The 57,671-nt window shown below is 47.7% G+C and carries 46 protein-coding genes (2 of these 46 cut by a window edge); 33 read left to right on the top strand and 13 right to left on the bottom strand.

What is annotated here, in order from left to right; translation table 11 throughout:
- From moaE to udp, 3 genes are all read left to right on the top strand, one after another.
- A protein-coding gene (gene moaE, locus AC55NX_RS02640) for a molybdopterin synthase catalytic subunit MoaE (protein ID WP_496994336.1) crosses the window boundary here: on the top strand, nt 1–122 show its final stretch. The gene continues 331 nt to the left of window position 1, outside the view; 122 of the gene's 453 nt are visible here — the last part of the coding sequence; its start codon lies beyond the left edge, outside the window; it ends in the stop codon at nt 120–122.
- A gap of 176 nt (nt 123–298) precedes the next feature.
- Nucleotides 299–715 (top strand): CBS domain-containing protein, encoded by a 417-nt coding sequence (locus AC55NX_RS02635; RefSeq protein WP_496994335.1) that lies wholly within the window; start codon nt 299–301, stop codon nt 713–715.
- Between the two features lie 228 nt (nt 716–943).
- Nucleotides 944–1,705, top strand: coding sequence for a uridine phosphorylase (udp, locus tag AC55NX_RS02630; RefSeq protein ID WP_496994334.1), 762 nt, complete (start codon nt 944–946; stop codon nt 1,703–1,705).
- Between the two features lie 60 nt (nt 1,706–1,765).
- Here udp and AC55NX_RS02625 read toward each other — a convergent pair whose 3' ends face one another.
- Nucleotides 1,766–2,572 (bottom strand): hypothetical protein, encoded by an 807-nt coding sequence (locus AC55NX_RS02625; protein WP_496994333.1) that lies wholly within the window; start codon nt 2,570–2,572, stop codon nt 1,766–1,768.
- Nucleotides 2,573–2,926: 354 nt separating this feature from the next.
- A complete protein-coding gene (metG, locus tag AC55NX_RS02620; protein WP_496994332.1) occupies nt 2,927–4,972 on the bottom strand; it encodes a methionine--tRNA ligase in 2,046 nt (681 codons plus the stop codon).
- A 281-nt stretch (nt 4,973–5,253) separates the two neighbouring features.
- Here metG and apbC point away from each other — a divergent pair, with 281 nt between their 5' ends.
- The 3 genes from apbC to AC55NX_RS02605 all read left to right on the top strand — a co-directional run bounded on the left by apbC (nt 5,254) and on the right by AC55NX_RS02605 (nt 9,579).
- Complete coding sequence (gene apbC / locus AC55NX_RS02615; RefSeq protein WP_496994331.1) at nt 5,254–6,324, top strand: iron-sulfur cluster carrier protein ApbC; 1,071 nt, start codon at nt 5,254–5,256, stop codon at nt 6,322–6,324.
- A 166-nt stretch (nt 6,325–6,490) separates the two neighbouring features.
- Nucleotides 6,491–7,132, top strand: a complete 642-nt coding sequence (gene udk, locus AC55NX_RS02610) for a uridine kinase (protein WP_059120332.1) — start codon at nt 6,491–6,493, stop codon at nt 7,130–7,132.
- Nucleotides 7,133–7,440: 308 nt separating this feature from the next.
- A complete protein-coding gene (locus AC55NX_RS02605) occupies nt 7,441–9,579 on the top strand; it encodes an AsmA family protein (protein ID WP_496994330.1) in 2,139 nt (712 codons plus the stop codon).
- A 127-nt stretch (nt 9,580–9,706) separates the two neighbouring features.
- On the opposite strand, the gene cobO is transcribed toward AC55NX_RS02605, so the two are convergent.
- Entirely contained in the window at nt 9,707–10,312 is a 606-nt protein-coding gene (gene cobO / locus AC55NX_RS02600; RefSeq protein WP_496994329.1) for a cob(I)yrinic acid a,c-diamide adenosyltransferase, read from the bottom strand.
- Nucleotides 10,313–10,518: 206 nt separating this feature from the next.
- Between cobO and AC55NX_RS02595 the strand changes: the two genes are divergently transcribed.
- Complete coding sequence (locus AC55NX_RS02595) at nt 10,519–10,980, top strand: low molecular weight protein-tyrosine-phosphatase (protein WP_496994328.1); 462 nt, start codon at nt 10,519–10,521, stop codon at nt 10,978–10,980.
- A 69-nt stretch (nt 10,981–11,049) separates the two neighbouring features.
- Here the strand turns inward: AC55NX_RS02595 and AC55NX_RS02590 are convergent, their stop codons facing one another.
- Entirely contained in the window at nt 11,050–12,309 is a 1,260-nt protein-coding gene (locus AC55NX_RS02590) for an outer membrane protein transport protein (RefSeq protein WP_496994327.1), read from the bottom strand.
- Nucleotides 12,310–13,133: 824 nt separating this feature from the next.
- Between AC55NX_RS02590 and fadI the strand changes: the two genes are divergently transcribed.
- From fadI to AC55NX_RS02575, 3 genes are all read left to right on the top strand, one after another.
- Nucleotides 13,134–14,444: an acetyl-CoA C-acyltransferase FadI gene (gene fadI / locus AC55NX_RS02585; protein ID WP_496994326.1), complete on the top strand. Its 1,311-nt coding sequence runs from the start codon at nt 13,134–13,136 to the stop codon at nt 14,442–14,444.
- On the top strand, nt 14,437–16,611 hold the full coding sequence (gene fadJ / locus AC55NX_RS02580; protein WP_496994325.1) for a fatty acid oxidation complex subunit alpha FadJ: 2,175 nt from the start codon (nt 14,437–14,439) through the stop codon (nt 16,609–16,611). Before fadI ends, fadJ begins: the two co-directional genes overlap by 8 nt.
- Nucleotides 16,612–16,725: 114 nt before the next feature.
- Nucleotides 16,726–17,274, top strand: coding sequence for an NAD(P)H nitroreductase (locus AC55NX_RS02575; RefSeq protein WP_496994324.1), 549 nt, complete (start codon nt 16,726–16,728; stop codon nt 17,272–17,274).
- Between the two features lie 124 nt (nt 17,275–17,398).
- Here AC55NX_RS02575 and AC55NX_RS02570 read toward each other — a convergent pair whose 3' ends face one another.
- On the bottom strand, nt 17,399–18,274 hold the full coding sequence (locus tag AC55NX_RS02570) for a LysR family transcriptional regulator (protein ID WP_496994323.1): 876 nt from the start codon (nt 18,272–18,274) through the stop codon (nt 17,399–17,401).
- Nucleotides 18,275–18,663: 389 nt separating this feature from the next.
- Between AC55NX_RS02570 and AC55NX_RS02565 the strand changes: the two genes are divergently transcribed.
- The 5 genes from AC55NX_RS02565 to recR all read left to right on the top strand — a co-directional run bounded on the left by AC55NX_RS02565 (nt 18,664) and on the right by recR (nt 23,816).
- Entirely contained in the window at nt 18,664–19,770 is a 1,107-nt protein-coding gene (locus tag AC55NX_RS02565; protein WP_496994322.1) for a response regulator, read from the top strand.
- Between the two features lie 247 nt (nt 19,771–20,017).
- Nucleotides 20,018–20,563 (top strand): adenine phosphoribosyltransferase, encoded by a 546-nt coding sequence (gene apt, locus AC55NX_RS02560; RefSeq protein ID WP_496994452.1) that lies wholly within the window; start codon nt 20,018–20,020, stop codon nt 20,561–20,563.
- Nucleotides 20,564–20,629: 66 nt separating this feature from the next.
- On the top strand, nt 20,630–22,729 hold the full coding sequence (gene dnaX / locus AC55NX_RS02555) for a DNA polymerase III subunit gamma/tau (RefSeq protein ID WP_496994321.1): 2,100 nt from the start codon (nt 20,630–20,632) through the stop codon (nt 22,727–22,729).
- Between the two features lie 139 nt (nt 22,730–22,868).
- Nucleotides 22,869–23,198 (top strand): YbaB/EbfC family nucleoid-associated protein, encoded by a 330-nt coding sequence (locus tag AC55NX_RS02550; protein ID WP_059120342.1) that lies wholly within the window; start codon nt 22,869–22,871, stop codon nt 23,196–23,198.
- Nucleotides 23,199–23,213: 15 nt separating this feature from the next.
- Nucleotides 23,214–23,816 carry a recombination mediator RecR gene (recR, locus tag AC55NX_RS02545; RefSeq protein ID WP_496994320.1) on the top strand — a complete coding sequence of 201 codons (603 nt, stop codon included), beginning with the start codon at nt 23,214–23,216 and terminating at the stop codon, nt 23,814–23,816.
- 107 nt (nt 23,817–23,923) lie between these two features.
- Here the strand turns inward: recR and AC55NX_RS02540 are convergent, their stop codons facing one another.
- The gene (locus tag AC55NX_RS02540; protein ID WP_059120344.1) at nt 23,924–24,196 is read right to left on the bottom strand and encodes a YkgJ family cysteine cluster protein; all 273 of its coding nucleotides are present in this window, start codon (nt 24,194–24,196) and stop codon (nt 23,924–23,926) included.
- Nucleotides 24,197–24,333: 137 nt separating this feature from the next.
- Between AC55NX_RS02540 and AC55NX_RS02535 the strand changes: the two genes are divergently transcribed.
- Nucleotides 24,334–24,786, top strand: coding sequence for a YcgN family cysteine cluster protein (locus AC55NX_RS02535; RefSeq protein ID WP_496994319.1), 453 nt, complete (start codon nt 24,334–24,336; stop codon nt 24,784–24,786).
- 611 nt (nt 24,787–25,397) lie between these two features.
- Here the strand turns inward: AC55NX_RS02535 and AC55NX_RS02530 are convergent.
- From AC55NX_RS02530 to AC55NX_RS02520, 3 genes are read right to left on the bottom strand one after another with little or no spacing between them, the layout of a single operon-like run.
- On the bottom strand, nt 25,398–28,529 hold the full coding sequence (locus AC55NX_RS02530) for an efflux RND transporter permease subunit (protein WP_496994318.1): 3,132 nt from the start codon (nt 28,527–28,529) through the stop codon (nt 25,398–25,400).
- Nucleotides 28,529–29,716, bottom strand: coding sequence for an efflux RND transporter periplasmic adaptor subunit (locus AC55NX_RS02525; protein ID WP_496994317.1), 1,188 nt, complete (start codon nt 29,714–29,716; stop codon nt 28,529–28,531). The genes AC55NX_RS02530 and AC55NX_RS02525 overlap by 1 nt, the downstream gene beginning before the upstream one ends.
- Entirely contained in the window at nt 29,703–31,082 is a 1,380-nt protein-coding gene (locus AC55NX_RS02520) for a TolC family protein (protein ID WP_496994316.1), read from the bottom strand. The genes AC55NX_RS02525 and AC55NX_RS02520 overlap by 14 nt, the downstream gene beginning before the upstream one ends.
- A gap of 184 nt (nt 31,083–31,266) precedes the next feature.
- On the opposite strand from AC55NX_RS02520, the gene AC55NX_RS02515 reads away from it, so the two are divergent.
- Nucleotides 31,267–32,220, top strand: coding sequence for a LysR family transcriptional regulator (locus tag AC55NX_RS02515; protein ID WP_496994315.1), 954 nt, complete (start codon nt 31,267–31,269; stop codon nt 32,218–32,220).
- 303 nt (nt 32,221–32,523) lie between these two features.
- On the opposite strand, the gene rrtA is transcribed toward AC55NX_RS02515, so the two are convergent.
- A complete protein-coding gene (rrtA, locus tag AC55NX_RS02510) occupies nt 32,524–33,132 on the bottom strand; it encodes a rhombosortase (RefSeq protein ID WP_496994314.1) in 609 nt (202 codons plus the stop codon).
- On the opposite strand from rrtA, the gene AC55NX_RS02505 reads away from it, so the two are divergent.
- Nucleotides 33,094–33,693 (top strand): tRNA-uridine aminocarboxypropyltransferase, encoded by a 600-nt coding sequence (locus AC55NX_RS02505; RefSeq protein WP_496994313.1) that lies wholly within the window; start codon nt 33,094–33,096, stop codon nt 33,691–33,693. The genes rrtA and AC55NX_RS02505 overlap by 39 nt on opposite strands.
- 239 nt (nt 33,694–33,932) lie before the next feature.
- On the opposite strand, the gene AC55NX_RS02500 is transcribed toward AC55NX_RS02505, so the two are convergent.
- Nucleotides 33,933–34,895, bottom strand: coding sequence for a transposase (locus AC55NX_RS02500; protein ID WP_496994312.1), 963 nt, complete (start codon nt 34,893–34,895; stop codon nt 33,933–33,935).
- Nucleotides 34,896–35,309: 414 nt separating this feature from the next.
- On the opposite strand from AC55NX_RS02500, the gene AC55NX_RS02495 reads away from it, so the two are divergent.
- Genes AC55NX_RS02495 through AC55NX_RS02460 form a run of 8 tightly spaced genes read left to right on the top strand, consistent with a single transcriptional unit; the run spans nt 35,310 to nt 41,358 of the window.
- Nucleotides 35,310–35,729: a nuclear transport factor 2 family protein gene (locus AC55NX_RS02495; protein WP_496994311.1), complete on the top strand. Its 420-nt coding sequence runs from the start codon at nt 35,310–35,312 to the stop codon at nt 35,727–35,729.
- Complete coding sequence (locus tag AC55NX_RS02490; protein WP_496994310.1) at nt 35,726–36,466, top strand: SDR family oxidoreductase; 741 nt, start codon at nt 35,726–35,728, stop codon at nt 36,464–36,466. Before AC55NX_RS02495 ends, AC55NX_RS02490 begins: the two co-directional genes overlap by 4 nt.
- The gene (locus AC55NX_RS02485) at nt 36,463–37,740 is read left to right on the top strand and encodes an NAD(P)/FAD-dependent oxidoreductase (protein ID WP_496994309.1); all 1,278 of its coding nucleotides are present in this window, start codon (nt 36,463–36,465) and stop codon (nt 37,738–37,740) included. The genes AC55NX_RS02490 and AC55NX_RS02485 overlap by 4 nt, the downstream gene beginning before the upstream one ends.
- Nucleotides 37,737–38,492: a DUF1365 domain-containing protein gene (locus tag AC55NX_RS02480; protein WP_496994308.1), complete on the top strand. Its 756-nt coding sequence runs from the start codon at nt 37,737–37,739 to the stop codon at nt 38,490–38,492. Before AC55NX_RS02485 ends, AC55NX_RS02480 begins: the two co-directional genes overlap by 4 nt.
- A 35-nt stretch (nt 38,493–38,527) precedes the next feature.
- A complete protein-coding gene (locus AC55NX_RS02475) occupies nt 38,528–39,799 on the top strand; it encodes a class I SAM-dependent methyltransferase (protein ID WP_496994307.1) in 1,272 nt (423 codons plus the stop codon).
- On the top strand, nt 39,796–40,338 hold the full coding sequence (locus AC55NX_RS02470) for a DUF2878 domain-containing protein (protein ID WP_496994306.1): 543 nt from the start codon (nt 39,796–39,798) through the stop codon (nt 40,336–40,338). Before AC55NX_RS02475 ends, AC55NX_RS02470 begins: the two co-directional genes overlap by 4 nt.
- Nucleotides 40,274–40,837, top strand: coding sequence for a chalcone isomerase family protein (locus tag AC55NX_RS02465; protein WP_496994305.1), 564 nt, complete (start codon nt 40,274–40,276; stop codon nt 40,835–40,837). The genes AC55NX_RS02470 and AC55NX_RS02465 overlap by 65 nt, the downstream gene beginning before the upstream one ends.
- Complete coding sequence (locus tag AC55NX_RS02460) at nt 40,834–41,358, top strand: DUF3833 domain-containing protein (protein ID WP_496994304.1); 525 nt, start codon at nt 40,834–40,836, stop codon at nt 41,356–41,358. Before AC55NX_RS02465 ends, AC55NX_RS02460 begins: the two co-directional genes overlap by 4 nt.
- 261 nt (nt 41,359–41,619) lie before the next feature.
- On the opposite strand, the gene AC55NX_RS02455 is transcribed toward AC55NX_RS02460, so the two are convergent.
- Nucleotides 41,620–43,059: a formimidoylglutamate deiminase gene (locus AC55NX_RS02455; protein ID WP_496994303.1), complete on the bottom strand. Its 1,440-nt coding sequence runs from the start codon at nt 43,057–43,059 to the stop codon at nt 41,620–41,622.
- On the opposite strand from AC55NX_RS02455, the gene hutC reads away from it, so the two are divergent.
- The 5 genes from hutC (at nt 43,023) to hutU (ending at nt 49,868) form a co-directional block, all read left to right on the top strand.
- Complete coding sequence (gene hutC, locus AC55NX_RS02450) at nt 43,023–44,000, top strand: histidine utilization transcriptional repressor HutC (RefSeq protein WP_496994302.1); 978 nt, start codon at nt 43,023–43,025, stop codon at nt 43,998–44,000. The two genes, AC55NX_RS02455 and hutC, sit on opposite strands and share 37 nt — an antisense overlap.
- Nucleotides 44,001–44,243: 243 nt before the next feature.
- Nucleotides 44,244–45,794 (top strand): histidine ammonia-lyase, encoded by a 1,551-nt coding sequence (gene hutH / locus AC55NX_RS02445; protein WP_496994301.1) that lies wholly within the window; start codon nt 44,244–44,246, stop codon nt 45,792–45,794.
- Entirely contained in the window at nt 45,787–47,019 is a 1,233-nt protein-coding gene (gene hutI, locus AC55NX_RS02440; RefSeq protein ID WP_496994300.1) for an imidazolonepropionase, read from the top strand. The genes hutH and hutI overlap by 8 nt, the downstream gene beginning before the upstream one ends.
- Nucleotides 47,003–47,833 carry an N-formylglutamate deformylase gene (hutG, locus tag AC55NX_RS02435; protein ID WP_496994299.1) on the top strand — a complete coding sequence of 277 codons (831 nt, stop codon included), beginning with the start codon at nt 47,003–47,005 and terminating at the stop codon, nt 47,831–47,833. The genes hutI and hutG overlap by 17 nt, the downstream gene beginning before the upstream one ends.
- Before the next feature lie 34 nt (nt 47,834–47,867).
- A complete protein-coding gene (gene hutU / locus AC55NX_RS02430; protein ID WP_496994298.1) occupies nt 47,868–49,868 on the top strand; it encodes a urocanate hydratase in 2,001 nt (666 codons plus the stop codon).
- Between the two features lie 134 nt (nt 49,869–50,002).
- Here hutU and yfbR read toward each other — a convergent pair whose 3' ends face one another.
- Nucleotides 50,003–50,602 carry a 5'-deoxynucleotidase gene (gene yfbR / locus AC55NX_RS02425; protein ID WP_496994297.1) on the bottom strand — a complete coding sequence of 200 codons (600 nt, stop codon included), beginning with the start codon at nt 50,600–50,602 and terminating at the stop codon, nt 50,003–50,005.
- 400 nt (nt 50,603–51,002) lie between these two features.
- On the opposite strand from yfbR, the gene AC55NX_RS02420 reads away from it, so the two are divergent.
- On the top strand, nt 51,003–52,694 hold the full coding sequence (locus AC55NX_RS02420) for a ShlB/FhaC/HecB family hemolysin secretion/activation protein (RefSeq protein WP_496994296.1): 1,692 nt from the start codon (nt 51,003–51,005) through the stop codon (nt 52,692–52,694).
- A 20-nt stretch (nt 52,695–52,714) separates the two neighbouring features.
- Nucleotides 52,715–57,671: the beginning of a two-partner secretion domain-containing protein gene (locus tag AC55NX_RS02415; RefSeq protein ID WP_496994295.1), read on the top strand. 8,585 nt of this gene lie beyond the right edge of the window; the window shows 4,957 of its 13,542 coding nt (coding positions 1–4,957); its start codon is at nt 52,715–52,717; its stop codon lies off the right edge, out of view.

Here is a 57,671-nt window from a genome sequence, read left to right as displayed (position 1 = left end):
CCTTTATTATGGATAAGCTGAAAACTCAGGCACCCTTCTGGAAGAAAGAAACAACTAATAGTGGAGAACGCTGGTTAGACAGCCGAGAGTCAGATCGTGCGGCTGCCGAAAAATGGCAATAATTTCCAATAATTATTGTGATTTAACCCCAAGTTCAATTCATTTTATCTTTTTCTAAATATTTTTTGTTTCTCTGTTAACAATGATGAATGAAATTGAGTGATTCTATTTAGCAATTATCTGAAATTAGTCAACACTTACCTTAAAGGCCCAGATGAAAGGCTTGAAGGAGAGAACGATGGAATCACTCAAAGTTAGACATTATATGACACAGCATTCGATTACCTTTAAAGCTGATATGTCATTATCTGCTGCATTGGAAAGAGTCATTGAGTTTAATGATTTTTTTAGTGGTCCGGTGATCGATGATCATGGCAGAGTGATTGGCTTTTTATCGGAGCAGGATCTACTCGATAAATTGGTGAAGGTCAGTTATTTCTGTCAGGACTCTCATATGGTGGGCGACTGCATGACACAAGTGGTTGATACCATCAGTCCGGATTTACCGATTATTGAATTAGCAGGTTATATGCGTGATGGTCGATCAACTTATCCAGTGGTTGAAGATGGCCGGTTAGTCGGTGTAATTAATCGGCGGGCTGTACTGAAAGCGATTAATAAAAATCTGCACAGTTGCTTTAAACGTCAGGTATAAATTCTGCCTATCGAATGAGTTCAACAAGCCTCGAAATGTTATTTCGCAGGCTTTTTTTGTACCCATTTAGGATTTATGTCACATATTGATGAAATATGATGTTATGTGGATTCATTATGTGTGATCTATATTGGCATTTGTGAGCTAAATCTTGGTTAAAGTGCAGTTAGCATTTCATGATACTGAAGTTTGAGTATTTCAACCAAGATTACAATGAAGGAGACAATAATGTCAGATAAAGTTTTTCATCTCGGAGTCACGCAAGAAGATCTGAATGGTGCGACACTGGCAATATTGCCCGGTGATCCTGAACGAGTTAAGAAAATTGCTGACCAGATGGACTCCCCGGAATTTCTGGCGAGTCATCGTGAATTTACGCTGTATCGGGCAAAAGTTGAGGGTAAACCTGTCATTGTTTGTTCAACGGGCATCGGTGGACCATCCACTTCAATTGCGGTAGAAGAGTTGGCACAGTTAGGGGTTCGCAGTTTCTTACGTGTTGGAACCACCGGGGCAATTCAGCCTAATATTCAGATCGGGGATATCATCGTGACGACTGCGGCTGTCCGGTTAGACGGGGCAAGCTTGCATTTTGCACCGATGGAATTTCCGGCGGTGTCAGATTTTGCCGCGATGACAGCATTAAAACAAGCTGCTGATGACGAAGGTGTTCCGGTTCATACGGGGATTACCGCTTCCAGTGATACGTTCTATCCGGGGCAAGAGCGTTATGATACTTATTCGGGTCGTGTCACACGTCGTTTCCAGGGCTCGGTTGAAGAATGGCAAGGAATGGGGGTTCTGAATTTTGAGATGGAATCTGCGACGTTGTTCACCATGTGTGCCAGTGCTGGCTTGCAAGCTGGCTGTGTGGGTGGTGTGATTATCAACCGGACTCTCAAAGAAATTCCTGATCATGCTGTCGTGAAAGAAGTAGAAGCAAAATCGATACGAGTGGTCGTAAAAGCCGCAGCACTCTTGCTTACTTGAGCCACACACCTAAACTTTTCGGGGCGTCATATGCGATGGCATATGACGCCTTTTATTAGTCTAGGCGGTGAGTAACTTTGGGAGCGGCAGATACAGTGTCTCAATGAGCTCTCCCAACATATGATCATACACATGAGCAATACTCAGCGAAATATCAGCGGTCATCTGATACATGGCTTCGGCACCGATATTGTAGTCAGGATGCTTACTCACATCGGATAAAATCGCCAGAGCTTTGGTACATGTCGGGGATGAGATCGATAAAGGGCTCACCATTGTCAACTGGTTCACTTTTCTCGCCAGTATTTCAGCACAATGTTGTAAACGTGTTTGTCCTTCGGGTGTATTCATCTCTTCAATGCAGATTCGGAATTGTGTCAAAGCGTCCATCGCATCAATGACTTGTTGCCAATTCATATGATATTCATCACTCAAATCTTCCCGATTGACTTCAACTAACCAAGCCAGCATGACTTCATCCATGAGAAACATACAGTGGCGGATTGCTTTGCCGTGAATCATTTGATTGCGAGAAATCGTTCGTTCGGACCAGTCCTGCATCAGTGCTTTCAGTTTGAGCTGAAGCACTCGATACATGGGCTTGTTATCAAAATGAGCAATGGAAATGAGGTGAGTGGTTTTCTCATTCAGCAACTCGGCAAGATGCTCAATTTCAATATCTCTGTGCTCACCAAACATCAGCACATGGTGTGTCGCACTCCGGTGTTGGCGGCACAGATGCAAAACCTGACGTAAATCAACAAGCAGCTCATACTTACGTTGCAAAGTAGACTCACGTTGTTTGGCAAGATAAAACATGAATCCGAGTATGCCGACGGAAACCAGCATCGAAATAATGACGAACATAACCAACTCCTTGTCTGTGTAGAGATACCTTGATTTTTGCAGTTGTTGGTTCTTGTGCAGAATAGCGTTGTATGTACTAGAGACATCAGCCAATACAATCAGAAGTAAACAAGCCCAACCCACAAAGGTCAAGACACCTTTGTATCCTTATGGTCAAAAAGAAGCAGAATTAGTGCCAGATTATTTTATTTTTAAAATCATTATCTTAACCTTTCATTTACAATTGTATCGCACCGTTATTGTGCGCAAATGATGATCTTGGGGCGATACGGCTCAGTGTGTGGATGCGTATCGATAAAAAAGGCCTTAACGGTATCTGGTAAGGCCTCTAATAGATTGATAAATATATCAATTTTACATGACTCGCATACCCGGCCGGGCACCTTCATGCGGTTCGAGGATCCAGAGATCTTTTCCACCCGGTCCTGCAGCGAGAATCATGCCTTCAGACATACCAAACTTCATTTTCCGCGGCTTCAGGTTGGCAACCATGACCGTATATTTACCGACGAGCTCTTCAGGCTGATAAGCGGCTTTGATACCGGAAAAGACCTGACGAACTTCGCCACCGATATCTAACTGGAATTTAAGCAGCTTATCTGCTTTGGGCACCGCTTCACAAGATAAGATCTTGGCAATCCGTAAATCAACTTTGGCAAAATCATCAAATTCGATTTCCGGGGCGATTGGGTCTTTGCTGAGTTCCGTCTCTTCCTGAGCGTCCGCTTGAATAATCGCTCTCTCGGCTGCAACTGCTTCTTTCGAGGCCTCGATCATTGCTTCAACCTGTTTTGGATCGATTCGGCTGAAGAGGGCTTTGAAGGTGGCAATCTCATGATCAACCAAAGGTTGCTGGATGTTATCCCAGCTTAGCTCTTGATTGAGGAACGCTTCACTCCGGGCTGCCAGTGCTGGCATCACCGGTTTGAGGTAAGTCATCAGAACACGGAACAGGTTCAGACCCATAGAACAGATCGCTTGAAGTTCCTGTTCTTTACCTTCCTGCTTGGCAATCACCCACGGTGCTTTTTCATCAACATATTGGTTGGCTTTATCCGCCAGTGCGGTGATCTCCCGGATCGCCCGGCCAAACTCTCGGTTCTCATAAAGTTCACCGATATGTTCAGCCGCAGCTATAAACGTCTGATACAGCTCTGGGTCGACACATGTTGCTGCTAGTTGCCCCGCAAAACGTTTGTTGATAAAACCTGCATTGCGTGACGCAAGATTGACGATCTTATTGACGATATCTGAGTTGACCCGTTGGGTAAAATCTTCCAGATTCAGGTCGAGGTCATCAATCCGGTTATTCAGTTTGGCAGCGTAATAATAACGCAGACATTCCGGGTCCAGATGGTCTAAATACGTACTCGCTTTGATGAATGTTCCTTTGGACTTAGACATCTTCGCGCCATTCACCGTGACATAGCCGTGAACATACACGTTGTCCGGCTTACGGAAACCGGCGCCTTCCAACATGGCTGGCCAGAACAGGCTGTGGAAGTAGACAATATCTTTACCGATGAAATGGTAAAGTTCAGCCTGACTGTTTTTGTGCCAGTATTCGTCGAAATCCAGATCATCGCGGCGGTCACATAGATTCTTAAATGACCCCATGTAGCCGATAGGCGCATCGAGCCAGACGTAAAAATATTTACCGGTTTCGCCCGGAATTTCGAAGCCGAAATAGGGTGCATCGCGTGAGATGTCCCATTGTTGCAGACCGGATTCAAACCATTCCTGCATTTTGTTGGCCATTTCTGTTTGCAAAGAACCAGAACGTGTCCACGCTTTCAGCATCTCTTCAAACTGGGGTAAATCAAAGAAGAAATGCTCGGAATCTTTCATGACTGGTGTTGCACCGGACACGGCAGACTTCGGATTGATCAAATCTGTCGGGCTATAGGTTTCACCACAGGCATCACAGTTGTCGCCGTATTGGTCTTCTGAATGACATTTCGGGCAGGTACCTTTGACGAAACGATCAGGCAGAAACATCTGTTTTTCAGGATCATACAACTGGGAAATTGTCCGACTCGAAATAAATCCGTTGGTTTTGAGTTGTTGATAAATCAGCGATGAGAGTTCACGGTTTTCTTCACTGTGCGTGCTGTGATAGTTATCAAAGCTAATATCAAAACCGGCAAAATCTTTCTGGTGTTCCTGACTGACCGAGGCAATCATTTCTTCTGGCGTGATCCCCATCTGCTGAGCTTTCAGCATAATCGGGGTACCGTGTGCATCATCTGCACAGATAAAGTGAATGACATTGCCGCGCAGGCGTTGGTAGCGTACCCAAATATCCGCTTGAATATGCTCCAGCATATGACCTAAGTGGATAGAACCGTTTGCATACGGCAGGGCACAAGTTACCAGAATTTTTCTTGGTTCAGTTGCCATAACTTATCTTTCGCTCTGTCTGTTATACTCGGATGGCCTCAAAATATAGTTGTATGAAAGCTTGGTATGTGATTCTGAGGTTGCCGGAGTGATGTATCAAAAATTTGTGACTGCTAATACTACCTGATGACAGGAATTACGCCAAGGCGTTATTCCTTTATCTTGCAGGGGTTCTGTCTGGTTTACTGTGGTGTTAGCATAGGCTTTTGGCGCTGCCTGATGAACGTGTCATCACAGGTGAGCGTGTCGATTGAAATTATATCCGGTAAAGAAGGTAATCTATGCGGCAGCTTACACCTCCCCAACAACTCTGTGTTTGGTTGAATCAATTCTCTCACCCTTGTCTGCGTTCTGACTGGGCATCCCAGCCGGGGTTGGTTTATACCCATGAAGATAACCACTATCACATTGAAATTCCTTTTGCTGCCAATACGTTGGCGGACGAGTTACGTCAATGGATTGCCGCCCAAACTGAGCGACCAGTCGCGGGTGACATCGACGTGCGTGTTGTGCCGAAAACCTTACAGACTCAGGTCGCTTCTCCTGTCAAAGGCGTTAAAAATATTATCGCGGTTACTTCCGGAAAAGGCGGTGTCGGCAAATCAACCACGGCGGTGAATCTGGCCTTAGGGCTGGCAGCCTCTCATGCCCGTGTCGGAATTTTGGATGCAGATATCTATGGGCCATCGGTTCCGATGATGTTAGGGACAGTGCATGCTGAACTGGAGGTGCGTGATGAACGTTGGATGCAACCGGTGCAGGCACACGGACTTTATTCGCATTCGATCGGTTATCTGATGAATCAGGACGATGCCGCAGTATGGCGCGGTCCGATGGCTTCCAAAGCGTTCCAGCAGTTGCTCAATGAAACCGAATGGCCGTCGTTGGACTATTTGGTGGTGGATATGCCACCGGGCACCGGAGACATTCAACTTACCTTGTCACAGCAGATGCCGCTGACTGGCGCAGTGGTGGTCACCACGCCTCAGGATTTGGCCCTCGCGGATGCCCGCAAAGGTGTGGCGATGTTTGAAAAGGTTAACGTTCCTGTGGTCGGGTTGGTGGAAAATATGAGTTATCACATCTGTAGTCAGTGTGGTCACCGTGAAGACCTCTTCGGCACCGGTGGGGCAGAGAAAATGGCGCAAGAGTACGGATTGAGTCTGTTGGCGCAAATTCCGTTGCATCGACAAGTTCGGGAAGATATTGATATTGGTTGTCCGACCGTTGTCGCGCGACCTGAAAGCGAACATTCTCGTCTTTATCTGGCGATGGCTGAACGGGTTGCCAGCCATTTATATTGGCATGGTCAGGTGGTTCCGGATGCGATCCCCTTCACTCATCTGAGCTGAGTTTTGTATCGATTGGACAGTGATTGTCTGTGTTGAATGCTACTTTGATGAAAGAAAAGATAAATTATGCTTTTTTGACCCTGTGAATCTGGTATCCGGCAGAGCTTGTCTCTATAATCACGCCGGCTTATCTGGTTTCTTTGTCAAATGTATCGAGTGAACAATCATGTCTGATCACAATCAATGCGTCATTATAGGAATTGCTGGCGCTTCTGCCTCAGGGAAAAGTCTGATCGCGAGTACCATATATCGTGAATTGCGAGCCAAAGTCGGCGATCACCAAATCGGTGTGATTACCGAAGATCGCTACTATAAGGATCAAAGTCATCTGAGTATGGAGCAGCGGGTCAAAACCAATTATGACCATCCGAGTGCGCTGGATCATGATCTGTTATGCGAACACTTACAGCAATTGGTGCGGGGGGAGTCGGTCGATGTTCCCGAATATAGCTACACAGAGCATACCCGGACAGAAAATACCCATCATATGAATCCGAAAAAGGTGATTATTCTGGAAGGTATTTTGTTGTTGACTGAGCCGCGTCTGAGAGAATTGATGCACGCGACTATTTTTATGGACACCCCGTTAGATATTTGCCTGCTGCGTCGTGTGAAACGTGATGTTGAAGAGCGGGGGCGGACACTGGATTCGGTGTTGAAACAGTATCAGGAAACGGTCAGACCGATGTTTTTGCAGTTTATCGAGCCGTCTAAACAGTATGCTGACATCATTGTCCCGCGTGGCGGGAAAAACCGGATTGCCATCGATGTGTTGAAAGCACACATCGCTAAGTTGCTCAAATCCTAAGCTTGCGCATCGTCACTGACTTTTTGTTGATATCGGAAATGGCACCAGACAGCGTGCCATTTTTTATTCCTACCATATGATTCTTCCCGCAATATGATTCCCAGCGGTGTACAACGGTTGACGGGGGAGGCTGCTATTTCCTCATTGTTTGTCATTTCTTGACATGAAGCTGACGTTGTTGAGGAAGAGACGAAGTGCATATGGTTGTCATTTGATTATAAAATACCTATGTTAAGAAACATTCTTATCTGTCAATGGTCTTAGTTTTCTCTAAGTGATTAGAAAAATAAGTGTTCAGGAAAATGCCAATGAAAAAATTGTTCCTTGTGATTGTGATAATTTGTGTTGTGATTGCTGCCGGCATCGTCACATTAGTCACGGTAGTTGACCCGAATCAGTTTAAACCGCTGATTGTCGAACAAACGAAAAAAGCAACGGGGATGGATGTTGTGATTGGCGGTGATATCCGCTGGCAGTTTTTTCCTGCAATTGGTTTTCAGATCGATGATGTATCCCTCAAAAATCCGGCAGGCTTTCAGCGGCAAAACTTACTGCATGTATCTCACCTTTCCATTGATGTGGCGGTGATGCCGCTACTGGATAAAGAGCTGGACATCGGCAGTGTCAATCTGGACGGTGCTGACATTCAGATTGAAACATTACGCGACGGCACCACTAATTTAGATAGCCTGTTGAGTCAACAACAGGCAAACCAGCCATCAGATGCTGCACAACAGTCTGATGCCGCCTCCGATGTACAGGCGCAGACTGATGCTGCTCCGACAACCGCGCAATCATGGAAAGTTCGTGTCGCTGGTGTGGATATTCGTGAGGCTCGCGTCTCTGTGCTCAATGAGGCTCAGCCTGAAAATCAACTGGTGCTGAACGATGTGAATCTGACCATTAGTGCTTTTGCGCCGAACCAGTGGACAACGTTTTCTTGGTCGATTCAGGGGAAACGGGCCGTGCAACAGTTCTCGATTGCAGGAGAGGGAGAATTTCGCTTATCCGATGATTATCGCCACTACGCGCTACGCCAGATAGCTGTGAAGGGCAGTTATCAGGATGAAACGAACGATGTGCGTTCCCTGACGTTGTCTTTACCGATGTTCGAAGTCGGTCAGGATGCACCGTTTGAGGTGGCTGTTGTGGGTAAACTTGCCGCCAATGACGTTGATTTTACCGGTAAAGGCACATTGAATCTGGATCAACGCTATCAGCAAATCCGGGTCAGCGGGTTGGATACTCAGTTGAAGCTGGCCGGGACACAACTACCCGTGAGCCCGCTACCGGTTGTTTTACAGGGGAATCTCCGGATAAATCTACCTGACAACCAGCTGGACATGAGCAATTTAAAACTGCAAGTGGCAGATGTGGCACTGCAAGGTAAGACGTCGCTCCATTTGGGAAGTAAACCAGCTATTCGCTTCCTGCTTCAGGGGGATCAGATTGATCTCAGCCCGTTTTTACCGCCTGCGACAGAAACTGCTTCGTCATCGCAGGATGCGCCATCCGCTCAAGCTTCAGTCGCGGCGAATTCGACTACGCAAGCACCGCAAACAGCGTCGGCTCAAGAGCCGGATCTGACAGTTCTCAAAGCATTTGATCTCGATGGAACGTTAAATATTGCCGGGCTTAAAGCGCAGAAACTGACGTTAAATAACTTGGGGATTAAAGTGAATCTGCGTCATGGTGTGCTGACGCTTTCTGAGTTACAGGCTGATTTATATCAAGGCCATTTGCAAGGTAAAGGGGTGCTCAACGCAAGTGTTGTACCTGCTACTTATCAGATGCAGCAATCACTGCAAGGGATTCAAATTCAACCGGTATTACAAGCGCTGGCAGATAATGATCGTCTCGAAGGGAAAGGGTCAGTTGAACTAGATCTGCGCGGCCAAGGATTAAGTGAAAAACGCCTCAAAGAGAACGTTGAAGGGACAGTGAAAATTCAGTTACAGGATGGTGCTGTCAACGGTATCAATATTGCCCGGATCATCCGCCAGGGCTACGCAAAACTGAAAGGGAAACCATTGGATGACACCGAAGGGGTGCAGAAAACGGACTTTAGTGCAGCCAGCGCGACTCTCCATTTAAATCAAGGTGTGGCGACCATCAAAGAGAGCACGTTGCAGTCCCCGTTATTACGGGTGCATACCAAGGGCGATGTGAATTACGTGGCGCAAACAGTGGATGTGGTCGTCCGTGCATCAATTGTCGGGACGTTGAAAGGTCAGGGTGGAAAAGATATCAATGAGTTAAAAGATGTCACCATTCCGATACAGGTGAAGGGAAGCTGGACCCAGCCTAAATATAAGTTGGTGTTTGATGATGTCGCGAAGCAAAAAGTACAAAAAGAACTCGATAGAGGTTTGGAAAAACTGGACGATAAAATCAAAGATGAGAACACCAAAAAAGCGCTGAATAAGTTGCTGAAAGGGCTTTTTTAGCGCCAGCTCGAACTGGTTATTCCGGTTATTCCGGTTATTCCGGTTATTCCATAACTGCGATGAAAATACAGGGACAGGTGCCAAGCCTGTCCCTGTATTGTTCCTTTATGTCGGGATGTCAGGCGGTTTACCAGTCGATCCCTTGCTGCGCTTTCACACCAGCCTGAAAAGCGTGTTTAACATTTTTAACTTCCGAAACGGTATCTGCCAGATCAAGCAGTTCCCGATGCGCGCCACGACCCGTAATAATGACGGTTTGCATCGGCGGACGTTGCTGTAATGCGGTGAGAACCTCTTCCAACGCCACGTAGCCATAACTGACCATGTACGTGAGTTCATCTAACAATACCACGTTGAGTGTTTCATCTTGCAACATCTGCTGGCATTTTTCCCACACGGCCTGTGCGGCGGCAGTATCTGTGGCTTTATTCTGAGTTTCCCAAGTGAATCCGGTTGCCATGACATGGAATGTGACGCCCAATTTTTCCAGTAGATTGCGTTCTCCGTTATCCCATGTGCCTTTAATAAACTGCGCAACGCCGCAATTCAGCCCATGTCCGACGGCTCGGGCAACTGTTCCGAACCCCGATGTTGATTTGCCTTTGCCATTGCCGGTAATCACGATCACAATACCGCGTTCTTCGGTTGCTGATGCAATTTTAGCATCAACTTTTTCTTTGATTCGTTGCTGGCGAGCCTGATAACGATCAGATGGGTTATCTTCATTTGACATGGTGTCAGATTCCTATTTCATGGGCGCAATAACTGTATCATAGCGTAATGATGCGGTAGCAAAAACCATAGGTTCAGTATGGTCAGTGCGAACAGGCTGAGCAATCGGCAAATTTGGGAATTAGGTTGAAACCTGCTAAGTTGATCGAAGCATGATTGAATGTATAAAAGTTATTTGTCAAAAGTAATTCACACAAAGGACAGTCCATGAGTCAACGTAAACCGTCCATTCTGGTGGTCTGTATGGGCAACATTTGTCGTTCCCCGACCGGAGAAGCGGTGCTCAAAGCAAAAGCAGCGCAAATGGGAATCGCCGTTGATGTCGATTCTGCCGGCACCATTGCCTATCATCAGGGAAATCCACCGGATACCCGGGCCCGAATAGCCGGTGAAAAACGTGGCTATAGTTTTGCCGGGATGACTGCCAGACCCGTGACCAGCGATGATTTTGCGCGTTTTGATATGATTCTCGCCGCAGATCGTGACAACCTCGCTGATTTACAGGCCCGATGCCCCGCTCAGTATCAGCATAAGTTATCGCTGTTTCTGAGTCATGGTCAGTCAACTGAATATGAGATTCCAGACCCTTATTACGGGGGAGATGATGGCTTTGAACGCGTGTTGGATTTGTTGGAAGAGTCGGCAGAAGCGGTGTTGAGAAAATTATAATCCGTCATTGGTAAAAAATCCGCCTCTTGGGCGGATTTTTGCATTTACAACAGCGAACAACTTCTGCGCTTAGAAGCTCCGACTGTATTGAAGTCCCGTGAGGACCGCGTCAGCGTGTGTGGTGCCTGTGATCTTGCCGAAAGTCTTGTCTTCAGTCACGGATACATCTTCACCAATTAGGTAAGTGAAGCCAAAATCGATATTCGATTTTTCATCCAAGTGATAAGTGAAACCGGCAGAAAGCCACTGGCGATCTGAGTCAGGTACAGAGATCGAGCGGACATCATCTTGTGCACTAGTGTCGTACATATAACCTGCGCGTAGCGTCCAAGTTCGATTCAGGAAGTAGGTACCACCCAGCGAATAATGCCAGCCATCTTTCCACTGGTATTGGTTAATGATGCCACTGGTATTGGCTGCGAGGACATCGAATTCAGACCACTTAATCCACTGAATACTATAGTGAACAGCGTAATCGCCATTCAAACGGTGATAACCGGAGAATTCGGCAAAATCAGGCAACGGCATCACTACTGTATCGGAGATACTGCCACTGGCTTTGGTATAACCGACATACTCAACATCGCCATCAGCTTTGAGATCCGGACTGTAGTGATAATCGACACCGAAACGGTTGTTCTCATTATATTCATATACGGCACCCAAGTTATAGCCGACAGCCCAGCCATCCGCATCAAGGTCAGTACCGACACCTGAGCTCAAGTTTCTTGCTTGAGCCACAGCCTGTGCCTGCGGACTGAGTGGGCGTTTAAACTTACCTTGCCCGTAGATCAGATCCAAACCGGCACCAAGACTCCATTGTTCATTAATTCGGTAGGAGCCAACGACACCGAAGTTGAAACTTTTCACGTCGGTTTTACCACCGAATTCATAGCCGGCATAGCCGTTATCAAATTCAGTTTTGGTCCCGAAGTTAGAATAGGCGTTGAGTCCCCAGGCAAATTTTTCATTGACCGGAACGACGAGGTAGATATTCGGAGCAAGCGATGTGTCACCGGCACCTGAGTAGTTGGCGCTCGTTTGCGTTTTGGCGATGTTATTGGTATAGGTCGCATCGTCCACATCAATCATCGTGGTGATGCTTTCAACACCAAGTGAAAGGGAAACATCATCAAACAGAGCCATGGCTGCCGGGTTTTTCGCGATGACAGAGGCATTGTCTGCAATCACGGCATCACCGGCAAAGGCACGACCAAGTCCGGTGGCTGACTGTGCATTAAGTTGGAAACCAGCGGCAAAGGACTGCTGAGCGGTCACTGATATTGCCACTGCGATCAGGGTTTTCTGAAACAGGCGCGTGTTGTTCATAAGATAAATTTCCTTTTTTAACGGTCTCTAAATGGACCTTGTTCAGTAAATATCCCTTTTATTAGAGCATTTACTTAGTTGGCGGCTGATACTAGTGACTAGTGTAGGGCATAGAAATCCGACCAGTTTAAATTCATGATGTAAAATTACTGAACTGGTAGCTATATGGCATGAATTTGGGTAAAAAAGTTGCTTTTTAGAGTGTATGCTCTATCAAATTCAGGTGATTTAATCATCAATTTGTCATATTTCTAGTGTTGAATGATAAGGTTATACTGATGGATATATCACCCAGAGCAAAGACGTTGAGTTATCCGTATATGTGGTAAACTTCCATACATTTTTAGGGGTTTTTGCGTGCTTCGGAAAGAACTTAGGCTATTTTTCTGTAAATCAAAACAAAATTGATCTATTTCAAAAATTATTCACAGAAAGTCATTATAGTAGCTCATGTCATCTGGTTAGCCGTCAGGTTAACATGTTGAGCAAGATGACACTTCCTTTTGAAGGCTGACTTTACTTTCTCCTAATCAGGAAACTGATTTTTCAATTGGCGTAAGTTAATTGCTTTATACATTCCAACCACACAGTTTTGTGTGGTTTTTTTTTGCTGCTATATCTGCTTTGATTCCTTCCGTGATGTGATGTCATGCTGTTACCCAATCATTTTTCATCTGAGCCAACCGTGATCAAAATGTACTTAGTCACTCTTTTTGCAAAAGAAAATGTATTTTTGCAACAGAAAATGAATGGGGCGTTTGGCACCTGTTAACAATTTAGCTACAATCCTAACAGGTCAGACCTCTAATCTATAAGGACATCATATGGCGACAAAACTATGCCGGACACATGCTGGAGAGAGGGTCGCGATTGTGAGTGGTATTCGCACCCCTTTTGCCCGTCAGTGGACAGAACTCCGTCAAGTCACTGCGATTGAGTTAGGCACGATGGTGGTGAATGAATTACTGCAACGCACCGGTATTGATAAGCAATTAATCGACCAAGTGGTTTTTGGTCAGGTGATCCAAATGCCGGAAGCCCCCAATATTGCCCGGGAGATCGTGTTGAATGCCGGACTGGATGTTCATACGGATGCCTACAGCGTAACACGCGCCTGTGCGACGAGCTTACAAGCATTGACCGCAGCATCAGAAAGTATTTTGTGCGGTAACGTTGATATTGCCATTGTCGGTGGTGCGGATTCTTCGTCTGTCCTGCCAATCGGAGTGTCTAAAACATTGGCGTCTGCATTATTAGCCAGCTCGAAAGCGAAAACCCTGACGAAAAAGATTCAGGCCTTTAAATATATGAAATTTCGTGATTTATTACCGGTTCCACCTGCAATTGCCGAGTATTCTACCGGTTTGTCGATGGGCGATACGGCTGAGCAAATGGCAAAAACTTATCAAATCAGCCGGGAAGATCAGGATGAACTGGCCTTTCAGTCTCATCAAAAAGCCGCCGCAGCGTGGGCGTCTGGTCAATTGAGTGCTGAAGTGATGACCGCATATCCAAAACCTTATCGCGAGGTGCTGGCTCAGGATAATAACTTACGGGCGGATACCTCCCGTGACGCATACCGTAAATTACGGCCTGCGTTCGATCGTCGTTTCGGGACGGTCACCGCAGCCAACAGTACCCCCTTAACCGACGGTGCCGCAGCGATGTTGATTATGCGTGAGCAGCGCGCGAAAGAATTAGGAGTGCCAGTCTTAGGTTATTTACGCTCTTATGCTTATCAAGCCATCCCGGTCAAACAGGATATGCTGATGGGGCCGGCATATGCGACACCGCTTGCCTTAGAAAGGGCGGGACTGACATTAGCGGATATATCGCTGATCGAAATGCATGAAGCGTTTGCATCTCAGGTGCTGGCAAATCTGAAAATGTTTGCCAGCCCCGGTTTTGCCAAGCAGATTGGACGCAGTCATCCTATCGGAGAGGTCGATATGACACGATTTAATGTGTCTGGCGGATCGATTGCGTATGGCCATCCATTCGCGGCAACGGGGGCCAGACTGGTCACACAATTACTTCATGAGCTGAAGCGCAGAAATGGCGGTTTCGGTTTGGTGACGGCATGTGCTGCGGGTGGTTTAGGGTCTGCATTGGTACTGGAGGTTGATCATGACTGAATTGCATCATTCTGAGCAGGGAAGTTTTCATCTGACGATTGAAGACGATCTTGCTTGGCTGGCGCTGGATGTGCCAGAGGAAAGCATGAATACGCTGAAAGCATCATTTAGCGATGAGATTGACGCCATTCTTGCTGATTTGTCGCAAGCGGAGCAGCGCGTAAAAGGCTTGGTGATTTATTCCCGCAAACCAGATAATTTTATTGCCGGTGCAGACATCACAATGTTCGAGCAGTGCCAATCGGCCGAAGATGCCGCGAGTCTGGCAAAAATGGGACAGGATATTTTTCACAAAATAGAAGCGTTGCCGTTTCCGGTGGTTGCTGCGATTCATGGCGCATGTCTGGGCGGTGGGCTTGAACTGGCATTAGCGTGTGATTATCGGATATGTAGTGATGACCCGGCCACGGCTTTGGGCTTACCAGAAGTTCAACTGGGCTTGTTACCCGGTTCAGGAGGCACACAACGGCTCCCGCGTTTGATTGGATTACTGCCCGCACTCGATCTGATTCTGACGGGTAAAAAAGTCCGGAGTAAAAAAGCATTGAAACTGGGTCTGGTCAATGCTTGTGTCGCGAAGGATGGGCTATTGAATGCGGCGCGGATGATCATCGAAAAACCGACTGACTTTAAGGTCCGCTCAAGCTGGAAAAAGCGGCTGACAAGAAGTGTGCTGGCGTTGAAAACGGTCCGTCATTGGGTGATCGAACAGGCGCGTAAGAAAGCACAGGCGAAGGCGAAGCATCATTATCCGGCGCTTGATACTATCTTAGACGTGATTCAACAAGGGCTCGATGGCGGCATCAGTGTCGGACTAAGCAAAGAGTCTCAGGCGTTTGGTCGCTTGGCGATGACCAGCGAATCTCAGGCACTACGGTCGATTTTTCTTGCCACAACTGCGCTCAAACGGGAAATGAAAGCGGATGAGCGGGGGAAAGCGGTTCAACATGTCTCGATTTTAGGCGGCGGACTGATGGGCGCCGGTATCGGTTATGTCACGGTTGATAAGGCGAAAAAGAGACTCAGGATCAAGGATGTCAGTCATCAGGGCGTGCTGCATGCATTTCAGTATATTTATCAGCGTTTGAATAAAAAATGTCAGCGGAAGTATCTCTCAGAAGCGGATGTGCGGGCAACCATGGCGATGGTGTCCGGCGGTGTTGATTTTTCCGGTTTTGGTGAAACCGATGTGGTGATTGAAGCTGTATTTGAAGATTTAAAACTGAAACAAGAGATGGTGGCATCGGTCGAATCGCATATCGGCGAGCACACGATCTTTGCGTCAAATACCTCGTCGATTCCGATTCACGACATTGCGGCTAATGCCGCCCGACCAGAAAATATCGTCGGTTTACACTATTTTAGCCCGGTAGAGAAAATGCCGCTGGTTGAAGTGATTCCCCATCAGGGAACGGCCCCTGAAACGGTTGCGACGGTTGTCCGGTTAGCCTATCAACAAGGGAAAACTCCGATCATTGTTCAAGACAGTGCCGGATTTTATGTCAATCGTATTCTCGCCCTCTATATTAATGGCGCCGTACAGTGTTTGCTTGATGGTGAGCCGATCGAGAAAATTGATCAGGCGTTGGTCGATTTCGGCTTTCCGGTTGGTCCGATGACGTTACTGGATGAAGTGGGGTTTGATGTGGCCTTTAAGATCTCGCCAATTCTCGTTCAAGAGTTGGGTGAACGCTTCCTCATCCCGTCAGCATTGGAACCGCTCATCAGTGATGGGAGAAAAGGGCGTAAGTCCGGGTTGGGATTCTATCGCTATAAAGGCAAGAAAAAACAGCCGGACCGTTCGATTTACCGTCAGCTAAAAATTCGAGAACAAGTGTCACTCAGTCATCACGATATTGCATTGCGCTGTGTACTGCCGCTGTTAAATGAAGCGGTCATGTGTCTTGAGCAGTCGGTGATTCGCCATGCCCGTGACGGAGATATCGGTGCTATTTTCGGAATCGGTTTCCCACCGTTTTTAGGCGGGCCTTTCCGGTATATGGATCAGATCGGATTACAGCAGATTGTCGAACAAATGCAGAGGCTGTCCGGTGACCTTTGTCAGCCGTGTCCGGCATTAATGGCACGTCTGGAAAATCAGCAGCCATTTTATTCAGAGGAAAGCTATTCAGAGAAAAATCCCGATGAAACATCACAGATTGGTTGAGCAATGATGCTTGAGTCGGGTGAATATGCTGCTCGGTCGGAGAACCATTGGAGACTCGATAAAGCTAGTGTATGCTAATTCGAACTGTCAAACTGTTGGCCAAAAGGACGAAAAATGGATGCACTAGAGTTACTATTGAATCGCCGCTCCGTTGCGAAATTAGGCGCACCGGCGCCAGAAGGAAAAGTATTGGAAAATATTATCCGGGCGGGGCTTCGGGCACCGGATCATGGCGGGTTAATGCCTTGGCGTTTTGTAATTGCCCAAGAGCACGGATTAAAGAAATTGTCGGATATTTTGGTGCAAGCGGTGATTGCTGACAATGGTGATGAAGCACAGCTTGAAAAAGTTAAAAATGCGCCTTTTCGAGCCCCGATGGTGATTACTGTGATCGCCAAAGTTACACCGCATGAGAAAGTTCCGGCATTGGAGCAGCACTTATCGGCCGGATGTGCCGTTCAGGCGATGCAAATGGCAGCGCAGGCTCAGGGATTTCAGGGGGTGTGGCGTTCCGGCAAATGGATGTTCCATCCATTAGTCCATCAGGCTTTTGGTCTTGAAGGTGATGATGAGATCGTCGGCTTTCTCTACTTAGGTACACCACTGCTTGAACCGATGAAAGTGCCTGAACGAAATTTGTCGCGCTTTGTTGAATACTTATAAGATAAGTGCAGTCGTCAATGTATAGAGTCTTGACAACATGTATTGACGATCGTGAATCTGAATCATCCTGATGATTTTGCGTCGGGGTGATTCATCGGTTTCTTGAACCGACCAGATGACGTTGTTAATCCATATGGTATGACATGATGAAATCAATAAAGAGTCTGACTTTCTCAGGCAGATGATCTTTGTGATTGTAAAGCATGTAGATATCTCGGGAGTTGGCACTCCAGTCTTCCAGAATCTGAACCAATTCACCGATTTCCAGATATTCTTTGATCATGACGTCCGGCATGAGCGTAATGCCTAATCCCTCAGAACAGGCCATGCGGATGACATCCAGCGTATTGGCCTGAAACCGTCCTCGTTCATTGTTGGTAACGTGTTCACCCTTAGTATTCGTAAGTTGCCATTTTAGCAGCGGATTCCCTTTAAGCAGTGAATGATGAGTGAGTTCTTCTGCGTGATGGGGTGCCGGGTGTTTCGCCAGATAGATCGGACTGGCGACAAGAATATCTTTAACTTCATTAATTTTTCGGGCAATAAGCGAAGAATCGCGTTGAGGCCCGACCCGAAAAATCACATCCCACTCAGTGGGATCGAGCTGGTCAGCATGGTTACTGGTTGTGAGCTCAAGATTGATCTCCGGATAGTTTTGCATGAAAGCCGTGAACATCGGCATCATCATTCGTTTCGTCAGGTTTGAGGGGGCCGATATTCTTATCTTGCCTGACGCGCCCCGACACTCGTCACTGATTTCTTCAGCGGCCATCGATAAGCGTTGTAAAAGAGGAGAACACTCTTTGAAGAAACGCTCACCCGCTTCAGTCAGCGATAATTTGCGGGCATGGCGGTTGAGTAATCTTAAATTCAGCGAATCTTCAAGTGCTTGAATACGTCGGGTGATGGTCGCCACCGGTATCAGGGTTCTCCGTGATGTCGCTGTGTAACTGCCATTCTCGACTACCAAGCGGAAGAGATTTAAATCGTCTAATTTCATAGTTTCCTGACATAACGGTTAATTAACGGGTTTCACCTATATACACGGAACTGAATTGTCAAAGTTTGAGGCATATCAACATGTTTATCGAAAACTCATTTTCCAAACATAGTGTATATCCGTAAAAATGGCAGTGGAATATCGAATTTGAAGTTTATTTTTGCGTTTAAAAATAATATTTGTTGTGGAGTAAGACTATTTGAACCGGTGTTTTAATGTATAGTATAGGATGCAAAACGAAAGTGAAACGTTTGTACTAATGGCCCGAAGAGACTACCTTTAGTAAAAGCTATTATAATTCTCAATAATAAATTCGTGACTGAGGTGTTTTACCCAGCGAAGCTTTTGAACTCACTTTCTCCACATTTTGCGTTTGTGAGGCAGTTAGTATGTTTAAACCCGAATTTCCTGACTCAGAGAAATTTTCTGGGCAAGCACCGTTAAGTAATAAAACGATCCTCATTGTTGATGACGATCCGGTTTTTCGGCGGATTACCAGCGGCTATCTCCTGTCTCAGGGATGTACCGTTGATGAAGCTGAAGACGGTTTGGCGGGGTTAAAACAATTGAGGGTGCAACGTCCTGATCTGGTGATCTGTGACATTTCAATGCCAGTTTTGAGTGGCTTAGAATTTGTTGAAGAAGTGAGTCTGGCTTATCCCTGTTTACCGATGATTGTCATCTCAGCGACTGATGAGATGTCAGATGTTGCACGCGCGTTGAAACACGGCATTAAAGATTTCCTTTCTAAACCGATCAGTGATTATTCTCATTTAGGACAAGCGATTGCCAATACCTTGAGTGATACACAGAGTCATGTCTCGGATCAACGTGACTTTTCCAGCCAGTGGTTTCAAGTCGAAGACGGTGGGGATATTCCTGAAGAACAGGAATTATATTGGCATCTGGAATATTTACAGCAGAATTTGAGTGCCGCCCGGGAGCTGCTTAATGCGCTGTTGCCGGAAAATGACACCAGTCAGGGCGTATGGCGATGTAGTTATCGCTTGCTTCAGTCTGCTGAAACCATGCCTCTCGTATTTGATTATGCTTGGCTCATGAACGGTCAATATGCTTTCTATATTGTGGAATCAGGTTCCCAGTCGTGTGATGGCATCGCGACAACCCTATTGATCCGTGCTCTGTTCCATGATTACCTGCGCAGCCTGAAATCAATGGGTGCTGATTTGAAAGATCTGGCCGATATATTAGAGAAAGGTATTAACTGTACTGAATGTGCCTGTTCAATTTCAGCTATGATCGGTATTGCAGATCTCAGCGATGGGACGTTGTCGATTTTGCCTGCGGGCATGGATTGCTTCTGGAGTAACGGTCAAAACAGTCAGCATATCGCTGGTGGTGTTTCTCTGGGCGACAACTGCCGGAAAAATTTCATCACACAAGATTTACCATTGCTGGAAAGTACCGAGATCTCCGTCAGTCGTCTCGGGATTAGTTCATTTTCACTGAATATCAGCCAAAAAACCGAATCATAAAACGACGTTACTTTTGTTGCTCATCATTGCATTATGCACTTTTCGTACGGTTCCGGTTGAAGACCCTGTTGCGAAGTCCGAAGAAAATCACTAGCATGAGCAGGAAGTGTGCCCACCCTTCGAGTGGGCGTTTGTTTTTTAGGCACCACCCATTTTGAGGTGGTATGCTTGTTTTTTTACTGAGACCGCGCGAACTTCAATCAACAAGCCAGTTTGAGGCGGGTATCCAGACAAATAGACATAGATGATGACTACAGACACAATTTCACTGATTAAATCCAGCATTAAGAGTATCCCAGATTATCCGAAACTAGGCATTCTGTTTCGTGATGTCACTAGTCTGATGGAAGATGCGCAAGCATATCGGGCCACAATCCAATTGCTGGTCGAACGATATAAAGATATGGGATTTACCAAAGTCGTCGGAACGGAAGCGCGAGGATTTCTCTTTGGTGCACCGCTCGCGATTGAGCTGGGAATCGGATTTGTGCCCGTTCGTAAACCGGGAAAACTCCCGAGAAAGACACTTGCTGAGTCTTATGAACTGGAATACGGTATCGATACGCTAGAAATTCACGTCGATGCGATTCAAGACAATGATCAGGTTTTGATCATTGATGACTTGCTGGCGACCGGTGGTACGATTGAAGCGACGACCAAGCTGATTCGACAATTAGGCGGAAAAGCCGAACATGCCGGTTTCGTGATTAATTTGCCGGAGTTAGGCGGCGACAAGCGTTTGGAAGCTTTGGGCTTAGAGATTTTCAGTATTTGTGATTTCGAAGGCCACTGAGGTTGACGATCATTCATGATCAGCACAGATTTGAATGATGAACAGAAAGTGTAAACGGAATAATCGATGAGTTATCTAGCATTAGCAAGAAAGTGGCGACCAAGGCAGTTTTCTGAAGTTGTCGGACAGGCACATGTACTGACAGCTTTGGAAAATGCATTGGCACAGAATCGACTGCACCACGCCTACCTTTTCAGTGGTACGAGAGGGGTAGGGAAAACCACAATTGGACGGTTGTTTGCTAAGGGGCTGAACTGTGAAACCGGCATTACTGCCCATCCTTGCGGGCAGTGTGCTGCTTGTCAGGAAATCGAACAGGGCCGGTTTGTCGATTTACTTGAAATTGATGCAGCATCGCGCACGAAAGTCGAAGATACCCGCGAATTGCTGGATAATGTGCAGTATAAGCCTGCCCGGGGGCGGTTTAAGGTCTATCTGATCGATGAAGTCCATATGCTGTCCCGTCACAGTTTCAATGCACTGCTCAAAACGCTGGAAGAACCACCAGAATATGTCAAATTTTTACTGGCAACGACGGATCCTCAGAAATTACCGGTGACCATTCTGTCCCGTTGTTTGCAGTTTCACTTAAAACCGATTGGCATCGATCACATTGAGCAGCAGCTCGCGTTCATTCTCAATGAGGAACAAGTCACTGCTGAGGCTCGCGCTTTGGCCATGATCGCTCATGCAGCCGATGGCAGTATGCGAGATGCGTTGAGTCTGACGGATCAGGCCATTGCACTCGGAGATGGGTCGATTCAGGCCAACCTTGTGTCCCACATGTTAGGAACCATTGATACCGATCAAGCGCTTCATCTCTTGCTGGCATTAAGTCACAAGCAGCCGCAAACCGTGATGGCCTACGTCGAACAGATTGCAGCGAATGGCATCGCGTGGGATGCATTGTTGCAATCACTTGCCACTCAAATCCATCGGATCGCGATGTATCAAATGCTGCCTTCGACGTTGGATAAATTGCAGCCGGATGCAGAAAAAGTGAAGCAACTGGCGCAAGACCTGAGTGCTGAAGATGTCCAACTGTTTTATCAGATTGCGCTGAAAGGGCGGGAAGATTTACCGCTCTCCCCGACACCGCGTATTGGTCTGGAGATGGTATTACTGCGTATGCTGGCTTTTCGTCCGGTTGCCGTGTCACCTGTCCATGGTATCAGTACCGAGGTTAGTTCTGATGTTGCAACGCAAAAATCGGCACCAATGGTGAATGGTCCGACTGCATCAGCGATAGCGCCTGCTACATCAATGCCGTCTCAGATTCAGCCGGAATATCAACGCGAAACGTCTGAGATAGCTCATACAGCGCTACAGCCTACGACCAAAACCAATTATGTTTCTCAGCCTGCCGCTGAAACCGAGTCACCGGCTCCGGCTGATAGTGAAGCGTCAGCCGCACCGACAGTGCATGACAACCCATCCTCACCACGCGTTGGCCTGAGACATCAGCTTCGTTCTCAACGTCAGTCTGTCCAGTCGTCAGGGTCATCGACCAAAGGTACATCGACAAAAAAGTCTGAAACGGCATCAACAAAATCAGATTCGGTTTTTGATCGGCTGATGCAAAAGCGGAATGATGATCTTCTGATGCCGTCGGCCGTTGATTCTCAATTGGATGCAGAGGCCGCAGTGGATGCAGATGAGCCTTATCAATGGCGTCCCACAATAGAAGTTCCGGACACACCCGTCGATAAGTCCATCACACCGACAGCACTGAAACAGGCATTGACGCATGAAAAAACTCCGGAAATGGCGGCCAGACTGACCGATGAAGTCATTCAAGAAGATGAGTGGGCCGCGCTCATACCGCAGTTGAATTTGCCGAAACTTATCGAGCAGTTAGCGCTGAATGCATCCTATCAACTGGAAGGTAATACGGTTCACTTATCGTTACGTGCCCATCAGGCGCATTTGAATACCGATAAAGCGCAAGCTATTTTGAAAGAAGCATTTGAACATGTGCTGGGAATGGCTTGTGCATTAGAGATTCGAGTGGCGGATGACGGAGTGACACCGTTGGAACGTCGGGAGCTGCATTATCAAGCAAAACTGGAACAGGCGTTCGTGAGTTTGAACGATGACCCCAATGTTCAATTTATCCAGCAACGTTTTCAGGCACAGTTAGATCAAGAGAGTGTCCGTCCGGTTTAATTCGCTTAATGTTTATCCGGTGTCGACGTTAAAAATGAGCGTCAGAATCGGGTGTAAAACGTAGGCCTAAGAAGGGGGTTGAATTCCCGGCAGGGAACCCCCACAGTATGTGTAATATATCAATGACAGAGAGATAAACATGTTTGGTAAAGGCGGAATGGGCAACCTGATGAAGCAAGCCCAGCAAATGCAAGAGCGTATGCAGAAGCTTCAAGAAGAAATTGCAAATATGGAAGTCACTGGTGAAGCTGGTGCCGGTCTGGTGAAAGTGACTATGACCGGTAGTCATAGCGTTCGCCGTGTCGAAATCGATGAAAGTCTGATGGAAGACGATAAAGAAATGGTTGAAGATTTGGTTGCTGCTGCCTTTAATGATGCTGCCCGTCGTATTGAAGAAACCCAAAAAGAGAAAATGTCATCTGTGACGGGTGGAATGCAACTTCCTCCCGGTATGAAGATGCCATTTTAATGGTTCAGTAAATTTATGCGTACCAGTCAAATGCTGGAACATCTGATGGAAGCTTTGCGTTGTCTGCCAGGGGTCGGCCCTAAATCAGCACAACGCATGGCTTTTCATTTGTTACAACGTGATCGTCAGGGGGGGCTCCGTCTGGCGGATGCGCTGATTCAGGCAATGACAGAAATTGGTCATTGTCAGACGTGCCGAACTTTTACCGAAGAGGATGTTTGTCATATTTGCAAAAATCCCAAACGGCAGGAAAATGGCCAGCTCTGTGTGGTGGAAAGCCCAGCGGATATTGCCGCTGTTGAAGCGACAGGACAGTTCTCGGGCCGTTACTTTGTTCTGATGGGCCATTTATCACCACTGGATGGCATTGGTCCTGCAGATATCGGTCTGGATCTGCTCGATTTTCGCTTACAACAGGGTGATATTACCGAAGTGATTCTGGCGACCAATCCGACCGTCGAAGGAGAAGCAACGGCACACTATATTGCCGATTTGTGTCAGGCTCATCAGGTTTCAGCGAGTCGTATCGCGCATGGTGTACCGGTCGGTGGTGAGCTGGAACTGGTTGACGGGACGACGCTGTCTCACTCGATCATGGGACGCCAGCGCCTCTCCTGATTTTATCTCATGTTTTAAGTCATGCGAGACATTCGTCATATCGAATCTCTCGCATGTTGTATTCGGATGATGCAGAGATAAATACAATCTTATCCTTATCGCGTGATTCAGCGTGACTGCTGCGATGGCGAAAACGTGGTGTTTTCCAGCTCACTGATAATCGTCAGTGCCTCTTGATTGCTGGTACCACAGATTGCCTCATCGCTTTTGAAATCGCTACACACCTGAGGACGATCATCGGACCCGAACAGTTTACAGAGATTATTTTCATCTAATTGGACACAGCGAACACCGGCTGGTTTGCCGTCCGGCATGCCCGGAATCGGGGAAGAAATACTCGGTGCGATACAGCAGGCGCCACAGCCTAAGCGACATTCCATAAATCCTCTAGAGTCATCATGATTCAAAACAGCGGATCATAGCAGACTGAATCCCAATTGGCATACGTTTATGCTTGAACTCTTTGTTGAGGGCAGGTATAACCCGTATCCGGATCCATAACCACAAAAGTACAAATATGACTATTCCATTCTGGCAAACCAAATCATTAGATGAGATGAGCGAAAGCGAGTGGGAATCGCTGTGTGACGGCTGTGGCAAATGTTGCTTACATAAGCTGATGGATGAAGATACCGAAGAAGTTTACTACACCAATGTGGCCTGTAGTTGGCTGAACAGTAATACGTGTGCCTGCAAAGATTACCCTAACCGTTTTCAGTCCGGTGAGGAATGTCTGAAATTGACCCGGGAAAATATTGACGAGTTTCACTGGTTACCGGAAACCTGCGCTTATCGCTTGTTAGCTCAGCATCAACCGCTGCCCGAATGGCACCCGTTAATTACGGGCTCTAAATCAGCTATGCACGCTGCCGGAGAGAGTGTCCGCAACAAAGTGGTTTATGAGATTGATGTGGTTGACTGGGAAGAGCACATCCAAAACTTACCTGATAGACTAAAATTTCACAAATAACTTTAAAAGATGAGAATTGTGTCTATGATAAACTCAGTGTGAGGTGAGTATGGATAGTATTCATAAGGAAAATAGAACCTGAAGGCTGCCCAATTTTGTGTGAATACGACTATGTGTGGAAGACCATAACCACATGAGGTGCTGTAATTTATTTATACAACCCATCGTACAGTATTATACAACTCAACTTTAAATTTTATTTTTCCTATTTTGATAAGCCATGAATAAATTCAATCACTTGATTTTTTGTTCTTTAGTTAGCGTTGAAATTGCGGTAGTTGATTCATAATCCTCAAACTTTTCTGATTAATGCCAGCATATTTACGAGCCCGTTTAAGCCGTAACAGGTATTGGGTTGCCTTACGCGGATGATTTTTTATGTTAAATTTTTCAAAGGCTTAGATTGTCTAAGTTGTACTTATTTTTGTATGCTTAGCAATCTAAGTCTTTGGTGTTTTAGCGTTATAACAAGTGAAACATTCTCAAAAAAATAAAAGTATATATTTATAGGTTGTTTCTAACTAGCATCGCCATCTCTTATCAGTAATTCTATTTCATGTATATTATCTCAATAATCTATTTGGTCTCATTCTTTACTTAATAACCCGTATTTATGATTTTTTAACGAACGTTATAAACTTCGAAAATAATTGCTGTATTTCATACTGGATATATAGCAATATCGGAATCAAAAATAATGTAATAACGGTCGCGAACATGATGCCGTAACCCAGAGAGGCCGCTGCAGGTTTTAAGAACTGCGCCTGCATCGAAGTTTCACTCAGCAATGGAACCAGCCCAGCGAAGGTTGTAAATGAAGTAAGTAGAATTGCCCGTAAACGACTGTTACATGCTTCAACAATAGAATCCGTCACAGTCTTGCCCTCTTCCCTTAAGCTATTAAAACGGCTGACAAGTAAAAGACTGTCATTCACTACTACACCACTCAGCGCCAAAATACCAAACATCGATAATATACTGAGAGTCAAACCATTCAGCCAATGACCAAGGATTGCACCAACGATACCAAATGGAATCGCCATCATGATGATAATAGGTTGAATATAAGAACTCAAAGGTACCGCCAATAAGGTATAAATCGCAATCAACGCAGCCATAAACATCAGCTCCATAGACTGCATTGTTTCTGCCTGTTGCTCGGCTTCACCTGCGAAATCAGCATGTAAATGAGGGTACTGAGCCTGAAGCGCAGGTAACACCTGTTGCTTCACTTGGGTGACCACCTGATTGGGTGACAACTGTTTTTTGTCCACAACCGCACTGACATACACAGCGCGCAGATTGTTAATACGGGTAATATCCGATGCCTGATACTCTGATTTAACACGAGCAACGGTACTTAGAGGAACCACGGTATTATCGTTGGTACGAATATTAGCGTTAAGAATATCCGAAAGAGTTTGGCGCTTTTGTTTCGGATAGCGAACACTTACAGTCACTTCATCCTGACTACGTTGAAATTTCTGTACTTCTCCACCGCCGAACGAATGTAATACCTGATCGGCTAATAACGCGGTAGTCATGCCAAGAGCCCGTCCTTGCTCTGTTAGTTCAAAACGATATTGGGGAACACCCATACTGAGATTATCATCGATACCACTGATACCGGGTAAGGTCTGCAGGTACGCTTTGACAGCATGGCCCGTCGTCGTGACTGCATCCGCATCTGCCGCCTTGAGTTCAATCTTAAAGTTATCAACCATATCCATATTAGCCAGCACTTTAAGTTTTTTCACACCTTCCAGCTCACCAATTTTCTCACGCCACATTTTAGTGAATTGATTAGTGTCATAGCGGGTATCATCAGTAAACGCCACCGTAACTTTACCGGAAGAGTCTTCTGAAGCCAGAACCTGCAAGCTGGAAATACTACTTTCTGTTGTTTTCTGTCCCAATTGTGAACGTAAAGTTTTATCCGTTTGATACGCAGCCTGTTCAATTGCCAGCAAATCCGTCCGAGTTTGCCCAAAACTGGCATCTTCGAGCATAGTGATTTCTGTCGTTGCAATATCGCGAGGAATATCCGGGAAAAATGCTGTTTTAACCACTCCGCTCATAGGAAGTGTTGCCGTTAACATCAACATACATAAAAAGAGGATCACAACGGCATAACGAAACCGCAGGCATACTTTAACTGCAGGAGTGTAAACCTGATAGTTAAAACGCTGTAACATAGTATCGGCACCATGCTGAATCCGGCTCCAGTAACCTTTTCCCACTTCCCGGTGCGTATTCAGATGTGCTAGATGTGAAGGCAGAATCAATTTCGATTCAATCATGGAAAGAACCAAACAAATGGTCACTACCGTAGCAAACTGAGCGAAAATTTGCCCCAAACCACCGGTTACATTGGATAGAGACATAAATGCCGCCACAGTAGTTAATACGCCAAATACGGTTGGAACGGCAACTTTCATTGTCCCCTTAATCGTATTCTCCAACGTATCACCATACTTACGCCTCGTGTCATAAATACTTTCGCCGATCACAACCGCATCATCTACCACAATCCCCAGAGCCATGATAAAGCCAAAGGTGGTCATCTCGTTTATGGTCAAATTGGCAAATGAGCCCGTCATAAAGAATATGGTACCAAAAAATACGAATGGCAAACCTGCAGCAACCCAGAACGCGACACGAATATTAAGAAATAAAGCTAGCACCAAAAACACTAGCGCAATACCTGATATTGCGTTTTTTTCCAAAAGCCGTAAACGGTCTTTAATCATCAAACTCTGATCATACCAGGTTTCGATATAGACCCCTTCAGGCAGTAGATTGCGCTCCTTCCAAGTTTCGGCCACACGATTAGCCTGTTCAGCAATTTTAGTCACATCACCATATTCATCCATCAGGATTTCAATGGACATACCTTTCTTTTGATTATATCGGGATAATGTGTAGGTATCTTCGTCAAATGCGTCTTGTACTGTCGCAATATCACCCAAAAGGATAGTAGCCCCTGAAGCGGTCGCCAATACAGGAATACGAGAAAAATTGGCCACATCATAAACCTGATCTGCAACTTTCAGGCGCACCGTTTTATCACTATTACGCAGACTGGTAGTGAGAGGTGTGGAAGACTCAGCATTAATTGCATCTTCAATATCGGATAAACTCAAACCATATGCTTGCAACGTCGCATCATCAATTTCAATTGATACAACCGGATCCGCGGTTGCTTCAATGCTTAAATCTCGAATTGCCGGCTGTTGTAACAAATCGGTTTTCAACTGTTGGGCCAGAGATTGCATAGTCTTCCGATCTGCATTGCCATATAATTGCACCCAGATGGCATGATCCTGCATACGATCTTTTTCAATTACCGGCTTTTCCGCATCACTTGGAAAGTTGTTAATCGCATCTACTTTTGTTTTTACATCAGAAAGTAGTGTTTCAAGGTCGTAATCGCTGGTCTTTTCAATCGTAACTTCAACTCCGCTAGCATTGGATGTAGAAGTGATACGTTTGATACCCGGTACGCTTTCCAAAGCATCTTCGATTTTTATCGCGATGCCTTCTTCCGCCTGCTTCGGATCACCGCTGTCATAAGTCACGGAAACCGTTACTCGATCCGGCTCCATACTCGGAAATGCTTCTTTACGCAGATAGCTTAGCGACATCACTCCCATGATGATAATTGACAATAACAACAGATTGGCTGCGACAGTGTTTCGGGCAAACCAGGCAATGATTCCCTTTGAGGTAGATACTTCACTCATTATTTCGTTTCCTCAATCACCTGAACTCTGGTGCCGACCTTGTAACTGCTAAGCGGACGTTTCACGATTTTTGTTACGTTATCTGTAAAAGGTTTTACATAGACAACATCGCCTTGCTGAAACTGTTCTTCTACCTTAGTTTTTGCCAGTTCCCCCTGTTCGTCTACATACCAGAGCTCCCCTTGCTGAGAAATTGCTGACTGTGGAAGTCTCCAACTGTTTTTCAGAGGAGCACCCTGAATTGAAGCGGTAACAAATGTGCCTGGATATAATGGATGAACCAAATTCAATGGTTGTGAAACCGCAACAATTAAAGAGCGTTGACGAGAGCTGGAATCAAGATGTTGTTCAACCCGTGTAACATAACCGTCCCAGCTTGCCTGATGGTTACTCAATTTTACTGGCCATTTTTTGGGATTTTTGGCTAATTCAACATTATCCCATTGTGGCAGATTAAGCCATTGTGCCTGAGATAACGGAATAGCAATTTCTACCATGTCGGTACTATATAAAGTCGCAACCTCAGAGCCTTCCTGAAGATAACTGCCCGGTTGCACATTACGACTAACCACTAATGCATTAAAAGGAGCTTTAATAATCGTATTGTTCAAATCGTGCTGAGCTTTTATCAGAGCCTGTTCAGCATTCTGTAACTCTGTTTTTGCCTGAACTAATTGAGGCTCACGCAAAACAAGTGGTGAGTCGGGTTTGCCAGTCATACCAGAATGTTCCCACTCCATACGTGCCTGTTCACCCTGACGCTCTTCTTCCAATAGATCTAATTGTGCACTGGCCTGATCAGATCTTGCTTCGCTTACAGACTGCAGATATTTTGTCTGATCGAGTCTGGCAAGAACTTCTCCTTTTTTAACCAGTTTCCCGCTTTCCAGCCCGTCACCTAATGATAGAATCCGACCGGAAACTTCTGCCGTCAAACTCAGCTCATAGCGTGATTTGACTTCACCATATCCTTCGATATGAGTGGCATACTGACCTGCCGTAGCTTCAATGACAGAAACCGCTAACACTTGGCCAGAATTAACGGTATCTGCTGCTGGGGCTGCGATTGTTTCAGCAACTTTGGGTGTCTCCGGTTGAGGTAAATGCGCGGTGGTATAGGTAAACACGCCAGCAAACACAACACATGACAGCAGAGTGACCGCAATGGTGGTTTTATTTAACTTCATTTGTGACTCCTAAGCCAAGTGCCAGTCCGAGATCAATACGATTACTTAGACGATCATAGGTAATTTGAACAAGTTGAATTTCGGTATCATAAGTTTGCTGTTGTACCGTCAATAATTCGAGCATATCCACTAAACCTTTACGGTATTTATTCTGATAATTAGTTTCGCTGCGACGCGCACTATCAAGCGCAGATCTCAGATGGATTTGCTGACGTTCCAGTGCTTGCTCCTGACTGAGTGCATCTTCCACTTCATTTACTGCATTCAGTAGCGTTTCCTGATAAGCCCAAAAGGTTTTTTCCGTTGTCAAAGCTTCAATCTCAGCTTCTGCTTTAAGTTTTCCTCCCTTAAACAAAGGTGCGGACAACTGACCAAGAATGTTCCATAGCGGACTGGTCAGCAGACTGTCACTCAAATTACTTGCACTATCGCTTAAAGTGGCACTCAAACTCAGACTTGGCAGCATCGCTTTATAAGCAACCTGAGTATTGTATTGCTGAGCCTCAATATCAGCATACGCAGCAATTAAATCGGGACGGTGGGCTAAATCTTGTTGCGGCATATCAGCCAACGGCAGGACGACTTCCGGAAATGTCGCTGGGATGTCAGGTAAATTATTTTTACCTAACTGCCCAAGTAAAACCTTAAGGTCACGACGTGTGGAAGCCAGTGTTTCCTGGTACTCAGCTATCGTGGCCTGAGTTGATTCACTGCTTGTATGGGCACTATCAAGATCTTCCAATTCCCCCAAACCTTTGCGATAACGTTCAGTAATAAAAATTTCATTATTTTGCTGAGTAGCAAGTCTCCTCTGCTCAATAGCAACCAACTGCTGGTAGAGATTAATTTTCAGCCACTGCCGCATCATATCTGCCGCTAACGTATCTTTCGCCGCCTGGTAATCAGCAAGACTGCTGCGCAAACTAGCACTTGCCGCTGCTTTGTTGTCTGCAATTTTCTGCCATACATCCAGCTCCCAGCTGATACTCAGTTCCGTACTGTACTGAGTATCAGAGCCTTCATCCTTACTGCCGCTCAAATCAAGCTCTGCGCTAGGCAATTGATCTGCTCCCGCCTCGCGTTTCTGGGCATAGGCAATTTTTAGTGCCAAGGCAGTCTGCTGCAAACTTGGACTTTCAGCCAGGGCTTGTCCTATCAGTTTGTCCAGTTCTGGTATGGTAATCAGGTCAGTTATTTTAGTCGTCTGAACTGCCTGTGGCGCATTATTCACTGACCAGGTGTTAAGCTGTTCGAGCGATTGTGATACGCGCTCCTGATAATCTTCCTGAGTATGCGTGGCACACCCCAGCAGTCCAGCAATTAACAAACTAATAGCAGATGTATGTAACGAGCCTCTTAGTTCCATAACTCTTTACTCCGGTTTGCGGTGTTATGAGTAAGGTTACCTTGATTCAATATGGGACAGTCAGATCGAGAAATCCACTTAGCATAACTTTTTGAAAAAATATGAATTGAAACGTTTTTTAAAATCATTTAATCGCCCTTTCATGAATGAAAGGACAGTATCATAATTATGATTGTGTTATAATATGGCTCAAATCAAACAGACTATTTCATATAATCGAACAATGCTGGATAAATTACGCAGTATGGCAGTTTTCACTGCAGTTGCAGAATGTGGGTCTTTCCGTCAAGCAGCTAAACGGCTGGCATTATCTCCATCCGTTGTCAGTCACCACATTAGTCAATTAGAGAATGAGCTCGATATACAACTTCTATATCGTTCAACGAGAAGTGTTGTGCTGACATCAGACGGAAAGCGTTTCTATGAATCTTGCCAATTAATGGTAGAGTCAGCAGAAAATGCATTAAGCAGTGTAACTAAAGAAAAGCCCAGTGGTAATTTTAAAATATTGGCGCCAACGCCCTTCTCTGTCGGACCATTTATGCATGATATTGCGAGATTTATCCGCTCTTACCCTGAAATTATTCTATCTGTTGAATTTGATGATACACAAAAAGATTTGATTCAAAATGGAATTGATGTCGCGATAACGTTCCAGCAACCTGCAAATTCATCTCTAATATGCCGGACACTATTTTCTGAATATTTTTGCTTATTTGCATCCCCCGAATACCTTGCTCACCATGGCCCAATTGAAACAATAGAACAGTTAAAAAATGCCGATTGGATTGGGATTCCAAACAGAAAAGAATTCACCCTTAAACATGTATCGAAAAAAAATGTTTCTGTAGAAACAAAAAACAGAATTTCAGTAAACAGTGTAACCGCATTACACCAATTAGCCTTAGATGGCATGGGAATTGTGTCTATGCCCATAATGGCTATTCATGAAGACCTAAAAAAGGGTAATTTAGTAAAGGTTCTGCCAGAATGGATAACAGAAGCAAATAGTTGTTACTTAGTGTATCCCGCCCGAGCCAGAGAGAAGTCATTCACCCGGTGTTTTATCGACTTTTTGGAAGAAAGCGTTACGGCGTTTAATCCAGAAAAAAGGCAGCAACCCACTTCACATACATAACTTTGATTTGTTTCATTTGCTAATAATTTAAAACACAGACGGTCTGAATCATTAACCCATTTTAATCCAACAGTTATATGTACTCGAAGTACGACTAAAGTACTCATCAGCACAGGCGTGTTGGTCAGAAAGGCAAGCTCATGCTAAGCCACGGAATATGAATTACTAAAAATGCACCGTCATTAAAAGCTGAGAATCTATCGGTATGATTCTCAGCTTTCCATACTATAGTCACTACAAAGTTGTGGGATCCGTTCATCCCTTACTATGATGGCGGTCTCTCATGATTCAGTAAGAATAAAATTAATTCTTGTTTGTTTTGAATAAGTCGACTGAACCCAAATAGGTCTTGACTCGAGCACTGAACCCGAGGAGCAATCCCCCCGCCAGACCGAGCAGGTGCGCTTGAATGGCGACCGGTGCTTCAATGAGTGTCCGGGTTGCCTCTGAAGCGCCGAAATACTGCTCCCAGAGCACTTTGCCACACACGCCCGCAACCAACAGCCAGCTACTTTTCCTGCCTTGCAAAACCTCACTCAGCGCAAAGCTGGCAAACAGACCATGTAATATACCGGACAGTCCGACATAAAAATAAAGATTAGTCCAAAAAAGCCCAAGGCCGATGAATACACTCAATAGTAGTAGTTGTTGCCAGAGAACTCGGGCAGCGGGCCGAAAAATCAAGACGATTAGCCAGAGTGCAATCAGGTTCATCGCCAAGTGGGCTATATTGGTATGGGTGAAGTTTCCTGTTACGATCCGCCACCATTGACCTTGCGTGATGGCCTGTCTGTCCCAGAGCAGAATATCCGTGAGCGGAGAAATTTGAGCGAGGATACACATGAAACTGATCAGACTGAGGGTGAGATAGAAATGGGATCGCGTTATTGTATTCAATGTCAAAAAGCGCATAAGGCTTGTCTTTGCTCCACGATTGTCCCGTTGTCATCAGCGATTGAGCTTATCATCCTTCAGCATCCGACAGAAGTCCGGAAACCGACTGGGACGGCAAGTATTCTGACTTTATCATTAGAAAATGCCATGTGTTTGGTCGGAGAAAACTTCACCCAACATGAAACATTGAATGATTTATTGAGTGAAGCGCATGTTACCCATTTTGTACTGTTCCCCGGTGACGGCTCTGCTTGTGTCAGTGATATCCCGCCACCGTTATCATCACAGCGCTATCGAGTCATTCTGCTCGATGGGACGTGGAAAAAAGCTTATAAAATGTGGCAATTGTCGACGACTCTACATGGCCTTTCCAGACTGCATTTACCTGAATTTCTTCAGAGTCGTTATCGGATTCGTAAAGCCCCACGAAATAACTGCCTCTCAACCGTTGAGGCCGGATATCATCTGCTGTCAAACTGGCAACCACAGCAGGACTTCAGCCCGCTACTACAGAGCTTCGAACAGATGATCCAGTTTCAGCTCGCACAGATGCCCCCTGAAGTCAGACAGCGGTATTGATTTTTTGTGGGACACACGCCTATCTTCTTTGAGAAGAGATTTAGATAGAGGACACACACCGCTCCAACCAACTGATGAGTGTGTTGTGTTTTTCAGCATTATTTAAGTTTTTTAAATAGATTTTTTAACAGAATGCCGCCCAGATAAGGGGCAGGGGAATAATCTGTTAATCGCAGGTGTTGGAGTATGAAGAAAACCTGATCATAAGGAAGAGACTGAGGTTGAACGCTTTGTATCGATTAAGAAATATGAATGCCGATCATGCGTTTCCGTTTGAGGTGATGTTTGGCGAAGTTCAGACGTTCTGATGAACCAATCCAGAGCCTTGGCTTCTTTTCCAACGCTGTACAAAGGGTGAGAGATTCTTGTTGGGACAACGATAGCCGCGTTAAAATATTTGGCAACTGAGGTGAGATATAACCATGCTTATCTGTTCTGATTTGCCGCCCGACCCAGTCTACGAATTCAATATAATCTGTTAGCCGGAAAGGAATTGTGTGTTTCTTATCCGGATGTCCATATCCCATAAAATCAGCTAATTCTGGGATTTTTATTCTTCCTTGTTCGAGTGCAATCAGCCGTTTTTTCAGCGATGTATGTTCCGATTGTTCCGGCGTTTCAGAGATGCCGGCCCGAACCGGGTTGAGATCAACATAAGCCATGGCTGCCAGTAATGCTTTGTCATCAAGTAAAGCCTGAGATTTGAATCTCCCCTCCCAGAATCGCCCGGTGCATTGGTCTTCTTGATTCGCGAGCAGTGCAATTTCGTAATTGATTTCTTTCATCAGCCAACTGAGGGAATAGAGGCGTTGACGCCAAGCCTCTATGACTTGATCACAAGCCTCGTATTCTGCTTTAGAAGTCAAGTGACCGGACAGAAAACGTTGGATCAAAGATGGCATCTGATGCTCTGTACACCATCGTTCAACGACTTCACGTTGAGAAAGAGACAGTGCTGCTTGTTTATCAATAAAAGCGACCAGATGATAGTGATTACTCATCACAGCGTAGGCACAGATACGAATACAATAAATAGAAGATAGTGACAGAATTCGAGATTCAACCCATTCACGGCGATGTTCATACGATTGACCGCTATAGCTGTCGTATCCACATAGAAATGAGCGACGGACACAACGAGAAACGCAGTGATAATACGGAGTCACTTCAGGGCAGATGAGTTGTGAACGGGCGGTTGTCATGGGTTGAATTTAGATGATGAAACATAAGCCAATCGTGAAGGAATGAGAGAGTAAAGAGAAGTCGTGACTCGGACTATTTCGAGTGAATGCAAATTTATACCTGATTGGCCATGAAATATTTCACGGAAATAGAGAAGTGTATTTGGGTGTGTGTCCGCTGACCCTCTCAACATGAGTGTATTTGGGTGTGTGTCCGCTGACCCTCTCAACATGTGTGTCCTCGCAAGCTCGTCTCCGTAGTCCGTAAGCTATAGGCGTGTGTCCCCGTAAATTCCTCCCGTAAATTCCACACATTTGTAAACCTTTCTTACAAAAGTTGTACAAAAAAAAAATTGTACAACTTTTTAAATTGCACTATCTTAACTAATAAGTTATACGGAAATTTTTCTTGTACAACAAAAATGAGGCCAACTCATGGATGTCCAAACCGTTGCGCTGTTCTATGCTCAGCTCAACAAACACAATCTCGATACACTTCACGATATTTATCATGATGCAGTTGTGTTTGAAGATGCGGCCCATCGTATTGAGGGGGTGACCGCTCTGTCTGACTATTTCATCAAGCTCTATCAAAACGTTGAACGCTGCAATTTTACGATTCATGAGCAGTATCCGACTGACAACGGTGGATTCCTGATTTGGACCATGCATTTGCAACATCCGAAGCTGCGTCATGGTCAATTGGTGAATGTACAGGGGACGACACATCTCCGCTTTCAGGATAACAAAGTCATTTACCATCGCGATTACTTTGATTTAGGTGAAATGTTGTATGAACAGTTGCCACTCCTCGGTCGTATTATTCGTTGGATCAAGCGGAGGTTAGGACAATGAGTGGTGTCTTGATCACGGGGGCAACGTCCGGTATCGGCAAACAGTTAGCGCAAGACTATGCGCGGCAGGGATGGCAAGTGATCGCTTGCGGCAGAAATGAAAATGTACTGAATGAACTGCGTGATAAGCATGCTTCGATTACCCCGTTGCAGTTTGATTTGACTGATATTGAGCAAACACTTGCGATACTGAGTGAACTGCCGTTTACACCAATATTGTGGATCCTCAATGCCGGGGGCTGTGAATACATCGATGATGGTGTCATGGATGCGAAACTTATGGCGCGGGTGATGCAGATTAACGTGCTCGGGATGACCAATGCCATTGAGGCTATTCAGCCGCATCTCAAATCGGGCCATCGAGTCGCTTTGGTTGGCTCTATTGCCAGTGAGTTAGCACTCCCTCGCGCAGAAGCTTACGGGGCATCTAAAGCTGCGGTCGGATATCTAGCGAGAGCATTACGGCTCGACTGGGCCAGCAAAGGCATTGATGTGACTTGTATTTTTCCGGGATTTGTTGCCACGCCGCTGACCGAGAAAAATACCTTTGAGATGCCGATGATGATTTCGGTAGAAAATGCCTCTCAGTCGATTCGCCAAGGGTTAGAGAAAGGTGTTGCGAATCTTTACTTCCCGGCTCGCTTTACTTGGATCATCCGCTTGTTGGGCATGTTGCCCTATGGTTGGCAATATCAGCTCGTCAGTCGGTTTTTTGCGCCGAAAAGGATCAAACAATGAAGATTGCGATTATAGGCACCGGGGTTTCAGGGCTGACGTGTGGTTATTACCTGCATGAGCAACATGATATCACGTTGTTTGAGGCGAACGATTATATCGGTGGGCATACCGCGACTGTGGATGTCAATGTGGCTGGTCAGCACTATGCCGTCGATACCGGATTTATTGTTTATAATGACCGGACTTATCCTCATTTTATGCGCATAATGAACGAAATCGGGGTGAAAGGACTTCCGACTCAGATGAGTTTCAGTGTGCGTAATGACGCCAACGGACTTGAGTATAATGGTCACACCTTAACGACCTTATTTGCGCAGAAACGAAATTTATTGAAGCCCAGTTTTTACCGCTTCATCGGCGAAATTCTACGTTTCAACAAGCTGGCTAAAGCGGCAGCAGACAATCCCAATCAGCAGTTGCAAACCCTCGGACAGTTTCTGGCCCATCACCGTTTTTCTGATTATTTTTGTCAGAATTACATCTTACCGATGGGTGCTGCCATTTGGTCATCGACTTTGGCGGACATGCGCGCATTTCCGCTGATGTTTTTTCTGCGTTTTTTCCTCAATCACGGATTGTTGGATGTCACAGACAGACCACAGTGGTATGTGATTGAAGGCGGATCGCGGGCGTATATTGAACCGCTGACTCAAGGCTATGCGGATCGGATTCGCCTTAGTACACCGGTCAAGCAAGTAAGACGCAGTCCGCTCGGCGTCGAGGTCGAGACCGAACAAGGTGTCGAAACATTTGATGAGGTTATTTTTGCCTGTCACAGCGATCAGGCGCTTGCCATGCTTGGCGATGCCAGTCAGAGCGAAACCTCAGTCTTGTCTGCAATGACTTATCAGGCCAACGAAGTGGTGCTGCATACGGATACAAGTTTGCTTCCTAAGCGTCAATCCGCCTGGGCATCCTGGAATTACTGGTTGCATGGTCACGAGGGTGAAGAGATGAAACTCCCGTCGCTGACCTACAACATGAATATTTTGCAACACATTAAGAGTGACATAACGTTTTGTGTCACGCTCAACAGCACTGAGTATATTAACCCGGACAAGATTCTCCGACGGTTTGTTTATCATCATCCGGTTTTTACCGAATCTTCGGTTCGCGCGCAGCAGCGTAAATCAGAAATCAGTGGTGTTAATCATACTTGGTTTTGTGGTGCTTACTGGCACAACGGTTTCCATGAAGACGGGGTAAGGAGTGCACTTGATGTCATCACACAATTGCAATCCCAAGTGGTCAACAGAGACAAGGGTGTCGCATGATGACCAGCCAAATGGATGTTACACGTAGTGCATTAATGGTCGGCCATGTCCGTCACCGTCGTTTCACGCCGGTTACCCATTCGATTCGTGCTTCGTTATTTATGCCATGTATCGATCTGGATGAGTGGCCGATACTCCGGCAACAAGTGTGGGGGCTGGGGGAGCGTTGGTGGCACTGGGCACGTTTTCACCGGGCTGATTATCTGGGGGAAGGAGACTTGAAAACAGCCGTGCAGGATAAAGTGTTACAGCTCACAGGCGAGCAAGTGCGCGGCAAAGTATTCGCGGTGGTACACCTGCGTTATTTCGGTCTCTATTTCAGCCCGGTGAACTTTTACTATCTTTATGATCAGCAAGGGACTTGGCGTTACTTACTTGCAGAGGTCAGTAATACACCTTGGAATGAGCGTCACTATTACGCAGTTCCGGCAGAACGTGGTGCGCAGGGCGAGAACTGGACACACGACAAAGCTTTCCATGTTTCACCATTTAATCCTGTTGAACAGCAGTATCAATGGAAACTGAAACCATTATCGGATGCCCTGATGGTGCACTTGGCATGCTATCGGGAAACCAAGGAATTTGATGCCACACTGGCGTTAAAAGCACAGCCTTTTACCTCAAAAAGCTTGCTCAAATTGTTGATTCGGACACCGATCATGACGGTCAAGGTATTGACTGGGATTTATTGGCACGCGTTGAAGCTATGGCTCAAAGGTGCACCGTTTTACTCTCATCCCAAGTCCCGCTGACATGAGACCCATAAAAATAGTTAGGAGAACGCGCAATGTTCAATTCGCCTTCATTAGAGATGCCTAAATCACTTAAATTGTGGCAGCAAGGTGCTCGGACCATGGTGCTGAAATCCCTACGTCTGATAAAAATCGGCAGCCTGACATTAGAAGAAAATTTTGCAGGACAGGCGCGTATTTCTGATGCTGTACCACAACAGAACAGTGTGGAACAGTTTGGGTTTGCACATGACGATCAGCCACAGGCTCATATTCGAGTGAACCATCCCGAGTTTTATGCCTGTGTTCTGAAAGGCGGCAGTATTGCCGCAGCAGAAGCGTATATGGACGGTTGGTGGGACAGTCCGAACCTGACCGCTGTGACTGAACTGATGGCGCGGAATTTAAACGCACTGGATCAATTGGAAGCGCAAAGCAGCATTTTCGTCCGGACGATGCACAAAATCGGCCATTGGCTGAAACGAAACTCGATTGGACGTGCCAAGCAGAACATTGAAGCGCACTACGATTTAGGCAATGACCTGTATCAGACGTTTCTCGACCAACGGATGCTATATTCGAGCGCGCTTTATCTCAATACCAATGATTCATTGGAGCAGGCACAAATCCAGAAAATGGATCGGTTGTGTCAGCAATTACAACTGACTGCCAATGATCATGTGATTGAAATTGGCACCGGGTGGGGCGCAATGGCGATTTATATGGCGCAGCAGTATGGATGCCATGTTACGACCACCACGATTTCCGAACAGCAGTACACGTATGCGCAGGCAGAAATTGAGCGCTTGGGACTCGGTGCGCAGATTACCTTACTCAAACAAGACTACCGCTTGCTTAACGGACAGTTTGATAAACTGGTATCGATTGAGATGATTGAAGCGGTGGGGAAATCCTATCTGCCGTCTTACATCGCAAAGTGTCAGTCGCTGCTTAAACCCGGTGGTTTGATGGCGATTCAGGCGATTACCATTGCCGATCAACGCTTCGATGATTACAGTAATAACGTTGATTTTATTCAGAAATATATCTTTCCCGGTGGCTTTTTACCTTCCATCACCGTGCTGACCCAAATGGCGACGCGTCACACCGATTTTGTTGTTCGCGATGTGTTTGATCTGGGGCTCGACTACGCACGGACGCTGGCTGACTGGCGTCGCCGTTTTGAATCATCACTAGATAAAGTGAAGTCACTGGGATATGACGAACGTTTTGTCCGCATGTGGCGTTACTATCTGTGTTACTGCGAAGGCGGTTTCAAAGCGCGTACTATCAGCACCATCCATATGACATTACAACGGGGACAATGATGCGCAGTTTTCTGCTGGTTTCACTATGGTTTGAAGCGATTTGGCTACTCGCCGTATTGGGACAGGCGCGTTTGCAGTGGGTCACCGTTGGGTTGGTGACCGTCACGATGGCGTATACTGCATTACGCTATCCGTTGGTTCTCAGCCGCATCATTGCTGTGGCAGCTATCGGTATCACATTAGATTACATCAATCTATATAGCGGATTATTTGCCTTTCCCACACCCTATCTGCCGATCTGGCTGATCGGGTTGTGGTTTGCCTTTGCTTGGTTCGCCAGCTTTGCCATACCGGCCGTCAGCCACTTACCGCCTTTACTTATTTTTAGCGCAACGGCACTCGGTGGGGCACTGAGTTACTGGGCGGGCTATCGGTTTGGTGCCGTACACTTTGAATGGCCTGTTTTAGGAGCGGTGTGTGTCCTGTTTTGGGAATGGTTCGGATTGTCTCTGTTACTGATGAAGGTATTTAGGAATGCAAACGCCACATTTAACCGCGACACTCTCTCTGATCGCGATCCTCTGGACCGCCACCGCTAACGGGACAGACATTCAGGGGAAGTCATCCAAACCGTGGACCGACTGGCCGATTGTCGGTCAGGCAATGTTGTCTTGGCTGTGGTTTGATATTTATTCATCACAGCTGCGTACACCGGATGGTCACTACGAACAAGTACAGCGGGATGTCGCACCGCATCCCTTGGCATTAGAGCTTCGGTATTTACGTGATATCAGTAGCAAAGAATTGCTTGAGGAAACCCAAGCGCAGTGGGACAGGTTGGGTTATGACCCGGCGCAATCGGACGCGTGGCTAACGGTGTTGGCTGAAATGATGCCCAGTGTTAAAACGGGAGAGCGTCTGGCATATGTCTCCGATGGTCGTTCAGGGCAGCTGTATTACTTTCCCCTGCAAGGGCAGCAACGTCTGCTCGGCAAAGTCGAGAATAAACAGCTGAATGATGCATTTTTGTCGATTTGGCTGTCACCGCAAGCTGAGTATCCGAAACTTCGCAATCAATTAATAGGTATAAAACCATGAGACGTATACTGAAAGTTTTGTCGCTGGTGATGTTAGTGCTTATTGTCGGTTGTTCAGCCGACCTAAAAGAGTATCAGGCCAGCCAACCCGCTTTTGATCTGTTTGGTTATTTTCAGGGAGAGACCCATGCATGGGGGATGGTACAGGATTATAGCGGCAAGCAAACTCGCCGCTTTGAGGTCAAAATTAAAGGGACAGTCACCGGTGAGACGCTGACCTTAGTGGAAGATTTTGTCTTTCACGACGGTGAAAAAAATCAGCGCATCTGGACGATTACCCGCAGTGCCGACGGACATTATGAAGGACGAGCTGACGATATCATTGGCGTCGCGACAGGGCAGGAAATGGGGAATGCGTTACAGTGGCAATACGACTTTTTGCTCAAAATGGACGACAGTGAAATCAAAGTGTCCTTCGATGATTGGCTGTTCCGTCAGGACGAAAAACACCTGTTTAATGTCACCAGTATTCGCAAGTTCGGCTTGGAAGTCGGACGTATTACACTGTTTTTTGCAAAGTAACCTTGCTTCGGAAAATTACATGAGTGATGGATTCAATCCCACGCCAAGATAACGTGTTAGTGCTACGATTTTTCGTGTGTCCTCCTTAATCTCTCTCATAGTCATTCAATCAATGAAGGTGCCTGTCCCGCTAATTTCTTGTCCTTGTAAGGAAGAGTGTCCCCGCAAGCATAATTTCGCGCGTGTGTCCTCGTAAGGAAGCGCCAACGATTGACGGTGAAGGACGGTGTCTGTCCCCGTAATTTCTTGTTCCCGTAATTTTTAACCAATCACCTGTTTAATGACCTCGGCAATTTCGCGGCGGCTGTGGTCTTCCAATACGTGGTGGCCGTCTGCAATGCACTGTTTTCCCGCGACAAACACGTCTTTAATCAGGTTGTCATGACAGGCAAATAGCCAGCGGTTGATGAGGTCTGGTGTCTGACTTGCCATTAACAGGGGATGTGTGTCACCCAATACCATTAAGTCAGCCCGGCATCCGACAGAGAGCCCTAATTGAATGCCGCAAGCTTGATTACCACCGTTTAATGCTTGGGTATAGAGGTGATCGCCAACATGATTTTGTGACTGGCTGTAGAGACGGTTCCGCTGTTGGTCACGCAGCCGCTGGCTATATTCCAGCAGGCGTAATTCCTCTGTAGCAGACAAACAGACATGACTATCTGAACCGATACTCCACTGACCGCCAGCCTGAGTAAATTCTACCCCGGGGAAAATACCATCACCCAGATTGGCTTCAGTGGTCGGACATAAACCAACCACGGCACCACTGTCAGCGATCATCTGAATCTCGTTATGGCTGAGATGGGTGGCATGAATCAGGCACCAGTGTTCATTGAAACCGATATGATTGTGCAGCCACTCGACTGGCCGTTGTTGGCTCCAGTTCAGGCAATCGGTGACTTCCTTTTGCTGCTCCGCGATGTGAATGTGGATGGGCTGTCCGTGGTCAAGGGCTGCCAGTACCTCTTGGATCTGCTGTTGATTCACGGCTCGTAAAGAATGAAAGCAGATCCCCAGCCGATGGCGGCTATGGGCGTGTGTCCCCGTAAGCGCTGCTCCTTCCAGCTCACTGGCAAGCTGCTGTTGCAGTTGCAGGTAACTGTCTGATGAATGGATGAAGCGCGCCTGTCCTTGATTGGGTGCCTGTCCCCCAAAACCGGCATAACTGTACAGGGCCGGCAGCAGGGTCATGCCGATCCCCGTGCGGTCAGCAGCATGCAGAAGTTGGTGGGCCATTTCAGCAGGATCGCGGTAAGGTTTACCGGCCGGGTCATGGTGGAGATAGTGGAATTCACCGACCTGAGTATAACCGGCTTTGAGCATATCAATATATAACTGGGTTGCGATGACGTGAACTTGTTGCGGGGAGAGTCGTCCGACGATTTTGTACATTAAATCACGCCAGCTCCAGAAGCTGTCATCTGGGTTGAGGCTGACTTCTGCCATGCCTGCCATGACACGCTGAAAGGCGTGGGAATGCACATTGGCAAGAGTCGGCAGCACCGGGCCTTGCAGATGCTGCGCGCCATCTACTGGGGTGGTATTAGCCGTGACCTGAGCAAAGTGACCCTCAACAATCTCAAACAGCACATTGTGCTGCCAGCCGGTCGGGAGCCATGCCAGCTCAGCAAACAGAAAAATGCTGTTTGATTGGCTTCTTTGTGGAGTGTCTTGCTGAGTTCCTTGCTGGCTTGTCATCGCGTCTGTCCTTGTTACTGATCGCTCGCTACTGTGCGCGTGTGTCCTCGTTACCGATGTTCGGGAGTCTAGCAGAGTTTATCTTGTCTATACAAGTCATGTTATTGTCTATGCCTGTCCTGTTAAGTGGTTCATTTTTCCGCTATAATCCGGTCTTTATACTGCCAGTGGATAGCTGTAAATCGATGGAAAACTCAACCACCCAGATGATGTACCACTTGTCGCAACTGATTGATGACGCACCCGGCCCTATCTATGCCAAAGTGAAACAAGCAATTTGTCGTCAGATTGATACCGGAGAATGGCAACCGGATCAGCGAGTCCCGTCTGAGTCAGAGATGGTCAAAGCTTTGAATGTCAGTCGCATGACTGTCAATCGTGCGCTGCGGGAACTGACCGATGAAGGGGTTTTGCTTCGTCAGCAGGGGGTCGGTACCTTTGTCGCAAGGAAAAAATCCCATTCAGCGCTGTTTGAGGTACACAATATTGCTGATGAGATCGCCAGTCGCGGTCACCGTCATCATGCCGAGCTGATTGAAATCACACTGGCAAAGGCGACCATGGAAGAAGCGATGAATCTTGGTGTGCGCACCAATCATCGGATTTTTCGTGCCACGATTCTTCACTTCGAGAATGATCTGCCGATTCAAATCGAGTATCGCGTGGTCAATGCGGAGCTTGCCCCGGATTATGATCAGCAGGATTTTCAGCACAATGGCGCTTACCATTATTTGATGAAAGTGGCCCCGATGACCGAAGGTGAACACTTGGTTGAGGCGGTGCTTGCTTCTCCGGCAGAATGTGCCTTACTGCAAATTGACCCCTCAGAACCATGCTTACAGATCAAGCGTCGCACATGGTGCCGGGAACAACTGGTCACCAATGCCCGTCTGATTTCTCCGGGGTCGAGGTTCCAGTTATTCGGTCACTTCGAGCAATAGTAAAACTGAACAGTTTTTGACAGGTGTGTAGGATTTAACTGTCTGTTGGTGATTGGTTTATTGATCTGAGCAAGGGAGCCCCCTTGCTTTTTTTATGTGCTTTTTGTGATAACTCTTATAAAGAAAAACTTGCGCAGATGACGGTTTACTTTTATTGTTTGGTTAACTTGTATAGACATGTAATGTCATGATAAGCCGTATAGGCGTCAGACTAAAAGCGTACGTGATGGAGAACAGCAGCTCATGCCCGAATTAACCTTACACCCCGGAAAGCTTACGCTCAGTGAGTTACGACAAATCAGCCGGGAGCCGGTCAAAATCTCACTCGACGGACAGGCTATTGCCGCGATTGATGCCAGTACCGAGGTGGTGAATCGAGTGATCGTCGAAGACCAAGCGGTTTACGGAATTAATACCGGATTTGGTTTATTGGCCAATACGCGGATTGCCGCTGAAGATTTAGATGAATTGCAGCGCAGCATTGTGTTGTCTCATGCCGCCGGGATCGGGGAGTTCATGCAGGACGCCACCGTTCGCCTGATGATGGTACTCAAAGTCAACAGCCTTGCTCGCGGCTATTCCGGTATTCGCCTGAGTGTGATTGAAGCGATGATCACCCTTATTAACAAAGAAATTTATCCGTGTGTCCCGCAAAAGGGCTCGGTCGGTGCATCGGGTGATTTAGCCCCGCTTGCCCATATGAGTGCGGTGCTGCTCGGTGAAGGACAGGCGCGTTATAAAGGGGAGGTCATTTCCGGTCAGGCTGCATTGGCGATTGCGGGAATGGAACCGATCAAATTAGCGCCCAAAGAAGGGCTTGCGTTACTGAACGGGACACAAGCATCCACGGCATTTGCGCTTGAGGGGCTGTTTGCGGCGGAAGATCTCTATGCCTCGGCCATGGTTTGTGGTGCGTTGTCAGTGGAAGCTGCACTGGGTAGCCGGCGTCCGTTCGATGAGCGGATTCATGCCGTGCGCGGCCATCAAGGTCAGATGGATGCGGCTGCGGCCTACCGACACCTGCTGACGGAGCAAAGTGAACTGGGTGAATCACATGCCAATTGTGAAAAAGTGCAAGACCCATACTCACTGCGCTGTCAGCCTCAGGTGATGGGGGCCTGCTTAACGCAGATCCGCCACGCCGCAAGTACGTTGCTGGTTGAGGCAAACGCGGTATCGGATAACCCACTGGTATTTGCTGAGCAGGGGGATATTGTCTCGGGAGGGAATTTTCATGCCGAACCGGTGGCATTTGCGGCGGATAATCTGGCACTTGCCATTGCTGAAATCGGCAGCCTGTCAGAACGACGGATGGCGCTGCTCATCGATAGTCATCTGAGTAAGCTACCGCCATTTTTGGTCGAAAACGGTGGTGTTAACTCCGGCTTTATGATTGCGCAGGTCACTTCGGCAGCACTTGCCAGCGAAAATAAAACCTTTGCTCATCCGGCATCGGTCGATAGCCTGCCAACCTCGGCCAATCAGGAAGATCATGTTTCTATGGCAACCTTTGCTGCACGACGGCTCAAAGATATGGCGGAAAATACCCGCGGTATTCTTGCTGTTGAAATACTGGCAGCGGTGCAGGGGCTGGACTTCCGCGCCCCGTTGAAATCAACGGAACGACTGGAGCAAGCCCGCGCTGATCTTCGTGCCCGCGTACCGTTCTACGATAAAGATCGCTATTTCGCGGCAGATATCGAGAAAGCTAACGGTCTGTTAGCAGAAGCGGCACATAATGAATTGATGCCCGCCGGTTTACTCCCAAGTGTCACAAGTGATTATCATGAATGAACAACTGAATTTTGATTCACTATGGTACGGTTTTCATGCCGCGACCATGGTGAATGGTCAATATAGTGCTATCGAAAATGCTGCGATTGGCGTCCGGGACGGGCGAATTGCATGGATTGGCCCTCAAGGTGATTTACCTGCCTATCATACTGCGCAAGAACACCACCTTCATGGCGGATGGGTTACGCCCGGCTTAGTTGATTGTCACACCCATTTGGTTTTCGGTGGTAATCGCGCCCATGAGTTTGAACAGCGGCTCAACGGGGTCAGTTATCAGGCGATTGCTCAGAGTGGCGGCGGCATTGCAGCGTCGGTGCACGCCACTCGTCAAGCGACCCCGGAACAGTTGTTTATTTCTGCATCTCGACGGCTGAAATCTCTGATGCGCGATGGGGTAACGACGCTGGAAATTAAATCCGGTTACGGCCTCTCGACCGAACACGAAGTGAAGATGCTGGAAGTCGCACGGCGACTGGCGGAACACTATCCGGTTGATATTCGTACCACCTGTCTGGCCGCTCATGCTGTGCCACCCGAATATCAGGGGCGTACCGATGCTTATATCGATTATCTGTGTGATGAATTATTGCCGGAAATTGCGCAACGTGGTCTGGCAGATGCAGTGGATGCGTTTTGTGAAACCATTGCATTCAGTCCTGAGCAGGTGGAACGCTATTTTCAAACCGCTCACGCTTTCGGGATGCCGGTGAAACTCCATGCAGAGCAGTTGTCGTCGCAGGGGGGAGCAACTCTTGCGGCGCGTTTTCAGGCACTGTCTGCGGATCATTTGGAGTTTATGACGGAAGGGGATGTCGCTGCGATGCGTGAGTCCGGTACTGTTGCGGTGCTGTTGCCGGGGGCCTATTTCACCTTGAAAGAAACTCAGCGTCCTCCCGTGGATTTGCTGCGTCGCTATCAGGTGCCGATGGCGGTTGCCACCGATATTAATCCCGGCACATCTCCGGTACTTTCACTGCGCCTGATGATGAATATGGCTTGTACGCTGTTTGGCCTGACTCCGGAAGAAGCTTTGGCCGCAACCACCATCCATGCCGCACGTGCTTTGGGATTAACTGAAACTCACGGACAACTGAGTGTCGGCAAGGTCGCCGATTTTGTCTGCTGGGATGTGGAAAGTCCCGGAGAACTCAGTTACTGGTTGGGCGGCGACCTGTTGAAAACACGCGTTAAAAAGGGAGAGAACAGTCATGTCGATACCCATTGAGCAACCATTTCATTTTCGTCAGGGGCAGAGCCCGCTGTTGGTCAGTATGCCCCACTGTGGGACTGCGCTGCTGCCGGGGATGGCAAATCAACTGACCCCTGAGGCTCAGGCGCTGCCGGATACCGACTGGTACTTACCTGAATTGTATGATTTTCTGGCAGAGATGGATGTCAGTATCATTCAAGCTCACTATTCTCGTTATGTGGTCGATCTCAATCGTCCGATTGATGACCAGCCACTATATACCAGTAAAACCACAGGCCTGTTTCCTGACATCTTATTCTCTGGTAACTCGGTGTTTGTCGAGGGGGCTGGCTTTGATGAAGTGACTCAAGCCCGGATTAAAGCAGAAGTCTGGCAGCCTTATCATCAACAAATCACGGCAACACTCGCACAGATTCGGGAGCGACATGGTTACGCGATCCTGTTTGATGCGCACAGTATTGCTGCCCGGGTGCCGATGTTGTTTGACGGTACGCTGCCGGATTTTAACCTTGGGAACAATGCCGGGCTTGCCTGTTCTCCGGTCTTACTGAATCAGGTGGCTAAACTGGTTGAGCAAAGTCCGTATAGCCATGTATGCAACGGGCGGTTCAAAGGGGGATACATCACCCGTCAATACGGGCAGCCCTCGGCGCAGATTCATGCGCTGCAACTGGAGCTTTCTCAAGCCACCTACCTCGCCGATGAGACTCAGACAACTGCATCAGACTATCAACTGGATCCGGCGAAACTGCAACGGGTTCGGCCCGTTCTGCAACAGTTGATTCAATCACTGTTGGCGCATGGTCATCCCTCGGATGAAGCACAATAAAGATTGAAGCAGGGAACACATGAAGGACAATGATATGACATTTAAAGCCAAAATCTTAGCCGGGATTCCGGATATCCTGCCGCCCAAGCGCGAACGCAATGAGAACCTCAGTCATGCACCGAAAAGAAAAGCGATTCTGAGCCGGGAAGAGAAAATCCTCGCGGTCAGAAATGCGCTGCGCTATTTCGATCAACGGCATCATGCGGAATTAGCACCGGAATTTTACGAAGAGCTGGAGACCTATGGCCGGATTTATATGTATCGTCTGATGCCGGATTATCCCATCACCGCGCGCTCGATTGATGCGTTTCCGCATCAGTCAAAGCAGGCTGCCGCAATTATGCTGATGCTCAGTAATAACCTTGACGAAGCGGTGGCGCAGCACCCGCAGGAACTGATTACCTATGGTGGTAATGGCGCGGTGTTTTCCAACTGGGCACAGTATCGTCTCACCATGAAATATCTGGCAGAAATGACCGATGAACAGACACTGGTGCTCTATTCCGGTCATCCGATGGGGCTGTATCCGTCACATCCCGATGCACCGCGGGTGGTGGTGACCAACGGCATGATGATTCCCAACTATTCAAAACCGGATGACTGGGAAAAATTTAATGCATTAGGGGTGACGCAATACGGTCAGATGACGGCAGGCTCGTTTATGTATATCGGTCCGCAAGGTATTGTCCATGGCACGACGATTACGGTGATGAATGCGGTGCGGATGAAACGTGACCGGGATCCGAATCAGCTACCACTGTTTGTGACTTCAGGGCTAGGCGGGATGAGTGGCGCACAGCCCAAGGCAGCGGTGATTGCGCAAACCATCGGGGTTGTGGCTGAAATCAATCCCAAAGCCGCTTATAAACGCCACGAACAGGGATGGGTCGATGAAGTTCACCCTGAGCTCGACGCACTGATCGCACGGATCAAGCAGGCGCAAATCGATAATCAGCCGGTTTCTCTGGCCTATCTGGGCAATATTGTTGACCTGTGGGAACGACTGGCCGCAGAAGATATCCACATCGATTTAGGTTCAGACCAGACCTCACTGCACAATCCATGGGCGGGGGGCTATTATCCGGTCGGTTATAGTTTTGAACAATCCAATGCCATGATGGCCAACGAGCCGGAACAGTTCCGTGCCGCGGTACAGGCAACCTTGAAGCGCCATGTGGCGGCGATTAATCAATTGACCGCTAAAGGAATGTATTTCTTTGATTACGGTAATGCGTTTCTGTTGGAGGCGAGCCGGGCAGGGGCTGATATTCTCAAGGCCGATGGTTCATTTAAGTACCCGTCTTATGTAGAAGATATTATGGGGCCGATGTGCTTTGATTACGGCTTCGGGCCTTTCCGCTGGGTGTGTTCATCATCGGATCCGCACGACTTGGCGGTCACCGACCAGATTGCCGCAGAGGTTCTGGAAGACATGCATCAACAGGCGCCGGCAGAGATTCGTCAGCAGATTGCCGATAATCTGTCATGGATTCGGCAGGCTGAACAGAACAATCTCGTTGTCGGCTCACAAGCGCGGATTTTATATGCCGATGCCGAAGGGCGGATGCGTATTGCGGCTGCCTTCAATCAGGCGGTCAACAGCGGTAAAATTTCTGCCCCGGTGATTCTCGGACGCGATCATCATGATGTGTCCGGTACCGACTCACCGTATCGGGAAACGTCCAATATTTATGACGGTTCGCGCTTTACCGCAGATATGGCGATTCACAATGTTATCGGCGATGCGTTTCGCGGAGCTACGTGGGTCAGCATCCATAATGGCGGCGGTGTCGGCTGGGGGGAAGTTATCAATGGTGGTTTCGGCATGGTTTTAGATGGCTCCGAGGCGTGTGATACCCGGCTGAAATCAATGCTCCACTGGGATGTCAACAATGGGATTTCGCGGCGCAGCTGGGCCAGAAATGAAGGGGCGATGTTTGCCATTCAACGGGCAATGGCGCTTGAACCGCGGCTTAAAGTGACCATTCCGGAGCAAGCCGATGACGCGCTGTTGAATGCCGTGGTGAAATCATAGTCGTGAAATAACAGCAGGGCACCCAGCCGCTGAGATCGTAATATTGAGAGCCACGAATTTTAGATCTAATCACAAGCGCCGCAATTGCGGCGCTTGTTGACTGCAGTGACCCAACTGGTGCAATAAGCGAGGATTCACCCTGAAATTTTATCGAAAGTGGTGGTACAGCTTTCGCAGAACACATCCATAAACACCGCGACTTCGGGCATGGTGGCGGTCAGTTTCTCAATTGTCCCGTCGAGCCCTTCTTTAACATGCACAAACTCATCATTGTGAAAGCGTAACTCATTCAATGTCTTGATATAAGCAGCCAGAATATCGGCGGCTTTGACAATCGTTTTATACTCGGCATCCACATGTTTCTGCACCAGTAAACCGGTGAACTCGTCACGCAGATCTTCCGGCAGGGTATCCAGACATTCCTGCTCGGCAATATCTTCCAGTTTTTTAAAGGCCGCGGTAAATTCCGGGCTATGGTACTTGGTTTTGGAATTGATATCCTGCAGCTTGGTTTCTGATATCTCATGATAAATCGCAATCACCGCCGCTCTTTCCGGATTCAGGTTACCGCCAAAACGTTTATTTTTAATCACGGCCAGCAAATGCGCGATCACGGCAACCTGATGTGAATGTTCAGAAACGTTCTCTTCCTGAAAGCAATGCATTAGTGCCCAGCGTTTGATCAGCGGCATGCGCGTCACCCACGCCATGAACGTACTTTGTTTTTTCTTCACAGAATTACCCCTTTACTGCCCGGTTATACATACTGATGAGAGCATCATATGTTGGCTATGGTACATGATTTGAGTGACGTACGTCTCACGGTGTTTAATAAAATGTGTTTAACAAAAAAGAGAAAAGCCTATTGGGGCTTATTCTGTCCATCATGGTGAAATACACAGATCAGCATCGTTCTCATCGTCTTGAACAACTTTAAATATGAAATTAATTGCTATGTTGTTATATTTTAAATATTGACTTCGAATAAATAATCAATGTTTTTTGTTAAAAATGGTGTGTCAAATTTGAGAACAATATTGCTATTGATTTTTTTATAACCTAAAATCCGTCCCCAATAAAAAAAACAATAAATCCCACTTATTGGGATTATATTAATGCTAGGTTGTTCCCTGAATGAAAAGACGTCATTTTCAGTGGTTGATGTTGTCTCAATCTTTATTCCTTGCCTGTTGTATTTATTTTGTTTCTTTTGCTGCCTATAGCAATAATGGCACTGTTCCTATTTTTTCTCCTGCGACGCAGGCGAGTATTGAGCAGGAGCAGCGAGAGCGCCTGCAAGAGATTGAACAGGCCAAACGATCCGTGCAGCAACTCAATGCGTTGCCGACGTTACCGGCACCTGAGACCACGCAGACACAGCAGTGTTTTCCTGTACAACAGATTGTTTTTTCAGGCAATACTGTATTTTCTAGTCAGCAATTATTGGCTTTGATTGATTTCAAACCGGGTTGTCAGGGACTGCCACAAATTAATGAATATCTGTGCGTGATTACCAATGGATATATCGGGGCCGGATATGTCACGTCGCGGGCTTATTTAGTCCCTCAGGATCTCAGCAGCGGTCAATTAAAAATTGTTATTCTCGAAGGTAAACTGGAAGCGCTGAAATTGAATGGTCGGGTGGAAGGATTTCTGAATAATGCTTTTCCGGGGTTAATTGATCATCTATTTAACCTGCGTGAAATCGAGCAAGGTCTCGACCAAATAAACCGCCTGTCCCGTTATAATGCCCAAATTAAAATCAGACCGGGCACCAGACAGGGATACAGTATTGTTGATATTCAGAGTGACACGCGATTTTGGGGGAATACCTCTGTCGGTGTTGAAAACTCCGGTCAGAAATCAACGGGTGAAACCCAATTTCGTTACGCCCTCAATGCTGAAAATATTATCGATGCACTCGATCAGTGGTCTTTATCCGGCAGCCGGAGTCTTGATCCGCCGACCGGGCATGCCTCGGAAAGTATGAGCTTGAGTCTGGATATTCCTTACGGGCGCTGGAATACCAATTACCGCACCACCTACAGCCATTATGAAAGTGGTTTTGTCAGCAATGACTATGTGTTCGGTACTTCGGGTAAAACCAACAGCCATGATGTGACGCTGAAACGGCTGCTGGCGCGCGATGCTGAAAGTAAGTCTTTTGTGACGGTCGGACTGAGTCACCGTCGCGAAAAAAACTATCTGATGGACAGCCTCATCATTGCCAGCTCACGCAATTTGTCATCGGCTTATGTGGGGCTTGATTACAGCGCCCGGCTCGGCTCGGGCTTTCTGACCGTATCACCGCGGCTGACCATGGGCTCAGACCTGTTCGGTGGTGAGCGCAATCAAGCGAGTTTTCCCAAAGCACAGTTTCGTAAAGGGACACTCACCGCCAGTTATACCCAGCCGTTTCAGTCCGGCCCGGTGTTCACCAGTACCCTGTTTGCCCAGTGGAGTAACGACACGCTTTATACCAGCCAGCGCGTGAGTATCGGTGGTGAGTATTCGGTGCGCGGGTTTAAAGATGTCTCGATCAGCGGTGATGAAGGTTACTACTGGCGCAATGATCTCAGTTATTCACTGGGCACACTGCCGTATATCGGTCAGATCAGCGCTCAGTGGGCCGTTGATACCGGGTCAATTGTCCGGGATAAAAATGATGAGCTGGAGCGAGGCTCGCTGATGGGCACCAGTCTCGCGATCCAGACCCGGAGCAGCCGGGTCAGCAGCAGTATTGCCATCGCCACGCCACTGGACTCTCCCGGTGTGCTGGATGCGGATCACTATATCGTCAATTACCGTCTGAATATCGCAATTTAAGCAGTAAAGGGATCAAGAACATGATAAAACCTGTGACTTTCTGGCAGCGAGCGTTGGTCTACTTTATCTGCTGGACATTCAATATTCAGCCGTTGCTGGCTAATGTGATTGTGGACAACAGTCAGCACAATACCTCGGTGAACCGTGCTGGTAACGGGGTCGAAGTGGTCAATATCGCCACGCCCAACGCCAGTGGTTTATCCCATAACCAATACCAACAGTTTAATGTTGACCCGTCAGGCTTAATTCTCAATAACTCGACCGCGCAGGTGGCTCAGTCACAACTGGGCGGTTACTTACAAAATAACCCCAACCTGCATGGTCAGGCCGCAACGGTGATCCTCAACGAAGTAACGGGAGCGAGCCGCAGTCAGTTACAGGGTTATACCGAAGTCTTCGGTCAGGGCGCTCCGGTGATCCTGACCAACCCGTACGGGATTACCTGTAATGGCTGTGGTTTTATCAACACGCCGCGAGTGACCTTATCGACCGGTAACCCATTGATTGAAAATGGCAATGTCACCGGGTTTGATGTGTCTCAGGGCAGTGTCAGCATTGAAGGGCTCGGGCTTGATGCCACGCATCAGAGCTATTTTGACATCATCACCCGCACCGCGCAGCTCAATGCCGACATTCATGCCAATGACCTCAGCATCGTGACGGGAAAGAATCGGGTCAGTTATCAGAGTAATCAAGTCACTGCCACTACCGCTGATGATAAAGAAAATCCCCCGGAGCTGGCGATCGATTCTTCCAATCTGGGGGGCATGTATGCCGGGCGGATTGCCTTGGTGGCAACCGATGCCGGAGTGGGAGTCAATGTCGGTAACCTGTCGGCGAGTCAGGGTGACATCCGCATCAGCGCAGACGGACAGATAACACTGGGTAAATCCAGTGCGCAGAACAACCTGACGGTCAGCAGTCAGTCCGATGTGACTCTCAAGGGAAGTCAGTATGCGGGGCAGACGGCTTCGCTATCAGGACAGAATATCCATGTTGATAGCGATACACTTGCTGCCGGTCAAAATGTCTCGCTGACTGCCACCGATACGGTGACACTCAACCAGAGTCTGGTTGAAGCCGGGGTGGATGCCGACGGTAAGCAACAGGCGGGTGGGGTTGTCGATGTGCAGGCGAATGACCTGACTCTGAACGCCAGCAATCTGATTGCCGGTCAGCAACTGACGACAGCGGTGAATAATATCACCGTAGACCATGACAGTCTGATCTACGGTCAGGAGATGACACTTAATCAACTCAGCAAGCTCGATAACAGCGGTACGGTTGCAGCCACAGATCAACTGAGCGTGAAGGGGACAGACGCGAGTCTGGTCGGTCATGGCAATATAACCGCCTCAGATATTACGATGGATAGTGACCGTCTGACCTTAGATACCCACATTACGGCTCAAACACTGGCTGTGCAGGCCCGTCAGAATCTGACCACCGGTGAGCAGAGTGAGGTGAGTGCCACCGATAAACTGACGGTGACGGCCGGGACGCTCAACCAGCAAGGTCAGCTGACGACTTCCGGTGACATGGAGATCGATGCTGCGGATGCGATCTTAAAGGGACATGTTGCAGCGCAAAATTTACGAGTGAAAGCACAACGTCTGACTCAGGAAAGCGGCACTTTACAAGCGGGACAGACGCTGAATATCACCGGTGATACGGTGACGCTGTCGGGTGCCAGTGCCGGTAAAACCAGTGTCGGGATTGATGCCGGGCAATTGACCCTGAACGGGACACTCCAGTCAGGCGGCGATGCCCGTCTGACCGTCGGCGGCAAAATGCAGACCGGTGATCAAAGTCAGTTGGTCACGCAAGGTTCATTACAGGCGACAGTCGGGACGTTGACTCAGCGTGGCAAGATGCAGTCCGGTGAGGATGTCACGTTAACGGGACACACGCTCAAGAACGAAGGGCTCGTTTCAGCAGTCGGCAATACTCATCTGACGGCACAGGCACAATTGACTAACCGTGGCACCGTGACATCCGGGCTGCAGCTCGCCATCAATGCCGGTGCGATGGTCAACAGCGGTGAGTTGTCGGCTCAGCAGGATGTAGCCGTGACCGTTGCCGGTCAACTGGATAATCAAACCAACGGTCTGATCTCCGGACAGGTGACCACCGTACAGGCAGGCTCGGTGAATAATGCCGGGCAGTTACAGTCGCTGACAGATTTAGGGCTGACCGCAGATGCGCTGAATAATAGCGGGACACTCGCGGCACTCAGTGATGCAACGCTGAATGTTACCAATTATTTAACCAATCGCGGCACGGTTTCGGCAGCACATGATGTCCGTTTACTGACGGATAACCTGACCAACAGCGGTCAAGTGATTGCCAGCGATAATCTGTTGATTGCCAAAGATCTCAACCAGACCCGGAACACGTCATTGAATAATACCGGTGGCAGTCTGGATGCCGGATCCGGTCATCTCACCATCGCAACCCAAGGCGATCTACAGGTCAGTGCCGGTCAGCACCTCTTTGCCGGAAAAAACCTCACCATCACTGCCGCGACGCTGAACAACAGCGGTGAAATCGCTGCTCAGAACAAGACCCGTCTGACACTGGACGGCGTCACAACCGCTCAGTCTGTCCTGACCAATCAAACGGATGGGCTGATTACCGGTCAGACTACAAGTATTGACGCACAGTCGGTTGCTAACCACGGGCAACTTCAGGCACTGGAAGATTTAGGACTGACGGCAACATCGCTGGCGAACAGCGGCACGTTGACCGCGCTGAATACCACGTTGGCCGTCCACGATCATCTCTTGAATACGGGAACCGTCTCCGCTGTCGAGAATGTCAGCTTGCTGGCCGATCAGGTAGACAATCAGGGCCGGGTCTCTGCCGGTGCGCATCTGTTGATCGCAGCCGATCAGGACAAAAAGCGCAGTGACAGCCTGAATAATGCCGGTCGGTTTGAAACCCGCGATGGCGATATTGAGATTGTTACCGACACTGTGACCCAACAATCAAGCGGTCATATCATTGCCGGACATGATCTCCGGCTGGACGGCAATCAACTGGAGAATGCCGGAGAACTGGCTGCGACCGGTAAGACCGCTCTCACGCTGCATCAGCAGCTGTTGAATCAACAGTCCGGTCTCATTTCCGGTCAGGTGACGGCCATTACGGCTCAGTCGGTGAATAACCAAGGACAGCTTCAGTCTCTGAGCGATCTCGGGTTAACCGCTGAGTCTTTCGGCAACAGCGGGGTACTGGCCGCGCTGGATAATACTTCGCTTCATATTAGCCACGATCTGACCAGCAGCGGTTCGATTCTCGCGGGTCATCAGATCGTATTAAATGCTGAGCAGCTTGATAACCGGGGACGTGTCTCGGCCGGAGATGCTGCGATTGCAACAACGAATCAACCGGCAACCGGACAAGATGACAGTCTGATCGTGACCGCAGATACGTTGACCAATAGCGGTGAACTGCTGGCACGAGGTCGCAACCAGCTGACGCTGAATACGCAGTTGACCAACCAAACGGATGGCTTGATTTCCGGTCAAACCACCACCGTCAGCGCTCAGTCAGTCACCAATCGTGGTCAGCTTCAGTCCTTGAGCGCTCTCGGTTTAACGGCAGATGCACTGATAAACAGCGGCACACTGGCCGCTCTCAGCGATATGACGCTGAATGTGGCGCACCAGCTGAGCAACAGTGGTGCTGTTTCCGCCAATCATGATGTCAGCCTGTTGACCGACAATCTGACCAACACCGGCAAGATGTTTGCCGGGAATAATCTGCTGATCGCCAAAGATACCGAGCAGACTCGCACCACCACGTTCAACAATACCGGCGGCAGCCTCACGGCGAAAGCCGGGCAGCTCACCATTGCGACCCATGGTGATGTGATGGTCAGTAGCGGGCAACATCTGAGCGCCGGACAGGATGTGATCCTGCAAGCCAATAGTCTGACCAATGACGGGGAAGTGGCTGCGCAAGGCAATACCGCGCTGACACTGGACAACGCCCTGACTAACCACAATTTAGTCTCCGGTCAGAAGACAACGATTACAGCGCAGTCTGTGACTAATACCGGTCAGCTTCAGTCCCTGACCGATCTCGGCTTGACGACCGATGTACTGGATAACAGCGGCACACTCGCAGCATTCAATCATGCTGATCTGACGGTTGCGGATAGATTGCTCAACCGTGGGGCAGTTCTCGCAGGGAACAACATCCAGCTGAATGCCGCGAGGATGGAGAACCAAGGCCGTGTTTCGGCAGGTGAACAGGCCATGATGACACCGGAGCAGCGAGCCGCCGGGCAGACCGATGCCAGCCTGAGCGTGACCGCAGATACGCTGACCAACAGCGGTGAACTGTTGGCTCAAGGCAGCAATCAACTGACGATCAACGCGCAGCTGACCAACCTAACGGGTGGCTTGATTTCCGGTCAAACCACCACCGTCAATGCCCCTGCGGTGACCAATGCCGGACAGCTTCAGTCCCTGACCGACCTCGGCTTGACGACCGATGCACTGGATAACAGCGGCACACTGGCCGCACTCAGCGATATGACGCTGAATGTGGCGCACCAACTGAGCAACAGCGGTGCGGTGTCAGCCAACCATGATGTCAGTCTGCTGAGCGATAATCTGACCAACACAGGCAAGGTGTTTGCTGGGAATAATCTGCTGATCGCTAAAGATAGCGAGCAGACTCGCACCGCCACGTTCAACAATACCGACGGCAGCCTCACGGCAAAAGCCGGGCAGCTTACCATTGCGACCCATGGTGATGTGATGATCAGTAGCGGGCAGCATCTGACTGCCGGACAGGATATGATCCTGCAAGCCAACAGCCTGACCAATAACGGAGAAGTGGCTGCGCAAGGCAATACCTCGCTGACACTGGACAATGCCCTAATCAACCACGGTTTAGTCTCCGGTCAGAGGACGATGATTACAGCGCAGTCCGTGACCAATACCGATCAGCTTCAGTCCTTGAGCG

It is taken from the genome of Vibrio rubrogenes (genome assembly GCF_059641415.1).
This window is presented reverse-complemented; position numbering and strand designations above follow the sequence as displayed.

Bases quoted from the DNA above. Each gene is read 5' to 3' on its own strand.
- AC55NX_RS02505 (WP_496994313.1), top strand. From the start codon at position 33,094: ATGGGATCGCGTTATTGTATTCAATGTCAAAAAGCGCATAAGGCTTGT.
- rrtA (WP_496994314.1), bottom strand. From the start codon at position 33,132: ATGCGCTTTTTGACATTGAATACAATAACGCGATCCCATTTCTATCTC.
- AC55NX_RS02635 (WP_496994335.1), top strand. From the start codon at position 299: ATGGAATCACTCAAAGTTAGACATTATATGACACAGCATTCGATTACC.
- apt (WP_496994452.1), top strand. From the start codon at position 20,018: ATGACTACAGACACAATTTCACTGATTAAATCCAGCATTAAGAGTATC.
- AC55NX_RS02490 (WP_496994310.1), top strand. From the start codon at position 35,726: ATGAGTGGTGTCTTGATCACGGGGGCAACGTCCGGTATCGGCAAACAG.
- AC55NX_RS02530 (WP_496994318.1), bottom strand. From the start codon at position 28,529: ATGAGTGAAGTATCTACCTCAAAGGGAATCATTGCCTGGTTTGCCCGA.
- hutH (WP_496994301.1), top strand. From the start codon at position 44,244: ATGCCCGAATTAACCTTACACCCCGGAAAGCTTACGCTCAGTGAGTTA.
- AC55NX_RS02495 (WP_496994311.1), top strand. From the start codon at position 35,310: ATGGATGTCCAAACCGTTGCGCTGTTCTATGCTCAGCTCAACAAACAC.
- udk (WP_059120332.1), top strand. From the start codon at position 6,491: ATGTCTGATCACAATCAATGCGTCATTATAGGAATTGCTGGCGCTTCT.
- AC55NX_RS02590 (WP_496994327.1), bottom strand. From the start codon at position 12,309: ATGAACAACACGCGCCTGTTTCAGAAAACCCTGATCGCAGTGGCAATA.
- hutU (WP_496994298.1), top strand. From the start codon at position 47,868: ATGACATTTAAAGCCAAAATCTTAGCCGGGATTCCGGATATCCTGCCG.
- AC55NX_RS02470 (WP_496994306.1), top strand. From the start codon at position 39,796: ATGATGCGCAGTTTTCTGCTGGTTTCACTATGGTTTGAAGCGATTTGG.
- AC55NX_RS02595 (WP_496994328.1), top strand. From the start codon at position 10,519: ATGAGTCAACGTAAACCGTCCATTCTGGTGGTCTGTATGGGCAACATT.
- AC55NX_RS02550 (WP_059120342.1), top strand. From the start codon at position 22,869: ATGTTTGGTAAAGGCGGAATGGGCAACCTGATGAAGCAAGCCCAGCAA.
- hutI (WP_496994300.1), top strand. From the start codon at position 45,787: ATGAATGAACAACTGAATTTTGATTCACTATGGTACGGTTTTCATGCC.
- AC55NX_RS02575 (WP_496994324.1), top strand. From the start codon at position 16,726: ATGGATGCACTAGAGTTACTATTGAATCGCCGCTCCGTTGCGAAATTA.
- AC55NX_RS02465 (WP_496994305.1), top strand. From the start codon at position 40,274: ATGCAAACGCCACATTTAACCGCGACACTCTCTCTGATCGCGATCCTC.
- AC55NX_RS02525 (WP_496994317.1), bottom strand. From the start codon at position 29,716: ATGAAGTTAAATAAAACCACCATTGCGGTCACTCTGCTGTCATGTGTT.
- AC55NX_RS02500 (WP_496994312.1), bottom strand. From the start codon at position 34,895: ATGACAACCGCCCGTTCACAACTCATCTGCCCTGAAGTGACTCCGTAT.
- AC55NX_RS02455 (WP_496994303.1), bottom strand. From the start codon at position 43,059: ATGACAAGCCAGCAAGGAACTCAGCAAGACACTCCACAAAGAAGCCAA.
- fadJ (WP_496994325.1), top strand. From the start codon at position 14,437: ATGACTGAATTGCATCATTCTGAGCAGGGAAGTTTTCATCTGACGATT.
- AC55NX_RS02535 (WP_496994319.1), top strand. From the start codon at position 24,334: ATGACTATTCCATTCTGGCAAACCAAATCATTAGATGAGATGAGCGAA.
- AC55NX_RS02520 (WP_496994316.1), bottom strand. From the start codon at position 31,082: ATGGAACTAAGAGGCTCGTTACATACATCTGCTATTAGTTTGTTAATT.
- AC55NX_RS02480 (WP_496994308.1), top strand. From the start codon at position 37,737: ATGATGACCAGCCAAATGGATGTTACACGTAGTGCATTAATGGTCGGC.
- AC55NX_RS02605 (WP_496994330.1), top strand. From the start codon at position 7,441: ATGAAAAAATTGTTCCTTGTGATTGTGATAATTTGTGTTGTGATTGCT.
- cobO (WP_496994329.1), bottom strand. From the start codon at position 10,312: ATGTCAAATGAAGATAACCCATCTGATCGTTATCAGGCTCGCCAGCAA.
- apbC (WP_496994331.1), top strand. From the start codon at position 5,254: ATGCGGCAGCTTACACCTCCCCAACAACTCTGTGTTTGGTTGAATCAA.
- metG (WP_496994332.1), bottom strand. From the start codon at position 4,972: ATGGCAACTGAACCAAGAAAAATTCTGGTAACTTGTGCCCTGCCGTAT.
- udp (WP_496994334.1), top strand. From the start codon at position 944: ATGTCAGATAAAGTTTTTCATCTCGGAGTCACGCAAGAAGATCTGAAT.
- AC55NX_RS02540 (WP_059120344.1), bottom strand. From the start codon at position 24,196: ATGGAATGTCGCTTAGGCTGTGGCGCCTGCTGTATCGCACCGAGTATT.
- AC55NX_RS02460 (WP_496994304.1), top strand. From the start codon at position 40,834: ATGAGACGTATACTGAAAGTTTTGTCGCTGGTGATGTTAGTGCTTATT.
- recR (WP_496994320.1), top strand. From the start codon at position 23,214: ATGCGTACCAGTCAAATGCTGGAACATCTGATGGAAGCTTTGCGTTGT.
- AC55NX_RS02485 (WP_496994309.1), top strand. From the start codon at position 36,463: ATGAAGATTGCGATTATAGGCACCGGGGTTTCAGGGCTGACGTGTGGT.
- AC55NX_RS02565 (WP_496994322.1), top strand. From the start codon at position 18,664: ATGTTTAAACCCGAATTTCCTGACTCAGAGAAATTTTCTGGGCAAGCA.
- hutG (WP_496994299.1), top strand. From the start codon at position 47,003: ATGTCGATACCCATTGAGCAACCATTTCATTTTCGTCAGGGGCAGAGC.
- dnaX (WP_496994321.1), top strand. From the start codon at position 20,630: ATGAGTTATCTAGCATTAGCAAGAAAGTGGCGACCAAGGCAGTTTTCT.
- AC55NX_RS02420 (WP_496994296.1), top strand. From the start codon at position 51,003: ATGAAAAGACGTCATTTTCAGTGGTTGATGTTGTCTCAATCTTTATTC.
- AC55NX_RS02475 (WP_496994307.1), top strand. From the start codon at position 38,528: ATGTTCAATTCGCCTTCATTAGAGATGCCTAAATCACTTAAATTGTGG.
- AC55NX_RS02570 (WP_496994323.1), bottom strand. From the start codon at position 18,274: ATGAAATTAGACGATTTAAATCTCTTCCGCTTGGTAGTCGAGAATGGC.
- AC55NX_RS02515 (WP_496994315.1), top strand. From the start codon at position 31,267: ATGGCTCAAATCAAACAGACTATTTCATATAATCGAACAATGCTGGAT.
- fadI (WP_496994326.1), top strand. From the start codon at position 13,134: ATGGCGACAAAACTATGCCGGACACATGCTGGAGAGAGGGTCGCGATT.
- AC55NX_RS02625 (WP_496994333.1), bottom strand. From the start codon at position 2,572: ATGTTCGTCATTATTTCGATGCTGGTTTCCGTCGGCATACTCGGATTC.